Source organism: Bariatricus sp. SGI.154, assembly GCF_050313795.1.
Classification (GTDB): Bacteria; Bacillota; Clostridia; order Lachnospirales; family Lachnospiraceae; genus CAMBRQ01.
This window is the reverse complement of record NZ_JBNPMC010000021.1, coordinates 1-57,671: the sequence shown is the minus strand read 5'-3', so window position 1 is coordinate 57,671 and position 57,671 is coordinate 1. Positions and strand designations below refer to the sequence as shown.

General features: G+C 45.0%; 51 protein-coding genes and 1 tRNA gene (1 of these 52 running past the window's edge). 47 read left to right on the top strand and 5 right to left on the bottom strand.

Features of this window, described 5'->3' with window-relative positions; all coding sequences use genetic code 11:
* The 5 genes from ACQRBN_RS10685 to ACQRBN_RS10665 form a co-directional block, all read left to right on the top strand.
* Positions 1–1,030, top strand: the 3' portion of a protein-coding gene (locus tag ACQRBN_RS10685) for an ABC transporter ATP-binding protein (protein ID WP_427738966.1). The gene continues 776 nt to the left of window position 1, outside the view; the window shows 1,030 of its 1,806 coding nt (coding positions 777–1,806); its start codon lies beyond the left edge, outside the window; it ends in the stop codon at positions 1,028–1,030.
* Between the two features lie 106 nt (positions 1,031–1,136).
* Complete coding sequence (locus ACQRBN_RS10680; protein WP_427738974.1) at positions 1,137–2,816, top strand: ABC transporter ATP-binding protein; 1,680 nt, start codon at positions 1,137–1,139, stop codon at positions 2,814–2,816.
* Positions 2,817–3,174: 358 nt separating this feature from the next.
* On the top strand, positions 3,175–3,951 hold the full coding sequence (sigG, locus tag ACQRBN_RS10675; protein ID WP_427738965.1) for an RNA polymerase sporulation sigma factor SigG: 777 nt from the start codon (positions 3,175–3,177) through the stop codon (positions 3,949–3,951).
* A gap of 162 nt (positions 3,952–4,113) precedes the next feature.
* Positions 4,114–4,761: an HAD family hydrolase gene (locus ACQRBN_RS10670; RefSeq protein WP_427738964.1), complete on the top strand. Its 648-nt coding sequence runs from the start codon at positions 4,114–4,116 to the stop codon at positions 4,759–4,761.
* A gap of 49 nt (positions 4,762–4,810) precedes the next feature.
* On the top strand, positions 4,811–5,074 hold the full coding sequence (locus ACQRBN_RS10665) for a glyoxalase (RefSeq protein ID WP_427738972.1): 264 nt from the start codon (positions 4,811–4,813) through the stop codon (positions 5,072–5,074).
* Between the two features lie 34 nt (positions 5,075–5,108).
* Here ACQRBN_RS10665 and ACQRBN_RS10660 read toward each other — a convergent pair whose 3' ends face one another.
* The gene (locus ACQRBN_RS10660) at positions 5,109–5,543 is read right to left on the bottom strand and encodes an FMN-binding protein (RefSeq protein ID WP_427738963.1); all 435 of its coding nucleotides are present in this window, start codon (positions 5,541–5,543) and stop codon (positions 5,109–5,111) included.
* 250 nt (positions 5,544–5,793) lie between these two features.
* Between ACQRBN_RS10660 and pth the strand changes: the two genes are divergently transcribed.
* The 3 genes from pth to ACQRBN_RS10645 are packed head-to-tail and all read left to right on the top strand — an operon-like array spanning position 5,794 to position 10,848.
* A complete protein-coding gene (pth, locus tag ACQRBN_RS10655) occupies positions 5,794–6,378 on the top strand; it encodes an aminoacyl-tRNA hydrolase (RefSeq protein WP_427738970.1) in 585 nt (194 codons plus the stop codon).
* A 3-nt stretch (positions 6,379–6,381) separates the two neighbouring features.
* Positions 6,382–9,726 carry a transcription-repair coupling factor gene (gene mfd, locus ACQRBN_RS10650; RefSeq protein WP_427738962.1) on the top strand — a complete coding sequence of 1,115 codons (3,345 nt, stop codon included), beginning with the start codon at positions 6,382–6,384 and terminating at the stop codon, positions 9,724–9,726.
* 51 nt (positions 9,727–9,777) lie between these two features.
* Positions 9,778–10,848 (top strand): peptidyl-prolyl cis-trans isomerase, encoded by a 1,071-nt coding sequence (locus ACQRBN_RS10645; RefSeq protein ID WP_427738961.1) that lies wholly within the window; start codon positions 9,778–9,780, stop codon positions 10,846–10,848.
* Between the two features lie 121 nt (positions 10,849–10,969).
* On the opposite strand, the gene ACQRBN_RS10640 is transcribed toward ACQRBN_RS10645, so the two are convergent.
* Positions 10,970–11,416 carry a GatB/YqeY domain-containing protein gene (locus tag ACQRBN_RS10640; protein ID WP_427738960.1) on the bottom strand — a complete coding sequence of 149 codons (447 nt, stop codon included), beginning with the start codon at positions 11,414–11,416 and terminating at the stop codon, positions 10,970–10,972.
* Positions 11,417–11,881: 465 nt separating this feature from the next.
* Between ACQRBN_RS10640 and ACQRBN_RS10635 the strand changes: the two genes are divergently transcribed.
* The 16 genes from ACQRBN_RS10635 (at position 11,882) to aspS (ending at position 30,285) form a co-directional block, all read left to right on the top strand.
* Complete coding sequence (locus tag ACQRBN_RS10635) at positions 11,882–12,337, top strand: NfeD family protein (protein WP_427738959.1); 456 nt, start codon at positions 11,882–11,884, stop codon at positions 12,335–12,337.
* Positions 12,338–12,340: 3 nt separating this feature from the next.
* Positions 12,341–13,264 carry an SPFH domain-containing protein gene (locus tag ACQRBN_RS10630; RefSeq protein WP_427738958.1) on the top strand — a complete coding sequence of 308 codons (924 nt, stop codon included), beginning with the start codon at positions 12,341–12,343 and terminating at the stop codon, positions 13,262–13,264.
* 105 nt (positions 13,265–13,369) lie between these two features.
* Entirely contained in the window at positions 13,370–14,101 is a 732-nt protein-coding gene (locus ACQRBN_RS10625) for a LytR/AlgR family response regulator transcription factor (RefSeq protein WP_427738957.1), read from the top strand.
* On the top strand, positions 14,094–14,945 hold the full coding sequence (locus tag ACQRBN_RS10620; RefSeq protein WP_427738956.1) for a sensor histidine kinase: 852 nt from the start codon (positions 14,094–14,096) through the stop codon (positions 14,943–14,945). The genes ACQRBN_RS10625 and ACQRBN_RS10620 overlap by 8 nt, the downstream gene beginning before the upstream one ends.
* A 78-nt stretch (positions 14,946–15,023) precedes the next feature.
* Positions 15,024–15,572 carry a stage V sporulation protein T gene (spoVT, locus tag ACQRBN_RS10615; RefSeq protein ID WP_427738955.1) on the top strand — a complete coding sequence of 183 codons (549 nt, stop codon included), beginning with the start codon at positions 15,024–15,026 and terminating at the stop codon, positions 15,570–15,572.
* Between the two features lie 74 nt (positions 15,573–15,646).
* Positions 15,647–16,021, top strand: coding sequence for a TIGR04086 family membrane protein (locus ACQRBN_RS10610; RefSeq protein WP_427738954.1), 375 nt, complete (start codon positions 15,647–15,649; stop codon positions 16,019–16,021).
* A gap of 73 nt (positions 16,022–16,094) precedes the next feature.
* A complete protein-coding gene (scfA, locus tag ACQRBN_RS10605) occupies positions 16,095–16,238 on the top strand; it encodes a six-cysteine ranthipeptide SCIFF (protein WP_427738953.1) in 144 nt (47 codons plus the stop codon).
* A gap of 136 nt (positions 16,239–16,374) precedes the next feature.
* A complete protein-coding gene (gene scfB / locus ACQRBN_RS10600) occupies positions 16,375–17,769 on the top strand; it encodes a thioether cross-link-forming SCIFF peptide maturase (protein ID WP_427738952.1) in 1,395 nt (464 codons plus the stop codon).
* Positions 17,770–17,809: 40 nt separating this feature from the next.
* Positions 17,810–19,975 carry a protein translocase subunit SecD gene (gene secD, locus ACQRBN_RS10595; protein ID WP_427738950.1) on the top strand — a complete coding sequence of 722 codons (2,166 nt, stop codon included), beginning with the start codon at positions 17,810–17,812 and terminating at the stop codon, positions 19,973–19,975.
* Between the two features lie 112 nt (positions 19,976–20,087).
* Positions 20,088–21,848 (top strand): single-stranded-DNA-specific exonuclease RecJ, encoded by a 1,761-nt coding sequence (gene recJ / locus ACQRBN_RS10590; RefSeq protein ID WP_427738948.1) that lies wholly within the window; start codon positions 20,088–20,090, stop codon positions 21,846–21,848.
* A gap of 260 nt (positions 21,849–22,108) precedes the next feature.
* The gene (locus ACQRBN_RS10585) at positions 22,109–22,633 is read left to right on the top strand and encodes an adenine phosphoribosyltransferase (protein ID WP_427738947.1); all 525 of its coding nucleotides are present in this window, start codon (positions 22,109–22,111) and stop codon (positions 22,631–22,633) included.
* A 40-nt stretch (positions 22,634–22,673) separates the two neighbouring features.
* Entirely contained in the window at positions 22,674–25,019 is a 2,346-nt protein-coding gene (locus tag ACQRBN_RS10580) for a RelA/SpoT family protein (protein ID WP_427738946.1), read from the top strand.
* A 6-nt stretch (positions 25,020–25,025) separates the two neighbouring features.
* Positions 25,026–25,646 (top strand): MBL fold metallo-hydrolase, encoded by a 621-nt coding sequence (locus ACQRBN_RS10575; RefSeq protein ID WP_427738945.1) that lies wholly within the window; start codon positions 25,026–25,028, stop codon positions 25,644–25,646.
* A 23-nt stretch (positions 25,647–25,669) separates the two neighbouring features.
* Positions 25,670–27,142 (top strand): coproporphyrinogen dehydrogenase HemZ, encoded by a 1,473-nt coding sequence (hemZ, locus tag ACQRBN_RS10570; RefSeq protein WP_427738944.1) that lies wholly within the window; start codon positions 25,670–25,672, stop codon positions 27,140–27,142.
* A complete protein-coding gene (hisS, locus tag ACQRBN_RS10565) occupies positions 27,127–28,398 on the top strand; it encodes a histidine--tRNA ligase (RefSeq protein WP_427738943.1) in 1,272 nt (423 codons plus the stop codon). The genes hemZ and hisS overlap by 16 nt, the downstream gene beginning before the upstream one ends.
* Before the next feature lie 96 nt (positions 28,399–28,494).
* Complete coding sequence (gene aspS, locus ACQRBN_RS10560; RefSeq protein WP_427738942.1) at positions 28,495–30,285, top strand: aspartate--tRNA ligase; 1,791 nt, start codon at positions 28,495–28,497, stop codon at positions 30,283–30,285.
* 176 nt (positions 30,286–30,461) lie between these two features.
* Here the strand turns inward: aspS and ACQRBN_RS10555 are convergent.
* Positions 30,462–30,534 (bottom strand) — tRNA-Gly (locus tag ACQRBN_RS10555).
* 240 nt (positions 30,535–30,774) lie between these two features.
* Between ACQRBN_RS10555 and ACQRBN_RS10550 the strand changes: the two genes are divergently transcribed.
* The 11 genes from ACQRBN_RS10550 (at position 30,775) to ACQRBN_RS10500 (ending at position 40,593) form a co-directional block, all read left to right on the top strand.
* Positions 30,775–32,061 carry a homoserine dehydrogenase gene (locus ACQRBN_RS10550; RefSeq protein ID WP_427738941.1) on the top strand — a complete coding sequence of 429 codons (1,287 nt, stop codon included), beginning with the start codon at positions 30,775–30,777 and terminating at the stop codon, positions 32,059–32,061.
* A gap of 92 nt (positions 32,062–32,153) precedes the next feature.
* The gene (locus ACQRBN_RS10545; RefSeq protein ID WP_427738969.1) at positions 32,154–33,518 is read left to right on the top strand and encodes an MATE family efflux transporter; all 1,365 of its coding nucleotides are present in this window, start codon (positions 32,154–32,156) and stop codon (positions 33,516–33,518) included.
* A 145-nt stretch (positions 33,519–33,663) separates the two neighbouring features.
* Positions 33,664–34,095, top strand: a complete 432-nt coding sequence (locus ACQRBN_RS10540; protein WP_427738940.1) for a MarR family winged helix-turn-helix transcriptional regulator — start codon at positions 33,664–33,666, stop codon at positions 34,093–34,095.
* A gap of 201 nt (positions 34,096–34,296) precedes the next feature.
* Complete coding sequence (locus ACQRBN_RS10535) at positions 34,297–34,893, top strand: DUF3793 family protein (protein ID WP_427738939.1); 597 nt, start codon at positions 34,297–34,299, stop codon at positions 34,891–34,893.
* Positions 34,894–34,924: 31 nt separating this feature from the next.
* Positions 34,925–35,353 carry a flavodoxin gene (locus tag ACQRBN_RS10530; protein WP_427738938.1) on the top strand — a complete coding sequence of 143 codons (429 nt, stop codon included), beginning with the start codon at positions 34,925–34,927 and terminating at the stop codon, positions 35,351–35,353.
* A gap of 47 nt (positions 35,354–35,400) precedes the next feature.
* Positions 35,401–35,682, top strand: coding sequence for a DUF2325 domain-containing protein (locus ACQRBN_RS10525; RefSeq protein WP_427738937.1), 282 nt, complete (start codon positions 35,401–35,403; stop codon positions 35,680–35,682).
* A gap of 183 nt (positions 35,683–35,865) precedes the next feature.
* Complete coding sequence (gene thyA, locus ACQRBN_RS10520; RefSeq protein WP_427738936.1) at positions 35,866–36,714, top strand: thymidylate synthase; 849 nt, start codon at positions 35,866–35,868, stop codon at positions 36,712–36,714.
* 30 nt (positions 36,715–36,744) lie between these two features.
* Positions 36,745–37,239, top strand: coding sequence for a dihydrofolate reductase (locus ACQRBN_RS10515; RefSeq protein WP_427738935.1), 495 nt, complete (start codon positions 36,745–36,747; stop codon positions 37,237–37,239).
* A 72-nt stretch (positions 37,240–37,311) separates the two neighbouring features.
* The gene (locus ACQRBN_RS10510; protein WP_427738934.1) at positions 37,312–38,526 is read left to right on the top strand and encodes a glycosyltransferase family 4 protein; all 1,215 of its coding nucleotides are present in this window, start codon (positions 37,312–37,314) and stop codon (positions 38,524–38,526) included.
* Between the two features lie 316 nt (positions 38,527–38,842).
* Positions 38,843–39,511 (top strand): hydrogenase nickel incorporation protein HypB, encoded by a 669-nt coding sequence (gene hypB / locus ACQRBN_RS10505; protein WP_427738933.1) that lies wholly within the window; start codon positions 38,843–38,845, stop codon positions 39,509–39,511.
* Between the two features lie 35 nt (positions 39,512–39,546).
* Positions 39,547–40,593, top strand: coding sequence for a DUF5692 family protein (locus tag ACQRBN_RS10500; RefSeq protein ID WP_427738932.1), 1,047 nt, complete (start codon positions 39,547–39,549; stop codon positions 40,591–40,593).
* Positions 40,594–40,665: 72 nt separating this feature from the next.
* Here ACQRBN_RS10500 and ACQRBN_RS10495 read toward each other — a convergent pair whose 3' ends face one another.
* Entirely contained in the window at positions 40,666–41,370 is a 705-nt protein-coding gene (locus ACQRBN_RS10495; protein WP_427738931.1) for a FadR/GntR family transcriptional regulator, read from the bottom strand.
* A gap of 123 nt (positions 41,371–41,493) precedes the next feature.
* Between ACQRBN_RS10495 and ACQRBN_RS10490 the strand changes: the two genes are divergently transcribed.
* From ACQRBN_RS10490 to ACQRBN_RS10445, 10 genes are all read left to right on the top strand, one after another.
* Complete coding sequence (locus ACQRBN_RS10490; RefSeq protein WP_427738968.1) at positions 41,494–44,298, top strand: FAD-dependent oxidoreductase; 2,805 nt, start codon at positions 41,494–41,496, stop codon at positions 44,296–44,298.
* A 2-nt stretch (positions 44,299–44,300) separates the two neighbouring features.
* A complete protein-coding gene (locus ACQRBN_RS10485) occupies positions 44,301–44,645 on the top strand; it encodes a hydrogenase maturation nickel metallochaperone HypA (protein ID WP_427738929.1) in 345 nt (114 codons plus the stop codon).
* Positions 44,646–45,460: 815 nt separating this feature from the next.
* The gene (gene ilvB, locus ACQRBN_RS10480; protein WP_427738928.1) at positions 45,461–47,182 is read left to right on the top strand and encodes a biosynthetic-type acetolactate synthase large subunit; all 1,722 of its coding nucleotides are present in this window, start codon (positions 45,461–45,463) and stop codon (positions 47,180–47,182) included.
* 90 nt (positions 47,183–47,272) lie between these two features.
* Positions 47,273–47,785, top strand: a complete 513-nt coding sequence (gene ilvN / locus ACQRBN_RS10475; protein ID WP_427738927.1) for an acetolactate synthase small subunit — start codon at positions 47,273–47,275, stop codon at positions 47,783–47,785.
* A gap of 140 nt (positions 47,786–47,925) precedes the next feature.
* Complete coding sequence (locus ACQRBN_RS10470; RefSeq protein ID WP_427738926.1) at positions 47,926–48,951, top strand: branched-chain amino acid aminotransferase; 1,026 nt, start codon at positions 47,926–47,928, stop codon at positions 48,949–48,951.
* Positions 48,952–49,223: 272 nt separating this feature from the next.
* Positions 49,224–49,595 carry a GntR family transcriptional regulator gene (locus tag ACQRBN_RS10465; RefSeq protein ID WP_427738925.1) on the top strand — a complete coding sequence of 124 codons (372 nt, stop codon included), beginning with the start codon at positions 49,224–49,226 and terminating at the stop codon, positions 49,593–49,595.
* Between the two features lie 4 nt (positions 49,596–49,599).
* Positions 49,600–50,445, top strand: coding sequence for an ABC transporter ATP-binding protein (locus tag ACQRBN_RS10460; protein ID WP_427738924.1), 846 nt, complete (start codon positions 49,600–49,602; stop codon positions 50,443–50,445).
* Entirely contained in the window at positions 50,445–51,101 is a 657-nt protein-coding gene (locus ACQRBN_RS10455) for an ABC-2 transporter permease (RefSeq protein WP_427738923.1), read from the top strand. The genes ACQRBN_RS10460 and ACQRBN_RS10455 overlap by 1 nt, the downstream gene beginning before the upstream one ends.
* A gap of 349 nt (positions 51,102–51,450) precedes the next feature.
* Positions 51,451–51,699, top strand: a complete 249-nt coding sequence (locus tag ACQRBN_RS10450) for an RNA polymerase sigma factor (RefSeq protein ID WP_427738922.1) — start codon at positions 51,451–51,453, stop codon at positions 51,697–51,699.
* Between the two features lie 68 nt (positions 51,700–51,767).
* Complete coding sequence (locus ACQRBN_RS10445) at positions 51,768–51,971, top strand: hypothetical protein (RefSeq protein WP_427738921.1); 204 nt, start codon at positions 51,768–51,770, stop codon at positions 51,969–51,971.
* Between the two features lie 390 nt (positions 51,972–52,361).
* Here the strand turns inward: ACQRBN_RS10445 and ACQRBN_RS10440 are convergent, their stop codons facing one another.
* Positions 52,362–52,958, bottom strand: coding sequence for a TetR/AcrR family transcriptional regulator (locus ACQRBN_RS10440; RefSeq protein ID WP_427738920.1), 597 nt, complete (start codon positions 52,956–52,958; stop codon positions 52,362–52,364).
* A gap of 170 nt (positions 52,959–53,128) precedes the next feature.
* Between ACQRBN_RS10440 and ACQRBN_RS10435 the strand changes: the two genes are divergently transcribed.
* Both ACQRBN_RS10435 and ACQRBN_RS10430 read left to right on the top strand, forming a co-directional pair.
* The gene (locus ACQRBN_RS10435; RefSeq protein WP_427738919.1) at positions 53,129–55,207 is read left to right on the top strand and encodes an efflux RND transporter permease subunit; all 2,079 of its coding nucleotides are present in this window, start codon (positions 53,129–53,131) and stop codon (positions 55,205–55,207) included.
* 15 nt (positions 55,208–55,222) lie between these two features.
* Positions 55,223–57,421 carry a hypothetical protein gene (locus ACQRBN_RS10430; RefSeq protein WP_427738918.1) on the top strand — a complete coding sequence of 733 codons (2,199 nt, stop codon included), beginning with the start codon at positions 55,223–55,225 and terminating at the stop codon, positions 57,419–57,421.
* Positions 57,422–57,671 lie beyond the last annotated feature (250 nt).

The window sequence follows — 57,671 nt, the reverse complement described above, 5'->3', positions numbered from 1 at the left end:
AACAAGAGTAGATGTTGGGGACCTAAGTCAGGGACAAGTAGTGGCGCTGGTAAACTATATGTTACAGATCCTGGTGGAATTGATTAAACTGGCGGATCTGATTATCTTGATGACGAAAGCATTTGCATGTATGTCCAGGGTGAGTGCGGTGTTCGAGATAGAGCCGGATGTAAGGAACTGCGAGGAAGCGGTTGCAGTGCCGGAACGTGCAAAGGGCATGGATAGCGAAGACGACAAGGATACTAAGGGCGGTGCCTGTGGCAGTACGGCGACAGAGCCTCTGCTGGTATTCGATCATGTGGAATTCACTTATGCAGGCAGTAAGGAAGCCAGTCTCATGAATGTGGATTTTACAGTAAATTCAGGTGAGACGGTAGGTGTCATTGGCGGTACAGGCAGTGGCAAGTCTACGTTAGTAAATCTGATCGCGCGGTTCTATGATGTGACAAAAGGTGAGATTCGTTTTAAGGGAATTCCGCTTCCCAAACTGGATCTGAGTGAACTGCGGAAATGTATCGGTGTTGTGCCGCAGAAGGCAGTGCTTTTCAAAGGTACTTTGCGTGAGAATATGCAGTGGGGTAAGAAAGATGCGACGGATGACCAGATTTATCAGGCGCTACGGATCGCCCAGGCAGCAGAATTCGTAGAGAAGAAACAGGAGGGCTTAGAACTTTCGATTGAGCAGAACGGAAGGAATCTAAGTGGAGGACAGCGGCAGCGTCTGACGATTGCAAGAGCCCTGGTAAGACAGCCAGAGATACTGATTCTGGATGATTCGGCGTCCGCTTTGGATTTTGCTACGGATGCGGCTCTTCGCAGGGCGATTCGGGAGAATACGGAGAATATGACAGTATTCCTGGTATCCCAGAGGGCGACTACGGTAAAGAATGCCGATAAGATAGTGGTTCTGGATGATGGAGAAGTGGCAGGAGTCGGAACCCATGAGCAGTTATTGGAAACCTGTGAGGTATACAGGGAGATCTGCCTGTCACAGTTATCCAAAGAGGAGGTGATGGGCCATGGCTGCTAAGAATCGTAATACGAAGAAAAATGATCCTGTGAGTAAACGTGAGAAAGAGAGCAGGAATAAAGCGACGCTTCGTAGGATTCTCAAATATATTTCGCGGTATAAATTGATGGTAGCTGCATCCATCCTATTGGCGGCGGTAGCAGTTGCGCTGACGCTGTATGTGCCGATTCTGATTGGTGAAGCGGTAGATCAGATTGTAGGACCAGGGGATGTGAATCTGCATGCCCTGTTGGAGATATTGAAGAAGATTGTAGTAATCACGCTGATTACAGCGGCGGCTCAATGGATTAAGAATCATATTAACAATCAGGTGACTTATCATGTAGTGGAAGATATCCGTACGAAAGCATTTAACCATATTCAGAAATTACCGGTCAGTTATGTGGATACACATCCTACGGGAGACATTGTAAGCCGGATTATCACGGATACGGATCAGTTTTCCGAAGGTCTGCTGATGGGCTTCACCCAGTTATTTACCGGAGTGACGACGATTGCAGGGACACTTTTGTTCATGTTGAGCATTAATCTTTGGATTACGCTTGTGGTAGTTGCGGTGACGCCGTTATCCTTCTTTGTAGCCAAATTCATCGCTAAGAGAACTTTTACCATGTTCAAATTCCAATCCGAGACGAGAGGGGCGATGACGGCGCTTACGGATGAAATGCTGGGGAATCTGAAAGTTGTGAAGGCATTTGCACATGAGGAAGAGGCGCAGAAGGAATTCGAAGAGATTAATCATAAGTTAGTCGGGTATTCCATGCGGGCAACTTTCTTCTCATCCATTGTCAATCCGTCTACCAGATTTGTGAATTCTATCGTGTATGCGGCGGTGGGATTCATCGGGGCTTTGATGGCGGTGAGAGGATATATTACGGTTGGACAGCTGACCAGTTTCCTGAATTATGCGAACCAGTATACGAAGCCGTTTAATGAGATCTCCGGTGTGGTAACAGAATTACAGAATTCGATTGCATCAGCATCCAGAGTCTTTGAGTTGATGGATGAGCCTGCGATGAAAGAAGATAGTGATGATGCGAGAGTGCTTCGTCAGGCAGAAGGCTATGTGGATATGGAGCGAGTGGACTTCAGTTATACGCTGGATACGGAATTGATTCAGGATCTGAATCTTCATGTGAAACCGGGACAGAGAGTGGCGATCGTCGGACCGACTGGATGTGGCAAGTCTACGCTGATTAATCTGTTGATGCGGTTCTATGAAGTGGATGAAGGCTCCATTAAGGTGGATGGTACAGATAATAGGGAAATTACCAGAGAAAGCCTGAGGGCGAATTTCGGAATGGTGTTGCAGGAGACCTGGCTTAAGTCATGTACGGTGCGGGAGAATATCGCCTATGGAAAACCAGATGCGACGGAGAATGAGATTATTCGTGCAGCAAAAGAAGCACATTGCCATAGTTTTATCATGCGTATGCCGGATGGCTATGATACAATACTTGGCGAGGATGGCGGCATGTTATCCCAGGGACAGAAGCAGTTGCTCTGTATTGCAAGAGTAATGCTATGCTTGCCACCGATGCTGATATTGGACGAAGCAACCTCCTCTATCGATACCAGAACAGAACTCAAGATACAGAATGCATTTGCGAAGATGATGGAAGGAAGAACTTCATTCATTGTAGCACATCGTCTGTCAACGATTAAAGAAGCAGATGTGATACTCGTTATGCGGGATGGAAATATCGTAGAACAAGGGACGCATCAGGAGTTGTTAGAGAGAAAAGGCTTCTACGAGAAACTTTATATGGCACAATTCTCACGCTAGGCATGAGACGTGCAAAAAATCAGAGGCAAGGATGGACGTTGTGCTCGCACATAAGACCATCCTTGCCTCTGATTTTTTATAGGGCGAAGCCCGTGGTCGATATGAAGCCCCGCTTCATATCGACCGCACGCCTCATACTGTCCCCATGTCGATCATACAATCACGCGAAGCCGTCAGGCGAGCCTATTGAGTCAAATCACGCGAAGCCGTCAGGCAAGCTCATTAACCCACTCGCCCCACAATTTGTCAAGGGCTAAAACTTTATAAAATTTCCCACCCAAACGAATATCAAAACACCATAATGAGAATCATTTTACTAGAGCAAAATTTACTTGATTCATCTAGGAGGGTTCTGATTATGGCACAGGGTAAAGTTGAGATCTGCGGTGTAAATACGGCGAAACTGCCAATCCTGAAGGAAGCGGAAAAAGAAGCACTATTCGTCCGAATTAAAGCCGGAGATGAGGATGCGAAAGAAGAATACATCAAAGGAAATCTAAGATTAGTATTAAGCGTTATTAAACGCTTTTCCAATAGCAATGAAAATCCTGACGATTTGTTTCAGATCGGGTGCATCGGGCTGATCAAGGCAATCAATAATTTTAACACAGAGTTAGATGTGAAGTTTTCTACCTATGCGGTTCCTATGATTATCGGGGAGATTCGCAGATACATGAGAGATAACAATTCGATCCGTGTAAGCCGTTCCCTGAGAGATACCGCTTATAAAGCAATCTACGCAAAAGAGAACTATGTCAAGCGGAATCTAAGAGAGCCGACCGTTCAGGAGATTGCAGAGGAGATCGGAATATCAAAAGAAGATATCGTATTCGCATTGGACGCGATTCAGGCGCCTATGAGCCTTCAGGAACCGGTCTATAATGATGGCGGAGATGCACTCTATGTCATGGATCAGTTAAGCGATACCAAGAATAAAGAAGAGAAGTGGATAGAAGATCTGTCGCTGGAGGCAGCGATGGAGCACTTAGGAGAGCGGGAACGATATATCATTAAACTGCGGTTTTTTGAGGGAAAGACACAGATGGAAGTGGCAGATGAGATACAGATCTCTCAGGCGCAGGTCAGCCGCCTGGAGAAGAATGCACTTCGGGTAATGCGGCAGTATCTCACATAAGGAAGAATAAAAAGGGGCAGGGCTATTTTAATTTGGGACAGGGTAAATTGAAAAAGGGACACCACAAATCGAATCGGGGACGGGGGAAATTGAAAAAACCCCCGTCCCCATATTGCATTTTTGGTACACTCATACTATGATTATGACATGGAGGACATTATTATGAAGGCATGTATCTTTGATTTAGATGGAACATTAACCAACACACTGGAATCTTTAACATATTCGGTAAAGGCGACTTTAAGAGAGATGAATCTCCCGGAGATTACGGAGGATGAATGCAGAAGGTTTGTAGGAAACGGAGCCAGAGTCCTGATGGAGTGTTCGCTTCGGGCATCCGGGGAGGAGAATCTTAAGAGGCTGGATGAAGGAATGGAGATATATGGACGTATATTTGATGAGAATTGTACATATCATGTAACACCCTATGAAGGAATTACCCAGATGCTCCAGGCACTGAAGGAGAGAGGAATCAAACTGGCGGTGTTGTCGAATAAGCCGCACCGGCAGACGGTGAAAGTAGTTCGGGAGATTTTTGGCGAAGACGTATTCGACTATGCACAGGGACAGCGGGAAGACATCGCAAGAAAGCCGGAACCGGCAGGGGTATACTATCTGATGGAACAGATGCAGGTGTCGAAGGAAGAGTGCCTGTATGTGGGGGACTCGGAGGTGGATATCCAGACGGGGCATAATGCCGGGGTTAAGACCATCAGCGTAGCATGGGGATTCAGAGATCAGGAGACGTTAGCAGCTGCAGGAGCCGATGTGATCATTGGCAGCCCGGAAGAGTTATTGCAGTTTGTGTAGATTGATTGGAGCAATCAAAGACAAAAATGGTTAAGGGAGGATTGGAATGATGTATGAGTACGATGAAGAATGCCTGCAGACATTTTTGAAGAATCAGGCACAATTGTTTGACGAGCCGGTGGCAGAGTCATTGGAGGAGGCAGAAGCATTCCTGGAGGACTGTATGGCAGTTGTAGTGGACAGCATTGAGGAAGTGAGGGATTTCCTTGAGAGCGAAGGGCTGGATGTAGAAGGAATGTCCATGGAAGAGATCGAAGAAGCGTCAGAAGTATTTTCCATTCCGGGCGGAAGATATCTGATCGTTGAAGGATAATATGTGGATTGGAACAGTGAAGAAAAAGCCGCAACTACTCGGTAGTTTCGGCTTTTTTCAATGCTTCGTCGATTGCATTTACAATAATCTGTGAAGTATACGGATTTTCTTCGGAATATTGGATATTCTCCAGAGACTGGTTATCATACACCTGTTCTGCAATTTCTTCAATGGTTGGCTGAATCAGCGGATACATGGTTGCTACCGTTTCATCCAGGTTCGAGAAGCGGATGGAGTTGATGTGGGATTCGTCCACGGTAACTTCCACTTCAAGGGCTGTATTATTTAGTGTGACCGTGGAGGTATAGACTCCCGGCATATATTTTTCTTCATTATTTTTGGCTTCTTTATTCTTGGGAAGGAACATGAATACCAGCAACAGTATCAGTATGATAGCCAGTGCGGCGAAAACTACTGTGTAGATAATCTCCTTCATATGCAATACGACGATTTTTGTTTTGGAACTCATAGAGACCTCCTGTATTGTACATAATATAGTTGTTTTCTATAATGTATGATAAAAGAGGGAAAAATATGCAGAAAAATTCTTCAGTACCCCTATCGACACAAGATTGATGCTTACCTGTCTTGCCAAAATCCCCCACTTCTTGTATAATAAAAAACTACGATTTCCAGCGATATGCATGCTGTAAGCTGACAGGAGCCGGCAGAGGCATGTGGTTTAGAAAATTTGGGAAAATAAAACTGAGGTGAAGAGAATGTATATCATTGCAGGATTGGGAAATCCAACGTCACAGTACGAGGGAACCCGGCATAACGTGGGATTCGATGTCATAGATGCTCTTGCAGACAAATATAATATATCTGTGGATGGCAGAAAGAGCCGTGCGTTCATTGGAAAAGGAATCATCGAAGGACAGAAAGTGATTCTTGTAAAGCCCCAGACGTATATGAATCTAAGTGGGGAGAGCATCCGGGGACTGGTGGATTATTATAAGATTGATGAAGAGCAGGAACTCCTGGTCATTTATGATGATGTAAGCCTGGATGTGGGACAGCTTCGCATCCGCAAGAAAGGAAGCGCCGGCGGTCATAATGGAATCAAGAGTATTATTGCTAATCTTGGAACGCAAGTGTTTCCGAGGATTAAGGTAGGAGTTGGCGAGAAGCCGAAGAAATATGACCTGGCTGACTATGTTCTTGGACATTTTTCCAAAGCAGACCGGGAGATTATGGAGGAAGGCTACCAAAAGGCAGTGAAAGCCATCGAAATGATTCTGAAAGGCGAACTGGAGGCGGCTATGAACGAGTATAACAGAAAAGTAAAGCCTAAGGAGGCATAAGATATGCAAGCCCTAACCAGGCCATTGAATGAATTGGCAGAATTTGAGGAGATTTATAAGAAACGGATGAAAGAGCCGGGAATGATACGAGTCTGCGGCTGTGTCAATTCCCAGAAATCCCATATGATGTATGCACTGAGCGATGACTGTTATTATAAAGTCATCGCTTGTTCCAGTGAATCGAAAGCCAAACAGGTCTATGAAGAATATCGTTTTCTGGATTCGGAGACCTATCTGTATCCGGCAAAAGACCTTCTGTTTTATCAGGCGGATCTTCGAAGCAAGGAACTGGTAAGACAGCGGATGGAAGTACTTCAGGCAATTGTTGCGGGAGGTCCAATTACAGTGGTGACCAGTTTTGATGCTTTCATGGATTCGCTTCTTCCAAAAGAAGTGATTGGAGAAAGAATCATTCATATTGAAAGTGACAGTATCTTGAATCTGGAAGACATGCAGAGGCGTTTGACCTCGTTAGGCTACGACCGGGAGGTGCAGATTGAAGCGCCGGGACAATTCGCAGTCCGGGGAGGAATTCTGGATGTCTATCCATTGACGGAAGAACTTCCGGTACGTATAGAACTTTGGGGCGACGAGGTGGATTCGATCCGCACCTTTGATGTGGAGACCCAGAGATCCATAGAGAATCTGACGGAGGTATCAATCTGTCCCGCAGCTGAATTCCCACAGGAGGGAGAGCGAGGAGTCTCATTCCTGGATTACCTTCCTGTGGAGGATACCATCCTATTCCTGAATGAGCCTGTCCGGCTGATTGAAAAGGGACAGGGCGTGGAAGAAGAATTCATGGAAGCGCAGAAAAAGCGTGTTGAGAGCGGATATGAGATGACGGATGGAGAAGTGCGGTTGTATCAGACGGAAGAAGTGTTGGATAAGATCAATGCTTATCGAAGCATTGGTTTTTTTGCGCTAGATATGCGATGTAAGGGGCTTTTGTCGCGGGATTCTTATAGTTTGCAGACCAAGAGCGTGAATCCATATAACAGTAGTTTTGATGCACTGACCCAGGATCTGAAGCGTTTAAAAAGGAATGGATACCGTGTAATCTTATTGTCCGGTTCCAGAACCAGAGCAAAGAGATTGGCAGAGGATCTGCGGGACTATAATCTAAGCAGTTACTACAGCGATGATATGGATCGGGAAGTGATGCCGGGAGAGATTATGACCGCATATGGGCATGTGGCAGAAGGATACGAATATCCCTTGCTTAAGTTCACAGTCATCTCAGAGACGGATATCTTTGGTAAGGCAAAAAAGAAGAAAAAGAGAAAAACCTATGAAGGACGAAAGATTCAGAACTTCGCAGAGTTAAAGCCGGGAGATTATGTAGTCCATGAAAATCACGGGCTTGGAATCTATCAGGGAATCGAGAAGATTGAGGTAGATAAGGTAGCCAAAGATTATATGAAGATCTCCTATGCACAGGGCGGGAATCTCTATATTCCTGCAACGCAGTTAGATTTGATTCAGAAATATGCAAGTGCGGATGCAAAGAAACCGAAACTGAACCGCCTTGGCACTCAGGAATGGAATAAGACGAAGACTAGGGTAAGAGGAGCGGTTCGGGAGATTGCCAAAGATCTGGTAAAACTCTATGCAGCCAGACAGGAACAGGAGGGCTATGTATATGGCGAGGATACCGTCTGGCAGAAGGAGTTCGAAGAGATGTTCCCATTCGAAGAGACGGAGGATCAGCTGCTTGCCATTGAAGCGGTGAAACGAGATATGCAGAGCCACAAGATTATGGATCGCCTGATCTGTGGAGATGTAGGATACGGCAAGACGGAGATTGCGATTCGTGCCGCGTTTAAAGCGGTGCAGGAGAATAAGCAGGTGGTATATCTGGTGCCGACGACCATATTGGCGCAGCAGCACTATAATACATTCCTGCAGCGGATGAAGGATTTCCCTGTTCGGGTAGACCTGATGTGCAGATTCCGGACGCCTGCCCAGCAGAAGAAGACCATAGAGGATACGAAGCGAGGTCTTGTGGATATTATAATCGGTACCCACAGAGTATTGGGAAATGATCTGAAATTCAAAGACCTTGGACTTCTGATCATCGATGAGGAACAGCGTTTTGGCGTACAGCACAAAGAGAAGATTAAGCAGTTAAAAGAGAATGTCGACGTATTGACACTGACGGCCACACCGATTCCAAGAACACTTCATATGAGTCTGATTGGAATACGCGATATGAGTGTCCTGGAAGAAGCGCCGAATGACCGTATGCCGATCCAGACCTATGTGATGGAATATAATGATGAGATGGTACGTGAGGCCATTGAGAGAGAATGCAGCAGACAGGGACAGGTATATTATGTCTATAACAGGGTAGAGGATATTGCTGAGGTGACTGCCCATATCCAGAAACTGGTGCCGGATGTTACGGTGGAATTCGCCCATGGGCAGATGAAGGAACACCAGTTAGAGAAGATCATGTATGATTTCATCAATGGAGAGATTGATGTTCTGGTATCCACGACTATCATTGAGACCGGACTGGATATCTCTAATGTAAATACGATGATCATTCACGATTCTGACCGCCTGGGACTCTCCCAACTGTACCAGCTTCGCGGAAGAGTGGGACGCTCGAATCGAATGGCATATGCATTCCTCCTATATCGTAGAGATAAGATGTTAAAAGAAGTAGCGGAGAAGAGGCTGTCCGCCATTCGGGAGTTCACAGATCTTGGCTCTGGCTTCAAGATTGCCATGCGGGATCTTGAGATCCGGGGAGCAGGGAACCTTCTGGGAGCGGAGCAGCACGGACATATGGAAGCCGTCGGCTATGATATGTATTGCAAGATGCTTAATGAGGCGGTCAAGCATCTGAAGGGCGAGATGGAAGAAGAGACTTATGCTACGACCATGGATCTGAATGTAGATGCTTATATTCCGGATTCCTATATCCCGAATGAGTATCAGAAACTGGATATCTATAAACGGATTGCTGCGATTGAGGATGAAGAAGAGAAAGATGATATGGTAGAAGAACTGATTGATCGGTTCGGAGATATTCCAAAGAAGGTGGAGAAACTCTTAGAAGTCGCAAGTCTGAAAGCACTTGCGCACAATGTCTATGTGACATCAGTAGAGCAGAAAGGCGAAGTGTATACATTTACTATGTATGAAAAGGCGAAGATACAGACTACGAAGATACCACAGCTCCTAGAATCATTCAAAGGAGAACTGGTCATCAAGGCAGACTCAGAGAATCCATGTTTTATCTATGAGAAGAAGATAAGGAATAAGAAGGAAAAGGGAGTGGATGCCCTGGCAGTTGTGAAAAATGTGTTAATTGGTTTGAAGGGATTGATTGACCGGTAAAAAAAGTATATAATATAGTGGTTAACGGTACTAAGGAGGGTATATAAGAAGATGAAAAGGAAGATATTGGTACTCGCGATGGCTGGGATGATGGCAGTGACTTCTCTTACCGGTTGTGGTTCGCTGAAAGAGGATGATGTGGCAGTCACTGTTAATGATAAGGAGATTACGGCAGGTGTGGCAAATTTCTACGCAAGATATGTACAGGCACAGTATGAGACCTATTATTCTGCTTATCTGGGAGATGATATGTGGAATTCAGAGGCATCTGAAGGCAAGACTTATGAAGAGTCTGTGAAGGATTCCGTGTTGAAGGAACTGGAGACGATGGTTCTTCTGGAAGAGCATATGGATGAGTATGAAGTATCATTGTCCGATGAAGAGAAGGAAGTCATTGACAAGTCTGTGAAAGAATTCGATGAGGCGAATGCTCTGGATGACAAGGAGCTGGTATCCGGTTCGAAAGAGACGGTTAAGCGTATCATGACACTGATGGCAATTCAGCAGAAGATGAAGGATGCGATTCAGGCGGGTGTGGATACGGAGGTTTCCGATGAGGAAGCAGCACAGAAGAGTATGCAGTATGTATTGTTCTCATATACATCAACGGATGAGAACGGAGAGTCTGTGGATCTGACAGATGAAGAGAAGGCAGAGGTTAAGAATCAGGCGACAGCATTCGCGGAAGGCGCCAAAGCAGCTGAGGACTTCAGCGCTTATGCGACAGAACAGGGTGCAGAGGCGAAGACAGCAACGTTTGATGCAGAGAGCACTTCTCCATCCGAGGATCTGATCAAAGCAGCCGATGCATTGGAAGAGGGCGGCGTGACAGACGTGATTGAGACGGATACAGGATGCTATGTTGCGAAGGTGACAAGTCTTCTGGATCGTGAGGCGACCGATTCGAAGAAGCAGACGATTATCAGTGAGAGAGAGCAGCAGCTCTATACAGATACCTGTGATGAGTGGCTTGATAAGGCAGAGATTAAGGTACATGAGAGTGTATGGAAGAAGATTGACTTTAGCGATATGTCAGTTACGATCAGACAGGATGATTCAGAGCCGTATGCAGATACCGTCCAGACGGATGATGTGGCGGATTCTGGTTCGGAGAGTGAATAAGATTGGAGAAATGAAAAAGATAGTAAATGGTCCGGTGTTATATTAACCGGACCATTTGTTATGCCTTTATTATGTCAGATTCTATTCAAGAATGACGAATCTTGAAGAGTCGTTTCAGAGATTAACTCATCAAAGATGTCAGAATCTCATTCACTAACTTGCCATCAGCCTTGCCTTTTACCTTCGGCATCAGGACTTTCATGATCTTACCCTTATCTTTGGCAGTTGGTGCTTCAATACCGACTTCTGCCAAGGTAGCAGTGATTACCTCTCTGATCTCTGTCTCATCCATCATCTTAGGAGCATATTGCTCTAATACAGCCAGACGCTTGTTGCATTCTTCGATAATCTCAGTGCGGTCTGCAGGAGTCATCTCCAGAGTCTCTTTGGTCTGCTTAATCTCTTTCATGATGACCTGTGTTTCTTCTTCTTCCGTCAGATCCGCGCGTTTGTCAATTGCTTTATTCTTAAGAGCAGCCAGCAGCATGGACAGTGTTTCCTTGGTTTCCTTGTCTCCGGCTTTCATGGCTTTGACCATATCGCCGCGAACTTCTTCAATTTTACTCATGATTAATCCCTCCTAGTCTTGTCTTCCCATTATTATACAGAAGTATGTGTAAAATATCCAGTGGAAAATGAACGGATGAAGAATAAGAAAGTAACAGTTCAGCCATAAGCCGGATTGTGGGCGAATCATGCTTGCATGAATGAACACACAATCCGGCTTATGAGCAGAGCGCCATTTTATGAGCAAAAAGAGCTGCGTAGCAGCGGAGAAGCATCGCAGATGCGTTTTGCGAATGGCGCGGGCTGAACTGTTACATAAGAAAAGGAAAAAAGCGGCTGCATTCTGCTGAGTTCAGGAGAAGATATCAGTTCTCAACACTGAAATATTTTCACAAAGAATTGGGAATATAAAGAATAGGGGCATTAGACTGATTCAAAACGGAAATCACTTCATTCGCGCAACATCTATTGTCGTCAGGATCAATCTCTGGTACGATAGATACAACAAAGAAAGGAAGTGAAGCATATGGTAATACAAGATAGTTATATTACGATTGCCTGGCTGGTACTTCTGATATTACTTCTGATCATTGAGATCATTACGGTAGGGCTGACCAGTATCTGGGCGGCAGGCGGTGCTCTGGTGGCGCTGATCCTCAATATCCTGGGTATTCCGCTTGCAGGACAGGTGGCAGCATTTCTCATCGTAACCTTCGTGCTTCTGATTTTTACAAGACCGTTTGCAGTGAAGTTCATCAATACCGATCGGGTGAAGACGAATTACGAAGGGATCATCGGCAAGACGATCCGCATTGCGGAGAGAGTGGATAATATCAGACAGACGGGGATGGCAGTTGTGAGCGGTCAGGAGTGGACCGTGAGAGCGGAATCTGATGATGAGATTCTGGAACCGGACATGCTGGCGAAAGTAGTGAACATATCAGGAGTAAAACTGATTGTAAGAAAGTATGAGGAGGAATAGAGTATGGTAGGATTTATTGTAATGGTAATTGTGGTTGTGATTGTATTGTTGCTATTGATTTCCTGTATTAAGATTGTGCCGCAGGCAAAAGCAATGGTTGTGGAGCGTCTGGGAGCGTATCAGGCGACATGGAGTACCGGGCTGCATTTTAAGGTGCCGATTATTGACCGTGTTGCAAGAAGCGTTGACTTAAAAGAGCAGGTAGTGGATTTTGCGCCGCAGCCGGTTATCACGAAAGATAACGTTACGATGAGAATTGATACGGTTGTGTTCTATCAGATTACAGACCCGAAGATGTTCTGCTATGGTGTGGCGAACCCGATTATGGCAATTGAGAACCTGACTGCGACAACGCTTCGTAATATTATCGGTGACCTGGAACTGGATGAGACACTCACTTCCAGAGAGACGATCAATACAAAGATGAGATCATCGCTTGATGTAGCAACAGATCCCTGGGGAATCAAGGTGAACCGTGTAGAACTTAAGAACATCATCCCTCCGGCAGCGATCCAGGATGCGATGGAGAAGCAGATGAAGGCAGAACGTGAACGTCGTGAAGCAATTCTTCGTGCAGAAGGAGAGAAGAAGTCTACCATCCTTGTTGCAGAAGGCCAGAAAGAATCTGCGATTTTGGATGCAGAAGCCGAGAAGCAGGCAGCGATCTTACGTGCTGAGGCTAAGAAGGAAGCCATGATCCGTGAGGCAGAAGGTGAGGCTGAGGCGATTATGAAGGTACAGCAGGCGAATGCAGATGGTATCCGTTTCCTGAAAGAAGCGGGGGCAGATGAGGCTGTTCTTACGATTAAGAGTCTGGAAGCATTCGAGAAAGCAGCAGACGGCAAGGCAACGAAGATCATTATTCCATCTGAGATTCAGGGGCTTGCAGGTCTGGTTAAGAGTGCGAAGGAGATTGTTGAAGAGTAGGTTGAGAAAGGTAAGGACGGAATTCGTACGCTGCCGCAAGAATGCTGCGGGAATACTGCATGATTGCAGGCGGCTGCGGATGGATTAGAAAGAGGAGGCAGAGTAATGACGCATATATTGATTCTGGAAGATGACAGGAATTCTATGGAAGCCCTGGAGAAGATTCTTATGGAATATTCAGAAGATATCTGTGTGCATACTGCCTCCTCTTACAGGGAAGCGAAAGACTTGCTGGATGCGGATATACAGTATGGTATCTTCCTCCTGGATGTGAATCTGGGGGGAGAGAACCGGGAGGATATCGGCGGGATTATCTTCGCAAGAGAGATACGGGAACAGTTCCGTTATACATTTACGCCGATTGTCATGGTAACTTCCGTAGGCGCAATGGAGATGCAGGCATACAGGGAATTACACTGTTACCAGTATATCATGAAGCCTTTTTGGCCGGAGCAGGTGAAAGAAGTGGTTCGGAAAGTACTGGAAAAAGAGAGACAGGATAAGAAGAAAGAATCTCCGTCCGTTGTCGTTAAGAAAGACGGAGTGAATTATCAGGTGAAGTGTGAAGACATCCGCTATATAGAAGCGATTCCCCGTGGAATCCGGATTCACATGAAGAAAGAAGATTGGAATGTTCCCTATGTAACGTTGAAACAGATTCTGATGAAGGTTCCGGATGGAATGTTTCTTCAATGCCATCGCATGTTCGCTGTGAACCGGCGGGAAGTGGAATACTATGATACGGTGAATCGGATCGTGAAATTAAAAGACTGCAAGGATATTGTAGAAATAGGAGTGACCTATAAGTCTGAGATTGGGAGGCTGATTGGTGGTTAATTGGGTAAGAAAGTTTTTATACAGGATCTTTTGCGTGATTGCGCTTCTGGTGTCTGTGTATCTGGTGGTGGATTTCCTGGTAAGCGGGACATTCGATTACCGGATTTTTCTTATGTTTCTTCTGATGGTAGTCGTAATTGTATGGGGAATTGCAGACTGGCGTAAAAGTTATATTTTGATGCAGCAAAAAGAGTCCGAGTTGAAATTGTATCAGCATTATATCCAGCCGCTTGAGGAACTGGTAAAAGAAATACGTGCGAAGCAGCATGAGTTCGATAATCATATGAATGCGATTCTGAATATGTATCTGACGGTGGATAACTATGAGGAACTGGTAGAACGCCAATCTGCATACATTACAGAAGTCATTAAAGATGACGATAGCCGGCAGTATCTTCCTCTCCTTAGGATTAGTGATAAGGTTCTGGCAGGCTTCCTCTACAGTAAGATTGTACGTGCTCCTTCGTATGTTAAAACAGAAGTAGAAGTTAAGAGTCTGGAGATTATATCGGGGATATCGGAGCATCATCTGATTGAGATTGTCGGTACATTGGTGGATAACGCTTATGAGGCGTGTACAAAAGAGCGTTCCCAGGTTATCATGGAACTGGATTCAGAAGATGACAGATTGGTATTTATGATCAAGAATCAGGTGGAAGATATGAAACTTCGGAATATTAACCGTTTCTTTGAAAAGGGATATTCTACCAAAAGCGAGGATGGAAGGCATGGTCTGGGGCTGTATAATGCGAAGATGCTGATTGAGCGCTATCATGGAGACATTATCGTGAGTACAGAGAGTGCGAATGACAGAGAGTACATCTGCATGAAAGTGATCGTATAAGAAGCAGGTATAAAATTCTCCTTTTTACAGATACTATTTCCAGTGATGGAAAGTATAGTAAATGGAGGATTTTTTTATATGAAAGCAACAGGAATTGTACGTCGTATAGATGATCTTGGGAGAGTGGTCATACCAAAAGAGATTAGAAGGACTTTAAGAATTCGGGAAGGTGATCCGCTAGAGATATTCACTGACCGGGAAGGAGAGATTATCCTTAAGAAATATTCGCCAATCGGAGAGTTGTCTACATTCGCCAGGCAGTATGCCGAGAGTCTTTCCCAGACGCTTGGATGCCTGGTCTGCGTGTGCGACATGGATCAGATCATAGCGGCAGCTGGCGCGGGAAAGAAGGATCTCCAGGATAAATACATCAGCCGGCAGTTAGAGAAACAGTTAGGCGATAGAACCCAGTTGGTGGCAGCGGCAGGGGAGAAGAAGTATATCGCTGTATCAGACAGTCAGGAGGAAGAATACGAATATGAGGTCATCAGCCCGATCATCTGTGAAGGAGATGTCATCGGAGGAGTTATCCTTCTGTCGAAAGATGCCAAGAAGAAACTGACAGAACTGGAACAGAAGATGGCAGTATGTGCGGCAGGATTCTTAGGCAGCCAGATGGAGCAATAGAGGCAGATTGGAGAAATCAAGGAATAATTCGGGACTTCCCGTCATACCTTGTGATAGACAAGGAGGGATGGGAGATGGAGAGACAGGTTCGAAAAGATTCCAAGGTTATGTGGGTATTAAAATCACTTCTGGCTTCTTATGTTGTGACAGGAATTCTGCTGCTGTTAATGGCAATGGCGCTGTATAAACTGGAATTGAATGAGAAAGCAGTGTCGGCGGCAATTGTAGCAATCTACATTATGGCAACTCTGATTGGTGGGATTATCATCGGCAAATTTGCCAAAGTAAAGAGATTCTTATGGGGGTTAGGTCTTGGAATTGGATATTTTGCCTTGCTTTTGTTGATTACGCTGGGTGTATACCATACGCTGAATGGAGATGGAACCAATCTGGTGACCACGTTTATCCTGTGTGCAGGCGGCGGAATGGCTGGCGGCATGTTATCGTGATAAAGTTATTGCGAAAATAGCCATGAAATGCTATAATAACAGAAGTTAACCAAAGGTAAGGAGGAGCATGAACATGAAACATGTAAAGACATTAAATACACAGACCATGAATAACAACATGAAGAAGAGTGGATGCGGCGAGTGCCAGACATCTTGCCAGTCAGCATGTAAGACTTCCTGTACAGTAGGAAATCAGACTTGCGAACAGAAGAAATAGTTTAGAATTATATGGAATACTCGGGACAGCGGTCTTAAGGGTCGCTGTTTCTTGTTGTATAAGATTGTTTGTTGAAAAGTGTAAAGTCTCATAGTAAGTGAGAGTTCTCATAAGAAAATGAAAGGGGTACATAGCCTTGGTTCATCAGTACAAGAATAATGGATATAATATCGTCATGGATGTTTACAGCGGTGCTGTCCATGTGGTAGACGATGTATGCTATGACGTGATTGCATGCCTGAATGAGAGGGAAGAGGAACATACGGCAGATACTTTGAAGGAGCCGTCTGTGCTTGTGGATCTCAGGAAGGGATTTGAGCAGAGGTATAAGGAAGATGAGATTAAGGATGCTCTGTCAGATGTGATCGAACTGACAGAAGCAGGACAGTTATTTGTAAAAGATACATATGAATGCATGATCGAAGAAGTGAAGAAGAGAAAAACGGTAGTTAAAGCCCTCTGTCTTCATATTGCACATGACTGTAACCTTGCCTGTAAGTATTGTTTTGCAGAAGAGGGAGAATATCATGGCAGACGCGCGTTGATGAGTTATGAAGTGGGAAAGAAAGCACTGGATTTCCTGATCGCTCATTCAGGCAACCGCCACAACCTGGAAGTGGATTTCTTCGGCGGGGAACCGCTGATGAACTGGCAGGTTGTGAAGGATCTTGTGGCTTACGGAAGAGAGCAGGAGAAGATTCATAACAAGCATTTCCGTTTTACCGTGACAACGAATGGAGTTCTGCTGAACGATGAAGTGCAGGAATTCGTGAATAAAGAGATGGATAATGTAGTCCTAAGTCTGGATGGAAGAAAAGAGATTAATGACCTGATGCGTCCATTCAGGAATGGAAAAGGCAGTTACGACCTGATTGTTCCGAAGTTCCAGAAACTTGCAGACAGCAGGAATCAGGAGAGATACTACATTCGTGGAACATTTACAAGGAATAATCTGGACTTTTCTCAGGATATTCTGCACTTTGCAGATCTTGGCTTCAAGCAGATGTCGATTGAGCCGGTGGTTGGAGACGAGAGCGATCCGTATGCAATCCGTGAAGAGGACATTCCGGCGATCAAAGAAGAATACGATAAACTTGCGAAGATTATGATTGAGCGCGAAAAAGAAGGAAAAGGTTTTAATTTCTTCCATTTTATGATAGACTTAGACGGTGGACCTTGTGTAGCGAAGAGATTGTCCGGATGTGGTTCCGGAACAGAGTATCTGGCAGTTACACCTTGGGGAGACTTGTATCCGTGTCATCAGTTTGTAGGACAGGAAGAATTCCTGATGGGGAATGTAGATGAAGGTATCGTAAAACCGGAGATTGCAGATGATTTCCGCAGTTGTAACGTATATTCGAAGGACAAGTGCAGAGATTGTTTTGCCAAATTCTACTGCAGTGGGGGATGTATGGCAAATTCTTATAATTTCCACGGTACGATTCACGACACCTATGATATTGGATGCGAGATGCAGCGTAAGCGTGTAGAGTGCGCAATTATGATAAAAGCAGCTTTGGCAGAGGAATAGGACGAGGCGAAAGCGAAGGAAAGCAGAAAGGAAGTATATCATGAAGAAGAACAAAGGCATACTGAGCCTCCTGTTGACAGTGGTATTGATTGCACTGTTAGGATTCACGGTACTGGTTGGATTCGGCAAGACCGGAACCGGGGCAATGAAGAATATTAAGTTAGGTCTGGACCTTGCAGGTGGTGTCAGTATCACGTATCAGGTAAAAGACGATCATCCGTCGGATGAAGAGATGAGTGATACCATCTACAAACTTCAGAAACGTGTAGAGCAGTATAGTACAGAAGCAAGTGTATATCAGGAAGGCAATGACAGAATTAATATTGAGATTCCTGGTGTTACCGATGCGAATGCGATTCTGGACGAACTTGGAAAACCAGGTTCCCTGGAGTTCCAGACACAGGATGGAGAGACGGTTATTACAGGATCAGATGTTGAGACGGCGTCCGCAAGATCGGGTGAAGACAGCATGGGCAACAAGGAGTATTCTGTAGAACTGAATCTGACGGAAGAGGGAAAAGAGAAGTTTGCAGAGGCAACTGAGGCGAATGTCGGCAAGCAGATTGCAATTATCTATGATGGAGAGACCATCAGCAGCCCTCAGGTAAAGCAGGCAATTACCGGAGGACAGGCGTATATTACTGGTAACTTTAGTTATGAAGAGGCAGATAACCTGGCTTCGACGATCCGAATCGGTGGATTGAAACTGGAATTAGAAGAACTTCGTTCTAATGTAGTTGGCGCTCAGTTAGGAGAGCAGGCAATCAGCACCAGTTTGAAAGCCGGAGCGATTGGTCTGGCACTGATCATCATCTTCATGATCTGTGTATACTATCTCCCGGGACTCGCTTCCGGATTGGCACTGATTATCTATACGGAGTTGGTATTACTGATTCTGAATGCATTTAATATCACCCTGACATTACCAGGTATTGCAGGTATTATCCTGGGTATTGGTATGGCGGTCGATGCGAATGTTATTATCTTCGCTCGTGTCCGTGAAGAGATGTCACGCGGAAAGAGCGTGAAGAATTCCCTGAAGACAGGTTTCCAGAAAGCCATGTCTGCGATTGTGGATGGTAACGTAACGACTCTGATTGCAGCAGCAGTTCTGTGGATGAAAGGATCTGGTACGGTCAAGGGATTTGCGCAGACATTGGCGATCGGTATCATCGTATCTATGTTTACTGCGCTTGTGATTACCAGATTGATCGTATTCGCATTCTATGCGGTAGGGCTTCGCAGTGAGAAGATGTACTATCGTCCAAGAAAAGAGAGAGAACCGATTCGTTTTGTGGAGAAGAGGAGAGTGTTCTTCGGTATCTCCGTTGCGTTAATCGCAGCAGGATTGATCGTGATGGGTGTGAACTCTTCTAAGGGAAATGGAGCATTCGCATACGGTCTTGAGTTTGAAGGTGGTACATCTACGAATGTAACCTTTAATGAAGATTACTCAATTGATGAGATAGATGAGAAGATTGTACCGATTGTAGAGGAAGTAACCGGAGATCACAACGTACAGACTCAGAAGGTTGCAGGAACGAATCAGGTAATCATTAAGACGGTTACTCTGGAACTGGATCAGCGTGAAGCATTGAATCAGGCGATGGTGGATAACTTCCAGGTAGATGAATCTAAGATTACTGCTGAGAATATTAGTTCTACTGTAAGTAATGAGATGCGTCAGGATGCAGTTGTTGCCGTAATTATTGCAACGATCTGTATGCTTCTGTACATCTGGTTTAGGTTCAAGGATATCCGTTTTGCTGCAAGTGCGATCTTCGCGCTTCTGCATGATGTGCTGGTAGTTATCGGATTCTATGCAATTGCAAGAATATCCGTAGGTAATACATTTATCGCATGTATGCTGACCATTGTTGGTTATTCTATCAATGCAACAATCGTTATCTTCGACCGTATCCGTGAGGAACTTCACTATCAGACGAAGACAACGGAGTTGATCGATGTGGTAAATAAGAGTATTACTCAGACACTTACCAGAAGTATCTATACTTCGCTTACAACATTCGTGATGGTGGCAATCCTCTACATTATGGGAGTAAGTTCCATTCGTGAATTTGCAGCACCATTGATGGTAGGTGTTATCTGCGGAGCATATTCTTCTGTATGTATTACAGGTGCTCTGTGGTATGTAATGAAGAAGATTGGAAAAAAACCAGCTGCCCAGAAGAATAGCAAGAAGTAATAGGATGTAAGGAAAAAGCAGCCATTGTTGTAGAGATATGACATGGCTGCTTTTTACTAGTTGGGTTCATAATTGATGTAAAAAAGAGGATTAGAACGAAGGAGGAAAAAGAGTGGAGCGTTGGACGTTACTAAGGAAAGGCGCAGATTTTGAGCGGATAGGGAAAAAGTTTGGAATCAGCCCACGTCTTGCCTGTCTGATTAGGAATCGGGATGTGGTAGGAGATGAAGCAGTTGACCGGTATCTGAATGGAACGATTGCAGATCTGTATGATGGGATGTTAATGAAAGATATGGATAGGGCATTAGACATCTTGAGGGAGAAGATTGCAGATCATGAGAAGATAAGGGTGATCGGAGACTATGATATCGATGGAATCAATGCTACATATATCTTACTTGAAGGCTTAGAGAGGCTGGGGGCAGACGTGGATAGTGATATTCCGGATCGTATGAAGGATGGCTATGGCTTGAATATTGAACTGATTGAAAGAGCCATACAAGAAGGAGTCGATACGATTGTAACCTGCGATAATGGGATTGCCGCATCGGAGGAGATTGCTTACGGCAAGAGTCTCGGAATGACCATTATTGTAACGGATCATCATGAAGTTCCATATGATGAGGAAGAGGGGGAGAAGCATTACCGTCTTCCCCCGGCAGACGCGGTCATCGATCCAAAGCAGCCTGGATGTGAATATCCGTTCAAAGGGCTGTGCGGAGCGGCAATTGCCTATAAATTAGTGGAGGCTCTCTGTGAGTCTATGGGAAAGGATGTAGAAGATCTGGATTATCTGATCGAGAATGCAGCGATTGCCACGGTGGGAGATGTCATGGATCTGGAGAACGAGAACCGTATACTGGTGAAAGAGGGGCTGCAGATGCTGACAAGAACCCACAACTATGGCTTGCGTTCCCTGATCGAATGCACCGGACTTGAAAAGGACAGAATCCGCGCATATCACATAGGATTTGTATTGGGACCATGCCTGAATGCAAGCGGAAGACTGGATACGGCAAAAAGAGCCTTGGAACTGCTGAGGGCAAAGAATAAAAAAGAGGCAGATATGCTGGCAGGAGATCTGAAAGCCTTGAATGACAGCCGAAAAGACATGACGGAAATCGCCGTCAAGCAAGCTGTCGAACAAGTAGAGACTACTTCCATAGGAGGAGATAATGTTCTTCTGATCTATCTTCCTGAGTGCCACGAAAGCCTTGCAGGAATCGTAGCAGGAAGAATCAGAGAACGTTATTACAAACCAACATTCGTGCTAACCGATGCAGAAGACGGAGCAAAAGGCTCCGGACGTTCCATAGACGCATATCATATGTATGAAGGACTTAGCCAATGCAAAGACCTCCTTACAAAGTTCGGTGGTCACAAACTGGCAGCAGGACTCTCCCTGAAAAAAGAAAACATAGAACCCCTCCGCAGATTGCTCAATGAGAACGCCACTCTCCAGGAAGAAGACTTGTCCGAGAAAGTAGTCATAGACATGGAGATGCCCTTCTCCTGCGTCACCGAAGCCCTGGTTCAAGAACTATCCCTCCTCGAACCCTTCGGCAAAGGCAATACAAAACCCATCTTCGCCGCCAAAAACATCGAGATCCTATCCGGACGCCTCCTCGGCAAGAACAAAAACGTCCTAAAAATGCAGGTAAGAGACTCCGCCCAGACCGAGATTGAAGCCCTATGCTTCAGCAATACAGAACAATTCCTCGCCTTGCTGGAAGAACGCTATGGCAAACATCAAGTAGAAAACATGCTGATTGGAAGAAGAACCCAGATGACCATATCCATCACCTACTACCCCGACATCAACGAATACATTGGTCAAAAAACCCCACAGATTATCATCACCCACTACCGCTAAAGCCCTACCACCAGCTACCTCCTCACCGCAAAATCTGTTGCCGGAATTCTCGTCATTACTCGCGCCTGGCCAGTACACAGCAGTTAGTTCACCGGAATGTTACCACGTTTGCGTGGAATATGCAGGCGCTCAGAACTGCGTCCACTCGCCACTCCCCGCGAATAATCGAGAATTCCCGGGAAAAATGCAGAATTATTTGAAAAACCCAGTAACTAATGCTATACTAATGAATGTATTTTAACAGGAATGGAGAGATTATTATGAAACCGATTGAAGAGTATGTAAGAAGTATTCCGGATTTCCCAGAACCGGGAATCATATTCAGGGATGTAACCAGTGTATTACAGGATGCTGATGGTCTGACCCTGGCAATAGACCTTATGCAGGAGAAATTAAAAGACGTAGAATTCGACGTAGTTGTAGGCCCTGAATCAAGAGGATTTATTTTCGGTGTGCCAATCGCCTATAACCTGCACAAACCATTCATCCCGATCCGCAAAAAAGGAAAACTTCCATGTGAGACGGTTTCTATCAAATACGAACTGGAATATGGAACAGCAGAGATCGAGATGCATCGTGATGCAATCAAGCCAGGACAGAAAGTAGTCATTATTGATGACCTGATTGCAACAGGCGGAACCAACGAAGCAATGGTGAAACTTGTAGAAGGTCTTGGCGGAGAAGTTGTGAAGGCTGTATTTTTGATGGAACTGGAAGGTCTGAAGGGAAGAGACAGACTGAAAGGCTATAACGTAGAGTCCGTGATTGCATATCCGGGTAAATAGATACGCAAGAGAAAATATTAGACAGGAAGGAGGCGTTAATATGTCAGAGAGAACAACTTATGAATCCATTGATGACCGCATTGCACCGGAGTCTATTATGATAGATAATTCCAAAGGGCTTGAGATCGTAGATGGCCATGCAGTAAAAGCGCCAGGGGATTACGAGAAGCCTGACCACTTATATGACATGTTAATTGCCCGTATCCGTAAGTACCACCCGTCTACGGATGTATCGATGATTGAGAAAGCATACCGTCTGGCAACAAAGGCACATGGCGACCAGTGCCGTAAGTCCGGAGAGCCGTATATTGTCCATCCTCTGTGGGTTGCGATCATACTGGCAGATCTGGAGATGGATAAGGAGACAATTGCATCTGGAATCCTTCATGATGTGGTAGAAGATACGGAGATCAGTGAAGATGAGATCAGAAAAGAATTCGGCAATGAGGTAGCGCTTCTTGTTGATGGCGTTACCAAGTTGGGAAGACTGTCCTATTCTTCGGACAAATTAGACGTACAGGCAGAGAATCTTAGAAAGATGTTCCTTGCAATGGCGAAGGACATTCGGGTTATTATTATCAAACTTGCTGATCGTCTGCACAATATGAGAACCTTGCAGTTTATGAAGCCGGAGAAGCAGAGAGAGAAGGCAAAAGAGACCATGGACATCTATGCTCCGATTGCTCAGAGGCTTGGTATCTCCAAGATTAAGACAGAGTTGGATGATCTGGCGCTGAAGTATTCGCAGCCGGAGGTATTTTTTGACCTTGTCAATCAGATTAATGCGAGAAAGACGGAAAGAGAAGAGTTTGTTCAGCAGATCGTAGAGGAAGTATCTGCACATATGAAGAATGCGAACATCAAGGCAGAGGTGAATGGACGTGTCAAGCATTTCTTCAGTATTTATAAAAAGATGGTGAATCAGGATAAGACCGTTGACCAGATCTATGACCTCTTTGCTGTCCGCATCATTGTAGAATCAGTGAAGGACTGTTATGCAGCCCTTGGAGTGATTCATGAATTATATACGCCGATACCGGGGCGTTTCAAAGATTATATTGCAATGCCAAAGCCGAATATGTATCAGTCGCTGCATACAACGCTGATGAGTTCGGTGGGGCAGCCTTTTGAGATTCAGATTCGTACAGAGGAGATGCATAAGACTGCGGAATACGGTATTGCTGCACATTGGAAATACAAAGAGTCCAATGACGGCAGAAAGAGTGTAGAGGCACAGGAAGAAGAAAAATTAAGCTGGCTTCGTCAGATTCTGGAATGGCAGCGGGATATGTCGGATAACCGGGAATTCATGAACCTGATTAAAGGTGACCTGGATCTGTTTGCAGAGGATGTATACTGCTTCACGCCTCAGGGAGATGTAAAGAACCTTCCGAATGGCTCGACACCGATTGATTTCGCCTATGCAATCCATAGTGCGGTAGGCAATAAGATGGTTGGCGCCAGAGTGAATGGCAAACTGGTCAACATTGATTATAAGATTCAGAATGGCGACAGGATCGAGATCCTGACTTCTCAGAACTCCAAAGGACCGAGCCGTGACTGGCTGAGTATTGTGAAGAGCACGCAGGCGAAGAATAAGATTAACCAGTGGTTCAAGAAAGAGTTCAAAGAAGAGAATATTGTCAAAGGAAAAGAGATGATTGCCAATTACTGTAAGGCAAAATCAATTCCACTTAGCAATATTATGAATCCGAAATATCAAGAGATTGTCCAGAAGAAATACGGATTCAAAGATTGGGAATCTGTTCTGGCAGCGATTGGACACGGCGGCTTAAAAGAAGGCCAGGTGGTGAACCGCCTGGTGGAAGAATATGGTAAGGAGCATAAGCAGGAACTTACCGATGAAGTTGTGCTTGAAAAGGTAGCAGAGGCAGCGAAGAATAAGGTGCATATTGCCAAGTCCAAGAGCGGAATCGTTGTAAAAGGAATTGATGATATGGCAGTGCGTTTTTCCAGATGCTGCAGCCCTGTTCCTGGAGATGAGATTGTAGGGTTTGTGACAAGAGGAAGAGGTCTTTCCATTCATCGTACAGACTGTGTGAATATGATACATCTTACAGAAGCAGAGCGTGCAAGGCTGATCGATGCGGAATGGGAAAGCGAAGTGGCTGAAAAAGAAGGCGGACAGTATCTGGCTGAGATTAAGATGTACACTTATGACAGACAGGGAATGCTGATGGAGATCTCCAAGATATTTACAGAAGTGAATATCGATGTGAAGTCTCTGAATGTACGTACCAGCAAGCAGGGAACGGCTACGATTGAGACTGGATTCATTGTGCATGGCAGAGAGGAACTGGAGAAAACCATTAAGAAACTCCGCCAGATAGACGGCGTAATTGATATTGAAAGGACGACAGGTTAATCGCAGATGAAGGTTGAAAGATTTGCAATAGGAATGCTTGGCACCAATTGTTATCTAGTGATTCATGAAGAGACACATCAGGCGGTTGTGATTGATCCGGCTGATTGTCCTTCTTACCTTATAGAACACATGAAGTCAGAAGGGCTGAAACCTGAAGCAATTCTTCTGACTCATGGACATTTTGATCATACGATGGGGATTGACGGATTCCTGAAGGAATATGCAATCCCGGTATATGTACATGAAGACGAGGAAGAATTAATGAATCAGCCGCAGCTTAACTTGTCAGCGGCATATTCCTCCGGATATACATTTGGCAAAGCGGAATATATCAAAGAGGGGCAGACGCTCCATCTGGCGGGATATGATTTTGAAGTGATCCATACGCCAGGGCATACCAAAGGCGGATGCTGCTATTATGTAAGATCAGAAGGGGTTCTGTTCAGCGGAGATACACTGTTCCAGAGTTCCGTAGGGCGTACGGATTTCCCGGGAGGTAGTTCTTCAGAATTAGTCAGATCTATTCGGGAGAAATTGATGCTTTTGCCGGATGATACGCATGTATATCCGGGACACATGGGAGAGACGACGATTGGTTATGAGAGAACATACAATCCATTTATCTAAAGAGAAATGATTGGAGTGCAAGGATGATTCAAATTATATGTAAGAGCGAGAACTATACCTATAATGTGTATCATATGTTAAAGGCTTTTTATCCGTCTGAGGAGATCCTCAGCAAGATGGAGGAAAAAGCCTCTAATTATGTAATGGTACTGTTGCCGGATGGAGAGAAGATTCCTGTTGGTCCGGGAGAAGTTCAGAATGTCGCAGAGGATATGGATGATGCGGGTTCTATAGAAGAGAAAGAGATGAAGTACCGTATTGATGTCTATATTTATCGCAGATTGACTGAGATTACCGGGCAGTCTCTGGCATGGGGGATTCTGACGGGTGTCAGACCTACAAAGATTGCCATGAAGAAACTGGAAGAAGGGTGGAATCAGGAGACTTTTGTTCCGTGGTTCATGGATGAATGTAAGGTAAGCCATCAGAAAGCCAGACTATCGTGGGAGATTGCGAATCGGGAAAGAGAATTGCTTGACAGGCTGGATTGTGAAGAGGGATACAGCCTCTATGTTGGAATTCCGTTCTGTCCGTCTGTCTGTACTTACTGTTCTTTTAGTTCGGGGGCTCTGGCAGATTGGAAAGACAGAGTGGAAGATTATCTGGAAGCATTGTTAAAAGAACTGCGATTTATCGGGGAGAGATCTGCTGACAGAAAGTTAAATACAATCTATATGGGCGGCGGAACTCCGACAACGCTGACAGCATCACAGCTTGACCGGCTTCTTACCTGTATCGACGAGAATTTCTCCAGAGAATACCTTTTGGAATATACGGTAGAGGCAGGAAGGCCGGACAGCATTACCAGAGAAAAACTGGAAGTACTGAAGCGGCATGAGATTACAAGGATATCCATTAATCCCCAGAGTATGCAGCAGAAGACGCTGGATGTAATTGGACGCAGACATAGTGTGGGCGAGATTGTTACGGCTTATCATATGGCAAGAGAAGTAGGATTCGATAATATTAATATGGATATCATTGCCGGACTTCCGGGGGAGACCATAGAAGATATGCAGAATACTCTGAGACAGATTGAAGACCTGAAACCGGACAGCCTGACGGTACATTCCCTGGCAATTAAGAGAGCGGCTAAGATGGAATTAAAAGATCTTGACCAGGATCCGGACAGAATCTCGCATACGCTGTCCGGGATGATTCGGGAGGCGGCAAAAGCAGCAGAGGGTATGGAATTATTCCCATATTATCTATATCGGCAGAAGAATATTGCGGGGAATTTTGAAAATGTTGGCTATGCAAAGGTTGACAAAGCGGGAATATACAATATACTTATTATGGAGGAAAAACAATCCATCATAGCTGCAGGCGCAGGGGCTTCTACGAAGATCGTATTAAAGGAGCCGATTCCGATGCCTGGCAGTAAAAAGAAGAAGATGACCCGTTTGATGCGTGTAGAGAATGTGAAGGCAATCGATGCTTACATTAACCGTATCGATGAGATGATAGAGCGAAAAGGAGAATGGTTATGGCGTTAAAAAAGAAACCGGTTACCGGAATGAAGGACATGCTCCCTAAGGAGATGGAGATTCGGGATTACGTGATCCAGTTGATTAAAGATACCTACAAGACATATGGCTTCTCCTCTATGGAGACCCCCTGCGTGGAGCATATTGAGAACCTGTGCAGTAAGCAAGGCGGAGATAATGAGAAGTTGATATTTAAGATTCTAAAGCGCGGAGAGAAGTTGAAGATCGATACAGCAAAAGAAGAGAACGATCTGGTAGACGGAGGACTTCGCTATGACCTGACTGTACCTCTTGCAAGATATTATGCGAACCACTCCAATGAATTGCCGGCGCCTTTTAAAGCATTGCAGATTGGCAATGTATGGCGTGCAGACCGTCCGCAGAAAGGACGTTTTCGTCAGTTCATGCAGTGCGATATCGATATTTTAGGAGAGTCTGGCAATCTGGCAGAGATCGAACTGATCCTGGCAACGACAGCCATGCTTGGCAAATTGAATTTTAAGAATTTTACCGTATGTATCAACGACCGCAATATCTTAAAGGCAATGGCGGCATACAGCGGTTTCAAAGAAGAAGACTATGATGAGGTGTTCATTATCCTGGATAAGATGGATAAGATCGGAGCAGAAGGCGTAGCGGCCGAACTGCAGGAGATGGGATATACGAAAGAAAATGTAGACACCTATCTAAAACTTTTCGAAGAAGTGGCTCCGAATGCGGAAGGAATCCGTTATCTGAAAGAGAAACTCGGAGATTATCTGGCAGACCAGACGGCGGATGGCATGGAGATGATCATCTCCAGCGTAGAGGCTGCAAAGGAATGTGAGTTCAATATTAAATTCGATCCAACGCTGGTACGGGGACAGTCTTATTATACCGGAACAATATTCGAAGTGACGATGGATGATTTTGGCGGTTCTGTTGCAGGCGGCGGACGTTATGATAAGATGATCGGCAAATTCACCGGACAGGATACTCCGGCATGTGGTTTCTCGATTGGATTTGAGAGAATCGTTATGCTGCTTCTGGAGAATGGATATGAAGTGCCAAGCAAAGGAAGTAAGAAGGCATATCTGTTAGAAAAGAACATGCCAAAAGAAGGCATGCTGAAGGTATTGGCTCTTGCAAAAGCAGACAGAGAAGCAGGCAAGCAGGTGCTGATCGTCAACATGAAGAAGAATAAGAAGTTTCAGAAGGAACAGTTGATGACAGAGGGGTATGAGGAGATTACTGACTGCTATGCAGATTCTGTAGATAAACTGTAAGAGTTATTGTATGATTGTGGCAGCCTGCAAGAAAGAGGCAGGCTGATTCATAAGAATGGTGTAAGAATATAAAATCAGAAAAGGAGATAGAATGACATGGCTGAGTCAATGCAGGGATTAAAGAGAACCCACAGATGTGGAGAATTATCCAGTGCCAATGTAGGCGAGACAGTGACAATCATGGGCTGGGTACAGAAGAACCGTAACAAAGGCGGTCTGGTATTCGTGGATGTAAGAGACCGTTCCGGAATCATCCAGGCCGTATTCGAGGAAGGAAAATCAGATGCAGCGTTAATTGAGAAAGCGGCAAGACTTCGTTCTGAATATGTTGTAGCAATCGTAGGAAAGGTGGAAAAGCGTTCTGGTGCTGTGAATGAGAATCTGGCAACAGGAGAGATTGAGATTATCCCAGAACAGCTTAGAATTTTATCTGAATCTGAGACACCTCCGTTCCCGATCGAGGAGAACTCTAAGACGAAAGAAGAAGTTCGCCTGAAATACAGATATCTGGATCTTAGAAGACCGGATCTTCAGCGTAATATGATGATGCGAAGCAAGGTGGCTACACTGACCCGCCAGTTCCTTGCAGAAGAGGGATTCCTTGAGATTGAGACACCGATTCTGATTGGAAGCACGCCGGAGGGAGCAAGAGATTATCTGGTACCAAGCCGTATCCATCAGGGACATTTTTATGCACTTCCTCAGTCACCGCAGCTGTTCAAACAGTTGCTGATGTGCTCCGGATATGACCGTTATTTCCAGATTGCAAAATGTTTCCGTGATGAGGACTTGCGTGCAGACCGTCAGCCGGAATTCACCCAGATTGATATGGAGTTATCCTTCGTAGATGTGGATGATGTTATCGATGTAAATGAAAGATTACTTGCAAAACTATTCAAAGAAGTACTGGGAGTAGAAGTATCCCTTCCAATTCCGAGAATGACCTGGCAGGAAGCGATGGACCGCTATGGTTCTGACAAACCGGATGTTCGTTTCGGAATGGAATTAAATGACGTGACAGAAGTGGTAAAAGACTGCGAATTCGTAGTATTCAAAGGTGCGATCGAGAACGGCGGTTCTGTTCGTGGTATTAATGCAAAAGGACAGGGCAGTATGCCGCGTAAGAAGATCGACAAACTGGTGTCCTTTGCAAAGGATTACGGCGCAAAAGGACTTGCCTATATCGCAATCCAGGAGGATGGAGCGGTCAAATCTTCTTTCGCAAAATTCATGACGGAGGAAGAGATGGCTGCATTGATTACGGCTATGGGTGGAGAGAACGGAGATCTGTTACTCTTTGCTGCTGATAAGAACAAGGTGGTATGGGATGTATTAGGCGCGCTCCGTCTGGAACTTGCCCGTCAGATGGAACTGCTTGACAAGAGCGAGTACAAGTTCCTGTGGGTAACAGAATTCCCGCTGTTAGAGTGGAACGAGGAGCAGAACCGTTATACGGCAATGCACCATCCGTTTACCATGCCGATGGAAGAAGACCTGCAGTATATCGACAGTGACCCGGGAAGAGTACGTGCGAAAGCATACGACATCGTATTGAATGGAAATGAGATTGGCGGCGGAAGTGTCAGAATCTTTAATCCGGAGATTCAGAGCAAGATGTTCGAGGTGCTTGGCTTCACTCCAGAGCAGGCACAGGAGCAGTTCGGCTTCCTGTTAACTGCGTTCAAGTATGGAGTACCTCCTCACGCTGGACTGGCTTACGGTCTGGACAGACTGGTAATGTTGATGGCAAAAGAGGATAGTATTCGTGACGTGATCGCATTCCCGAAGGTGAAGGATGCATCAGACTTGATGACAGAGGCACCGACAAGGGTTGATCAGAAACAGTTGGATGAACTGGGGATTGCGGTTGTAGAAGAAGAGAAATAGGGAGAATCCCTAATATATTGTTTATGAAAACACCTCTTCATTTCGTGTATCCAATGTACGGGTACAATAAATGAAAAGGTGTTTTTCTTATAAGAATTTGTCTTATTTTAACTGAATCTAGTTGCTTTTGGAATATAATAGAAAAAAAGAACTGCCTTTCAGCAATTCTTTTTTAGAGCGACAGACGGGGTTCGAACCCGCGACCCCGACCTTGGCAAGGTCGTACTCTACCAACTGAGCCACTGTCGCATCTTTTTCTTTTGTGTTCCTCAGAACAATATATAATATACTACAGGAATTCGAATCTGTCAACAACTTTTTTTGAAAAAATTGAAAAAATGTTCTGCCACAAATAATCCGCGAGTTTTAGGACCGTTTGTAAAAGCAGTATGTAAAAGAATTTGAAAAACAAAGTATTACTATGTTATACTAAATCAGTATAAGTATAAAGAGAATACTACATATAAAGAAAACAAAGGATGTGGGAAGATGGAAAAACAGAGAATCATAAAAGTCGGCCTGCTGGGACTTGGAACCGTAGGAAGCGGCGTATACAAACTAATAGAACGCCAGAAAGATGAGATGACAGATAAGACTGGAGCCGGGCTTCAGATTGAAAAGATTCTGGTACACAATATGAATAAACCAAGAGAAGGCGTAGATGCGTCTCTCTTGACAGATAAATGGGAAGATATCATTCAGAATGATGAGATTGAGATTGTCGTTGAAGTGATGGGAGGAATCGAGCCTGCTAAGACCATGATCCTGGAAGCGCTGAATGCTGGAAAGAATGTAGTAACTGCCAATAAGGATCTGGTAGCAGAATACGGAAGAGAACTTCTGGATGCAGCAGAGAAGAATGGTGTGGATTTCTTATTCGAAGCGGCTGTGGCAGGCGGCATTCCGATCATACGTCCGCTTAAGCAGTGTCTGGCGGCCAATGAGATGGATGAAGTGATCGGGATTGTCAATGGAACTACCAACTATATTCTGACCAAGATGTTTGAAGAGGGAATGGATTTCCAGGAGGCGCTGGATAAGGCGACGGTTCTTGGATATGCGGAGGCAGACCCGACTGCTGATATTGAAGGACTGGATGCAGGAAGAAAGGTTGCGATCATGGCATCTATCGCATTCCATTCCAGAGTAACATTTTCTGATGTATATACGGAAGGCATTACGAAGATATCTGCAAGAGATATTGCTTATGCGAAGGAATTCGGCAGTGTCATCAAGTTGTTGGGAGTGGCACATAATACGGAGGGAGGAATCGAGGTGGCAGTGCATCCGATGATTCTTCCGAAGGAACATCCGCTGGCATCTGTAAGAGAGTCATTTAACGCTGTGTTCGTGCATGGAGACGCAGTGGATGACGTGATGTTCTATGGACGTGGAGCGGGGGAATTCCCGACGGCAAGCGCGGTCATGGGAGATGTGATCGATGTGGTGAGAGATATCCAGTATCACTGCACGGGAAGAATCAGCTGTACCTGCTATAGGAATACAAAGGTAAAGGAATTCAAGGATGTAAAGAATAAGTTCTTCCTTCGTATGCAGGTGGACAATAAGCCGGGGGTACTGGCAGCGATTGCAAGTGTATTTGGCGTACATAAGGTAAGTATTTCTAAGGTAATCCAGAAGATCATCACAGATGGCGTTGCGGAACTTGTAATTGTTACGGATGCGGTGAAGGAATATCATATGGAGGATGCGCTTGAGCATCTGAAGGATATGGAGACGACACGGGAGATTAGCAGCGTGATACGCGAGTATTAATGGAGATTGGTATGTTATAAATGTATGGAGCAAGCAGATGTCACAATAATCTGCTTGCTCTTAAAATAGGGTGAAATTATATGAGTGAGAGAATGAATGAGAATACAGAACAGATGAATCCGCTTGCGACAGAACGGATTGGAAAATTAATTGCGAAATTCGCCATCCCTGCAATCATCAGTATGCTGGTGAGTTCACTTTATAATATTGTGGATCAGATATTTATCGGACAGGGTGTCGGTATACTGGGGAATGCTGCTACGAATATAGCGTTTCCGGTATCGATTATCTGTACGGCGACAGCCTTGTTCCTTGGGATTGGAAGTGCATCGAATTTTAATCTGGAATCAGGCGCGGGTAATCATGAAAAGGCAAGTAGAATTATTGGAACGGGTCTTGCTATGCTGGTCATCTGCGGACTTGTGATCGGAGGGATTGTAGTCCTATTCCTGGACCCGTTACTGCATATTTTTGGAGTTACCCCTGAGGTTCTTCCCTATGCTCAGGATTATACAGGGATTACGGCATTCGGCATCCCGTTTTTGATTCTGACAACAGGCGGTAATCATATGATTCGGGCAGACAGAAGCCCGACATATTCTATGACCTGTATGCTGACAGGGGCAATCATCAATACAATATTAGATCCATTATTCATCTTTGGCTTTCATTGGGGGATTCAAGGGGCTGCATGGGCTACGGTGATAGGCCAGGTAATATCAGGAATTATGGTGATCGTGTATTTCCTCAGATTCCGTAATGTAGAACTGCACAGAGATATGCTGAGACCAAAAGCCGCGCTGCTAAAAGCAATCGCATCGCTCGGCATGGCATCCTGTATTAATCAGATTGCTATGGCTATCGTCCAGATTACAATGAATAATACGCTGAGATATTATGGTGCGTCTTCCATCTATGGAACGGACATTCCATTGGCATGTGTAGGAGTCATTTCTAAAGTAAATATGGTATTTATGGCAATCTGTATCGGAATCTCTCAAGGATGCCAGCCAATCTGGGGATTCAATTATGGAGCAGGCAAATACGATCGTGTTCGGAAAACTTATCTGAAGGCATTCCAGATATCTCTTACGATAGGTATCCTGTTCTTTTTATGCTTCCAGTTCTTCCCGAGACCTCTGGTTAGCATCTTTGGAAGCGGAAGCGAAGAATATTTCCGTTTTGCAGAGAGGTATTTCCGTATCTTTATGTTCATGACGTTCGTAAATGGAATCCAGCCGATGTCTTCAGGGTTCTTTACTTCGATTGGAAAGGCGAAGCTGGGTATCGTGGTATCGCTGACGAGACAGATTATCTTCTTGCTGCCATTGATTCTGATCTTCCCGGTCTTTATGGGGATTGACGGGGTGATGTATGCCGGACCGATCGCTGACGGGGCTGCGGCAGCAGTGGCGATTGGGTATGCGGTGAAGGAACTTAGGAAGATGAAGGAGTAATCTGTTGATTGGCCGGTGGACGCGGTTATGAGAGGAATCGTAATTGTGGAGAAAATGGATGATTGTTATTGACAAAGGGCTATGAATATAGCATGCTATATTTGAGAGTCATTGTTGGCGATATGATGTGTGAGGAGAGGTGCGGATGAAGGAACGGATGCCGGTTGGGTTCATGTTTAAGCAGATTAATACGATTTATGAGAAGGAGTTTAATAATCGTCTGAGGACGCTTGGGATTACTGCGTCGCAGTGTGCGGTGTTGGATTATCTGTTTCACAGCAGTAAGGAGGAAGTGAATCAGAGGGATATTGAGAAGGCGCTGAGTCTTAAGAATCCGACGGTGACAGGGCTTCTTAAGAGGCTGGATGAGAAGGGGTTCATACTTTCCGTACCCAGTAATAAGGATAAGCGGTGTAAGAATATCTATCTGACGGAGAAAGCCTATGATATCCAGAGAAGGATGGAGGCAGACCGGAAGAAGATTGATAAGCGGCTGACATTGGGGATGAATAAGAAAGAGGTTGCGGCATTGGAGAAGATGCTGGAGCGAGTATTATATAATATAGCGGAGCCGTAAGGTTCGGAAGATGAGAATGTGCTTTGCACATTCTTTTTTTAGGTAAGAATGTGATAAAAACAGAAGATTTGTAATAATTCCCTGTAATTGAGAAAATGCTATCAAGTACATACTTGTCAAAGAGGTATCGTATATGATATATTAAATGCAAATGATAATCATAATCAAAATTAAATTAAATGATTAAATTAAGGAGGACATATGCCGGTAGAAGTAGTATCATATATGCTTTCGAATAAAGATATCAGAAAGCGCCTGCAATTTCAGATTATTCTTCAGTGTGCGCCATTCTTAAAGGGAATAAAGATAGCATGCATTACAAATATTGAGACGAGGTATTGCAAGGAGTTAGGGATGATCCTTAAAGATACGGATATTGAATACAAGATTCTGACGGTGAATAAGGGCAGAAGCCTGGTATTCTTCTATCGGAGAGAGGAATTCGCAGCATATCTTAATAAGGCGGAAGTAAGAGAATTCCTGGAGCATTACGGATATGAGATCGGTACGGTAGATCAGGTACTTAATCGGCTGTCCGCAAGAGTCTGTCAATATTCCTGTAATGAAGGCTGTTTTCCACATGAGATCGGTGCATTTCTGGACTATCCGATTGATGATGTGAGATGTTTTATCGAACAGGGAGGAAAAGGCTGCTTGCTGACCGGATACTGGAAAGTGTATAACAATCCGGAAAAAGCGCAGATGACTTTTCTGGCATATGATAAGGCGAAGACCAGCGCAGTGAATGAATTTCTTGTGGGAAAGACCCTGCAGGATATTGCATATAAGGCGGCATAATCTGGCCGTACAGATGAAAGGAGAAAATATCATGAGTATATCCGTAGTATATTGGAGTGGAACAGGAAACACAGAAGCAATGGCGAATGCTGTTGCAGAGGGAATCAAAGAGGCGGGTGCTGAGGCGAAGCTGCTTAATGTTGGATCTGCAAGTGTGGATGAACTGGCAGCGGAGGATGCATTTGCATTAGGATGCCCGTCTATGGGATGTGAAGAACTGGAAGACAGTGAGATGGAGCCATTTGTACAGGAACTGGAAGGGAAGGTAAGCGGCAAGAAGATTCTTCTGTTCGGATCATATGGATGGGGAGATGGAGAATGGATGCGCAACTGGGAGGAGCGCATGAAGAATGCAGGAGCGGTTCTGGTTGGTGATGCAGGAGTCATCGCGAACGAGGCGCCGGATGACGAGGCAGTAAAAGCCTTAAAGGCAGCGGGAAAAGAACTGGCATCTGCATAACCGGTAAGTAACTGGCACAATACATAGGCAGAAAGGAACGATAATCAATGAGTGTTGTAATTATAGGCGGAAATGAACGGATGGAGCAGCAGTACAAACAGATATGCAAAAAGCACAACTGCAAGGCAAAAGTATTTACCAGAATGCAGGGGAATTTGAAGACGCAGATCGGCCAGCCGGATCTGATTATCCTGTTTACCTCAACGGTGGCGCATAAGATGGTACATTGTGCATTGAAAGAGGCAGAACGTTACAATATTCGTGTGGAACGTTCCCATTCAAGCAGTGCCAATGCATTAGAAAATGTGCTGCAGGGGTGTTTTCAGTAGAAGACATGGATATCACTGGATAAAACTGTAATAAATCAAAAAATCGTTCATACTTTCAGTGGGAGTACGGACGATTTTTTTGCTATGGAATGACTTTACACTCTTGCCCCTTTTTAGTATAATTGAAAGAAAAATTGCCGTATTCCAGGGAATGCGGCTTTTTTTAAGAATGGAGGCGATATTATGAGCTATGCAGATAAAGTTTTTATAGATATGTGCAGAGATATTATTGATCATGGGACGGATACCAGCGGGGAGAAAGTGCGTCCGGTCTGGGAAGATGGAACGCCGGCTTACACGATTAAGCGTTTCGGCGTGGTGAACCGTTATAATCTGGCAGAGGAATTCCCGGTGCTGACCCTTCGCAGAACTGCGATTAAGAGTTGTACGGATGAGATGCTGTGGATCTGGCAGAAGAAGTCTAACAATATTCATGAACTGAACAGCCACATCTGGGACAGTTGGGCAGATGAGGATGGCTCGATCGGTAAAGCGTATGGATATCAGATGAGTGTAAAGCATCAGTATAAGGAAGGAATGTTCGACCAGGTGGACCGGGTGATCTATGATCTTAAGAATAACCCCTACAGCCGCCGAATCATGACGAATATCTATGTCCATCAGGATCTTCATGAGATGAACCTGTATCCATGTGCGTACAGTATGACGTTTAACGTAACAAAAGAGCCTGGAAGCGAGAAATTGACGCTGAATGGAATCCTGAATCAGCGTTCTCAGGATGTGCTTGCGGCAAATAACTGGAATGTATGCCAGTATGCGGTGTTGATGCATATGCTTGCCCAGGTGTGTGATATGAAGGTTGGGGAGTTCGTTCATGTGATCGCGGATGCCCATATCTATGACAGGCATGTACCGATGATTGAAGAACTGATCAGCAGGAAGCCGCTGCCGGCACCGGAGTTCTGGCTGAATCCGGAGATTAAAGACTTTTATGACTTTACGCCGGATGATGTGAAATTAATCGGGTATGAGACCCATGAGCAGATTAAGAATATTCCGGTCGCAGTATAGGAAGAATAGAAAGAGGAGGAAGATAGAAGGATGAATCTGATAGTAGCAGTAGATAAGAACTGGGCAATAGGCAATGGTAATAAACTTCTGGTCAGTATTCCGCAGGATATGAAGTTCTTCCGTGAGACAACAAAGGGGAAGATTGTTGCCATGGGAAGAAAGACGCTTGAGAGTTTCCCGGGAGGACAGCCTCTTAAGAACAGGGTGAATATTGTGCTGACGACGGATAAGAATTACAAAGTGAATGGTGCAGACCTGGTTCATACAATCGATGAGATGTTGGAAGAACTGAAGAAATATCCATCGGAAGATATCTATGTAATCGGTGGCGAGAGTATCTATCGTCAATTGCTTCCTTATTGTGATACGGCATATGTGACGAAGATCGATCATGCCTATGATGCAGATACGCATTTTCCGAATCTGGACACAGATCCGGAGTGGAAGATGACGAAGATCAGCGATGAACAGACGTATTTTGATCTGGAGTATGTATTTACAATCTATGAGCGGGTGCGTTCCTGATGTATTTCTGAAAAAAAGGAATACTGAGAAGATTGATGAATTACAGATAGAAAAAGGAATAGAAAGAGTATTATGAGAATATTGAGCATATCGGCACAGAAGCCGAATAGTACAGGAAGCGGAGTATATCTGACGGAACTTGTAAAAGAATATGCTGCCAAGGGACATGAACAGGCAGTTGTGGCAGGCGTCTACCGGGATGATGTGGTGGAACTGCCGGAGGGGACAGAGTTTCATCCGGTTTATTTTGACAGCGAAGAACTGCCGTATCCGATTGTGGGAATGTCGGATGAGATGCCGTATAAAAGTACCAGGTATTGCGATATGACGCCGGAGATGGCGCGGCAGTTTCGGGAGGCGTTCTTAGGAGTGCTGGTTCCACTGGTGGAGGAATTTGGACCGGATCTGATCCTGTGCCATCATCTGTATCTTCTGACGGCTATTGTAAGAGAGCGTTTCCCAAAGCATAGAGTCTATGGATTCTGCCATAATACGGATCTTAGGCAGATGCAGAAGACGGATCTTGAAAGAGCATATATTGCAGAACAGATTCGAGGACTTGACAGAATCTTCGTGCCGCAGGAGGCTCAGAAGGAAGGCGTGCTGGAGATATACCATGTCTGCCCTGAGAAAATTACAATCCTGGGGATGGGATATAACAATAAGATATTCTATTCGACCGGAGAGAAGAAGGATGATGGCGTGACCAGACTGGTATTTGCGGGGAAGATTGCAGAGAAGAAGGGGGTTATGAGCCTGATGAAGAGTCTGACCCTTCTGCCTGAGAGATTATCGGACGTACCATATGAGAAGGTTCAGGTGCTGCTTGCAGGAAGTGCAGGAAATGAGACGGAATACCAGGAGATTCGCCGTTTGGCAGAGACAGTGCCTTATAATGTGCAGTTCCTGGGAAGGCTTGCGCAGCCGGAACTTGCGAAAATATATAACGCAAGCGATATATTTGTACTACCATCGTTCTTTGATGGACTGCCGCTTACGATTATAGAAGCCCTGGCTTGTGGGAATCGGGTGGTGGTATCGGATCTGCCGGGAGTTCAGAACTGGCTTACGGAATATGCGCCAGGAGCAGATGTCAGATATGTGCCTATGCCGCAGATGAGGAATACGGACGAGCCGGTGCCGGAGTCGTTGCCGGAGTTCGAGGAACATCTGGCGGACGCGTTGGCGGATAGTATCCGGACGAAAGCAAGAAAGACGGCGGATGTCAGCAGGATATCCTGGGAGGGAATTGCGAGAAAGGTAATAGAAGGGATCATAGAAGAATAGTATGACTATATGGATGCCGGGCGATTGCCCGGCATTTTTGTGTGTTTTTATATTTATAGACAACATTTACGCTTGTATATAAGAATACGTGCTGAATATCTTGCTCATGAATAGATCAAAGATAAAAATCCATCGGCTGGATGTGGTTATACCAGATGCCAAATAAATAAAAATCGAAAAGTGAATAAAAATCAAAAAAAATTTAAGCGAAATACATAAAATATGCGTTGCAAATTGACAAAACATGTGTAAAATATTATAATGACAAAGAAATAACAAATATTGGTACAACCAAAATGATGGAGGGATAGAAGGAATGGGTGAATTCAGAATTTTGGAAATCAAGCAAAGTGTATTTGCGGATAATGACAGGCGCGCAGATGAAGTGAGAAAAGAATTAAAAGAGAAGAAAGTATTCTTGCTGAATCTGATGTCTTCTCCTGGGTCGGGAAAGACGACGACACTTACAAGGACAATTGAACATCTGCAGGAAGAACTTCGCATTGGAGTGATGGAAGCGGATATAGATTCAGACGTAGATGCACAGACGATTTCCGCAATGGGAGTGAAGGCGATTCAGCTTCATACCGGGGGCATGTGTCATCTGGACGCAGATATGACGGCGCAGGGGCTTGACGGACTTGAAACAGGGGATATCGATCTTGCGATCCTGGAGAATGTAGGGAACCTAGTCTGTCCGGCGGAATTCGATACGGGCGCGGTTAAGAATGCGATGATCTTAAGCGTCCCGGAGGGAGACGATAAGCCGCTTAAGTATCCGCTGATGTTTTCCATCTGTGACGTGGTGCTGATCAATAAGATCGATGTACTGCCGTATTTTGATTTTGATATGGAAAAGTGTAAGAAAAATATATTGATGAGGAATCCAAACGCTAAGATCATTCCGATCTCTGCCCGAACAGGTGAAGGTATTGAAGAATGGGCAAAATGGCTTCGGGATGAAGTAAAGGAATGGCAGAAATAATATAAAGATATAAAGAGAAAAGAGGAGGGAATGTTATGTTATTTCAGATTTATGGAGATGGTGCCGGATGGCAGCTGCTTGGATGGGTGCTGGTGTTCGCGGCGCTGATACTTGCCAATGAGGTCGCGCGCCGGACTAAGCAGGGCGGTATCTTCTGTTTCCTGGTGATACCGGCTGTGCTGACGGTATATTTTATTGCAATCTATGCAGGTGCGGCGATGGGAGCCGAGTGGGCGCTAGGTAATCCTACTTACGTACATATGAATAGCTGGTTCCATTATGCGAAGTTATATGCCGCTACAGCAGGATGTATAGGCTTCATGATGTTAAAGTATAAGTGGAGCATCGGCAAGACGGAGTGGTTCAAAGTGTTCCCGTTTTTGATCGTAGCGATTAATATTCTGATTGCCGTAGCAAGTGATTTTGAATCTGGTATCCGCGGTGCAATGGCGCTGGCAGAATATGGCGACCGTTGGTGGCTGTCTTCTGAGAATGTATGGCTCTATGGCGGCTGGTGGAACTGGGTGAACGGTATTGCGGGCATCCTGAATATCTTATGTATGACAGGATGGTGGGGAATCTACTCATCAAAAGATAAAAAAGACATGCTCTGGCCGGATATGACATGGTGCTTTATTATCGCATATGACCTGTGGAATTTTGAATATACATATAACAATTTACCGACACATGCATGGTACTGCGGACTTGCGCTTTTGCTGGCTCCGACATTCGCCAATGCGCTGTGGAATAAGGGCGGATGGATTCAGAACCGTGCGAACACATTGGCATTGTGGTGTATGTTCGCCCAGGTATTCCCGATGTTCCAGGATTACAGCCGGTTTACAACGCTTTCTGTTGTATACGCTGATGGATTCATGGATGCGGCAGTAAGACCGACAGCAGCCAATCCAACCATGCAAGGGGTAGTGGCGATTATAGCGCTGGCTGCGAATGTGCTGTGTCTGGCTGTTATTATCAGGCGTTCCATTGAGCAGAAGAAGAATCCATATAAGAATGAGATATTTACAGATCAGAGAGATTATAAACTTGCAATGGCAAGAGCAGAAGAAGTGAAATAAAGAGCATTGATGAGAATCGAAACGAAAGCATCATAGTGCAGAATTATGGACTTTCGTTTCGATTTTTAAAACCTAGTAGTATATTTTCCAGTTGCCGATAATGCATTCAGTCATCGTATAATTAATCCAGTCGATGACGCCCTCTGTATCCCGGTCACGGATATAAGACCATGTCTTGTAATTGCTCTTATATAAAGTGTCGATTCCATATAGCGTACAGAAGCGTTCCCAAAGTGTGAAGATAGGCGCCTGAAATGACTGGAATATAAGAGGAATCAGGGTGTTTCCTGAAATCAGCGCAAATTCATGCTGGAATTCAAAGGCGGCTTGTGTGGCTTCTGAGACGTTCTGGGCGGTTCGGATCAGTTCTACTTTTTCAAAAAGCACCTGTACGTCCTCATCGCTGATATGATCTACGCACAGTCTGGCAGCCAGTATATCAAGGGCGTTCCGGACCTCAAGGATGGAGCGGATCTCGTCATTACGGATGCGGCCGCCATTATATTTCATGATGGCATTGAGCGTGTCGAGGGTTCCCCTTCTGCGATAGTCGGCAACATAAGTGCCGCTTCGGGGTTTGACGATTAGGAATCCCATCTTTTCCAGATCGGAGATTCCTCCGTTCACCACGGCACGGCTTACCTGCATGATCTCGGCAAGCTGCCGTTCAGGCGGGAGTTTTTCACCGATTTTTAATTTGTCGGAAAGAATCATGTGCTGTAATTGCTCTACAAAAAGTTCCCGAAGGGAAGGTGAACTGATTTTTTGAAATTCCATACAAAACCTCCAGATATCATAGCGTTGTTTTGTAGATTATTATAGGGCAAAAGGGATCAGAAAGCAAACTGGAAAATGATATGTAATAGAATCAGAAAGGAGAAAGGAGAAATGAGTATGGACATGAATATGTATAATGAATGGCCGGCAAGACATAAGAATGATAAGAATCCAAGCCCCAAGATCATAGCGCTTGGAAAGAAGATCACGGACGTTGCCGCACACAAGTTAAAAGGAGTAACGGTTGGAGATCCGGAGTATTGGGGACTTGCGGAGATTATTACAGAAGAGATGGCGGAAGTCGGACTCTCTATGAAGTTAAGAACTCCTTATACTTTCAGCGAAATGTGCAAACTGAACCACATTGACAAAGCTGGGGAAGCAAAGTTCCAGAAGTTATTGGATGAGATGAGTTATATCGGACTTCTGGAGTATGATTATGGCTATCACTATGACCATAACGGACGTACGAAAGAGCAGACGGAGAGAAGATATATTCTGCCAATGTTCGTTCCGGGTTCCGCAGAACTTTTTAACATGGAAGAACTTCCGGATGGAAGTAATCCAAGGCTTAGAGATCACCCGGATGTGGCATCTTTTTTCGAACGTATGACCTATATTCCGCTGGCGGGAATTACCCAGATGGTTCCACCCGGTGGCGCAGGAATCGGTATGCATGTTATTCCGGTGGAGAAGGCGATCTCTATGGAGAATCAGTCGGTTGACCTTGAGCATCTGTCTTACTGGCTCAGCAAGTATGAGGGCAAGATCGGAGTCGGACGCTGCAGCTGCCGTGCGTCCCGCAAGGTACTTGGAGATGGATGCGGGGATGATGATTATGGCTGGTGTATCGGCGTGGGTGACTTCGCTGACTACTGTCGTGAGACTGGAAAGGGACACGACATTACCAAGGAAGAGGCGCTGGCGATCCTGAAACGTGCGGAAGATAATGGATTCGTACATCAGATTACCAATATTGACGGCGAGAATAAGATCTTCGGTATCTGTAACTGTAATGTTAATATCTGTAACGCGCTTCGTACCTCTCAGTTATTCAACACACCGAATATGTCCCGTTCTGCCTATGTTGCGCATGTAGAGAAGGAAAAATGCGTGGCGTGCGGACGTTGTGTGGAATATTGCCCGGCAGGAGCGTTAAAACTGGGACAGAAATTATGTACCAAAGACGGCGGAGAGATCGAGTATCCAAGACAGGAACTGCCGGATGCTGTGAAATGGGGACCGGATAAATGGGACCCGGATTATCGTGATCATAATCGTATCAACTGCCATGAGACTGGAACCGCTCCGTGTAAGACCGCCTGTCCGGCACATATTGCCGTACAGGGATATCTGAAGAAAGCGGCACAGGGAGAGTACAGGGAAGCGCTGGCATTAATCAAGAAGCAGAATCCATTCCCGGCAGTGTGCGGACGTATCTGTAACCGCCGTTGTGAGGATGCATGTACCCGTGGAAGCATTGACCAGGCGATTGCGATTGACGCAGTGAAGAAATTCATCGCAGACCAGGATCTGAAGGCAGAGACGAGATACATTCCTCCTGTTGTGATCCCGGCAAGTATCCACAAAGACCGCTGGGATGAGAAGATCGCCATCATCGGAGGCGGCCCGGCAGGTCTTACCGCTGCATATTATCTGGCGGAGAGGGGATATTATCCGACCATATTCGAGAAGAATGAGATGCCTGGCGGCATGCTCCGCTATGGAATCCCTTCTTATAAGTTAGAAAAAGATGTCATTGAAGCTGAGATTGATGTCATGCGCGAGATGGGTGTTGAGATTAAGACTGGCGTAGAGGTTGGAAAGGATGTTACCTTGGATGAACTTCGTGCGCAGGGCTATAAGGCATTCTATATTGCGATCGGCTGCAGCGCAGGACGCCGTCCGGGTATCCCGAACGATACTGCAGAAGGAACGATGACTGCGATTGACTATTTAAAAGAAGCCAATACGGGCAATACGACCTATGCAGGCAAGGTCGTAGTAGTCGGAGGCGGCAATGTCGCAATCGACGCATCCAGAGTCAGCATCCGAAGCGGCGCGGCAGAAGTAACTCAGTTGTGCCTGGAGTCTGAAAAAGAGATGCCTGCATCTGATGAAGAAGTTCGAGAAGCATCCGAAGACGGCGTTATCATTAAGAACGGATGGGGACCGAAAGAAGTGCTTGTTACGGACGGCAAAGTATCCGGTATCGTATTCAAGAGATGCATTTCTGTGTTTGACGCAGAGAAGAGATTCCATCCTGTCTATGATGAGGACGATACCATTACCATAGCATGTGACAGAATCATATTTGCAATCGGACAGCAGATTGTATGGGGAGATCTGTTGAAAGGAACCAAAGTTGAGTTTGGTCGTGGAAATGGCCCTGTAGCGGATTCCCTTACTTTCCAGACGGCAGAGCCAGATATCTTCGTAGGAGGAGATGTATACACCGGACCGAAATTTGCCATAGATGCAATTGCTCAGGGACATTACGCGGCAGAATCCCTGCACCGTTTCGTCCAGGGCGGACATATGACGATCGGACGTAACAAGTGGGAATTCATCGAACTGGATAAGGAGAATATCTCTGTACCAAGTTATGACAATTCTTCACGCCAGATCGAGGGAGTCGATGCATCCGTACCAGACAAATCCTTCCGTGACGCGCATCTGACATTGACCGAGGAACAGGTAAAGATCGAGACTGCAAGATGCTTGGGATGCGGAGCATCCATCGTTGATCCGAATAAATGTATCGGCTGCGGTGTATGTACGACCAAATGCGCCTTTGACGCAATTACGCTTCACAGAGACCGTCCGGAGTGTACGAAGATGGTTAAGGCAGAAGACAAATTCAAGCACATTATTCCATACCAGTTAAAACGTGCGGTGAAGATTGCTACACATAAGAAGGAAAAATAATTATGCATGAATTAGGTGTTGTGTTTTACGTAATCCGGGATGTGAAGAAGATTGCAGAAGAGAACAAAGTGGAGAATGTAGAGACGGTGACGCTGGAGATTGGAGAAGTGTCAGGAGTGGTTCATGACTATCTGATTGATTGCTGGAATTGGGCGGTCAAGAAAGAACCGATTATGGAACATGCGAAACTTCAGATCGAGACGATCAAAGCGGTAACATTCTGCGAAGACTGCAAGAAAGAGTACGAGACGGTGACGTACGCGAAGGTCTGCCCATATTGTCAGAGTGAGAATACATATCTTGTGCAGGGGAATGAATTCAATATCAAAGAGATCGGGGTCACGTAAGAATAAGAGGTGTAAAAAGGACGAGCGGAAATGCGGATTGAACTGCCGCCGGGGGATTCCCTGGCGGCAGTTGCTGGTGTCAGGCATCCGAAGAGTAACAGTTCAGCCCGCGCCATTCGCAAAACACATCTGCGATGCTTCTCCGCTGCTACGCAGCTCTTTTTGCTCATAAAATGGCGCTCTGCTCATAAGCCGGATTGTGTGTTCATTCATGCAAGCATGATTCGCCCACAATCCGGCTTATGGCTGAACTGTTACTCCGAAGAAATTAGATTAAAAATATCCGGTTGACAACTATGGAGGATGTCTACTATAATAGTAGTAATTATCAGAGAAATGCTATGACAAGGAGGAGTACATAAGTACCCGATGCAAAGAGAGAAGATGGCAGGTGGGAATCTTCGTGACGGATTTATGGAAGTAGCCTTTGAGCAGTGAACCGAAAGAGACAGTATCCGATGGATATCCAAAAGCAGCCAGGCATCCGAAAGGAAGCGGCTGGAGATGGTTTGAAGCGGTATTTGGAGACAGACTTGAGTAGACTTCAACGCAGTCCCAGCGTTAGAGGGGAGCGGTATCGGAGAAGACCGGATGGCAGCAATATTGGAAGAATGATTATCAGATGTGTTGTGTAGAGGAGGACATTTCTCCCGTATCGGCAGAGTGCAAAGAGGGAACTCTTTGAAGTTAGGTGGTAACACGGATATTATATTCGCCCTAAGCAGGACAATAGCTTAGGGTGTTTTTTTCGCTATGGAAGGTGAAAAGTATCTGATAGGAGATGAAAAACTTTCTTTCGAACAGGAGGTATGTATATGAAGAAAATCAGCGGTAACAAATTATTGGTAAAAGCATTGAGGGAAGAAGGGGTAGATACGATCTTCGGCTATCCGGGTGCCTGTACGATCGATATCAGTGATGAACTGTATAAGCAGGATTATACGAAGGTAATTCTTCCAAGGCAGGAGGTAGCACTGGTGCACGAAGCAGACGCATACGCAAGATCAACAGGCAAAGTAGGCGTATGCCTTGTAACCAGCGGACCGGGAGCAACGAACCTGGTAACGGGGCTTGCAACGGCATATTATGACAGCGTCCCACTGGTATGTTTTACCGGACAGGTAGCAAGACATCTGATTGGAAATGACGCATTCCAGGAAGTGGATATCGTAGGAATTACAAGAAGCATTACGAAGTACGGCGTGACTGTACGTAAGAGAGAAGATCTGGGGCGTATCATTAAAGAAGCGTTCTATATTGCAAGAACCGGAAGACCGGGACCTGTTTTGATTGACCTTCCAAAAGATGTTATGGGAGAACTTGGAAGCGCAGACTATCCGACAGAGGTGAATATCCGTGGATATAAGCCGAATACCCATGTTCATATCGGTCAGCTAAAGAGAGCGATTAAGATGCTCAGTAAAGCGAAGAGACCATTATTCCTGGCAGGCGGCGGTGTGAATATCGCCCATGCGAATGCGGAATTTAAGGAATTGGTTGAGAAGACGAATGTTCCGGTTGTCACAACCGTTATGGGGCGTGGCGCAATTCCGACGGATCATCCGTTATATGTTGGGAATTTAGGAATGCATGGAGCGTATGCATGTAATATGGCAGTTGGTGAGTGTGACCTTCTGTTCTCCGTTGGTACACGTTTTAACGATAGAATTACGGGAAAACTACATTCATTTGCCCCGCTTGCCCAGATTGTACATATTGATATTGATACGGCGGCGATCTCTAAGAATGTTCAGGTAGATGTGCCAATTGTTGCGGATGCAAAGGAAGCAATTACGAAGATGCTGGAATATGTGACGGAGTGCGATACGAAGAAATGGCTGGATGAAGTAGGCGAGTGGAAGATGGAGCATCCGCTGCAGATGAAGAAGAAGCCGATCATGACGCCGCAGGATATTATCGAGACGATTAACAACGTATTTGATGAATTGATTATGATTACGGATGTGGGACAGCACCAGATGTTTACAGCCCAGTTTATCGAACTGAATGAGAAGAAGAGACTGTTCATGTCGGGCGGACTTGGAACGATGGGCTATGGACTTCCGGGAGCCATCGGAGCGAAGATTGGCAATCCGGATACGCCGGTTATCTCTATCTCCGGGGACGGCGGTATGCAGATGAACATTCAGGAACTTGCTACGGCTGTATTGGAAGAACTTCCGATTATCTGCTGTATTTTCAATAACAGTAATCTGGGTATGGTACGCCAGTGGCAGAAACTGTTCTATGGCAAGCGTTATTCTATGACTTGCCTGCGTTCGGGAGCAGCGTGCAGGGGCAAGTGTGGAGAAGTGGAATGTCCGCCGTATACGCCTGATTTCATCAAACTGGCAGAGAGTTATGGCGCGAAGGGCATCCGTGTAACGAAGAAAGAGGAGATTGAGCCTGCGTTCCGTGAGGCTATGAAGAGTGTTAAGACGCCGATTATCATTGAGTTCGAGATTGATCCTGAAGATCTGGTATATCCGATGATTCAGCCGGGTGGAACTTTGGAAGAGATGATTCTGGATTGTTAGTAGAGGCTCTGGCGATAAGAAAGGTAGGATTATTAGTAGAACTGTTGACAGGAAGATGTTTGCAGATGTTATAAAAGGAGACAGATAGATATGAATGGAAATGGAATGAAAAAGCGTTGGATATCCCTGTATGTAGAGAACCAGGTGGGTGTCTTGTCAAAGATCTCAGGATTGTTCTCGGGGAAATCTTATAATCTGGACAGTCTGACCGTTGGAACAACGGAAGATCCCACGGTATCCAGAATGACGATTGCAACAGTCAGCGATGATGAGACGTTTGAGCAGATTAAGAAGCAGTTGAACCGTCTGGTGGAGGTTATCAAGGTGATAGATTTTACGGATGTATTTGTCCGTATGAAGGAGATTATGTATATTAAAGTGCGAAGATGCACGCCGGAGGATAAGGTAGAGTGTTTTCAGATTGCCGAGACATTCAAAGCAAAGGTGATTGATTATGGAAAGGATAGCCTGCTGCTTGAGTTCGTGCAGACGGCAACGAAAAATGACGCGGTAATTAAACTGATGAAGGAAGAATTTAAGAGTATTGAGGTTGTACGCGGCGGAAGCGTGGGAATTGAGTCGATCAGTATGATGGAGCGTTAGATTCTATATCCTGCTACTCCTCAAGGTTTTCGTGAAAAAAACAGAGTGCGCTCTTGAATTTTGTGCGGTACAGTATTATAATAGGTGCAGATGTTAAAAATAATCAAGAAATGAGTTAATAAAGGACGGAGGAATTTAAAATGGAGAAGAAGAATATTGATTGGTCTAATCTGGGATTCGGTTACATACAGACAGATAAGAGATACGTTTCCAATTATAAGGATGGAGCGTGGGATGAAGGTACATTGACCTCCGATGCCAATGTAGTGATTAATGAGTGTGCATGTGTGCTTCAGTATGCGCAGACATGTTTTGAGGGCTTAAAGGCTTATACAACAGAGGATGGACATATCGTAATGTTCCGTCCGGATCTGAATGCAAGCAGAATGGCGAATACCGCAAAGCGTCTGGAGATGCCGGTATTCCCAGAGGATAGATTCATTGAGGCAGTACATCAGGTTGTTGAGGCGAATGCGGCATATGTTCCGCCATATGGATCAGGAGCTACATTATATCTCCGTCCGTATCTGTTCGGATCTAATTCTGTTATCGGTGTAAAACCGGCAGAAGAGTATCAGTTCCGTGTATTTGCAACTCCGGTTGGACCATACTTCAAAGGTGGCGCTAAGCCGATTACCATCCGTGTATGTGATTTTGACCGTGCAGCTCCGCATGGAACCGGTCATGTAAAGGCAGGACTTAACTATGCAATGAGCCTTCATGCAATTGTAGATGCACATAATCAGGGATATGATGAGAATATGTACTTAGATGCAGCAACCAGAACCAAAGTAGAGGAGACTGGTGGGGCGAACTTTATCTTCGTTACGAAGGATAATAAGGTTGTAACACCGAAGTCCAATACGATTCTTCCTTCTATTACAAGACGTTCTCTGATGTATGTAGCAGAGAAGTATCTTGGATTAGAGGTAGAAGAAAGAGAAGTATACTTTGATGAAGTGAAAGACTTCGCAGAGTGCGGTCTGTGCGGAACAGCAGCAGTCATCTCTCCGGTAGGCAAGGTGGTAGATCACGGCAAAGAGATCTGCTTCCCAAGCGGAATGGATGAGATGGGACCGATCACCAAGAAGTTATATGATACTTTGACAGGAATCCAGATGGGTCATATCGAGGCACCGGAAGGATGGATTCATGTAGTTTGCTAAGAAAGTGGCATAAGTGCCGCGGTTCGTGGATAAGAATAGATAGGATGAATGACAGAGACTGCTCGTCAGCCAGGAGGGATTCTGGGGGATGAGCAGTTTTTTTGTATGAGATTAGTGAAAAGGGACAGGGAGAATTCAAAAAGGGACACGGCAAATCGAATTGGGGACGGGGGAAATTGAAAAAACCCCCGTTCCCAATGAAATAAACAGTGTAAAACAGTTGACAACAGTTATAAACTGTTATATACTGTTTATAACGAAGGAGGGGTAACATGAAGTTGATTATTAATCATTCTTCCATGCAGCCTATCTACGATCAGATTGTAGATCAGTTGAAGGGCAAGATTATGCAGGGGGAATTGCAGGAGAATACGATGCTGCCATCAGTTCGTACGCTAGCGAAAGAATTAAAAGTCAGTGCACTGACAGTCAAGAAAGCATATGATGCCCTGGAGCAGGAAGGATTCGTGAATACGATCCACGGCAAAGGAAGTTATGTTGCATTTGCCGGGCAGGAATTAATGCTGGAGGAGAAGAAGAAGGAAGTAGAAGCTGATTTGGAGAAGGCCATCCGAAAAGGCAGAAGCTGTGGAATGAATGATCAGGAGATCAGAACTTTATTCGAGATTGTTTTGGAGGATTAGCAGGATGTTGAGATTAGAGAATGTACAAAAACAATATAAAGGATTCCAACTGAATTGTTCGCTGGAAGTGCAGGAAGGATGCGTTACCGGATTGATCGGGAAGAATGGAGCAGGTAAGAGTACAACATTCAAGGCGATATTGGGACTGATTCATGCGGATGATGGGCAGATTGAGGTGCTTGGAAAGCCGGTATCTGAACTCGGGATCAAAGACCGGGAAGAGATTGGAGTTGTCCTGGCAGATTCGGGATTCAGCGGCTATCTGACGATTAAAGACTTGGTAGAGATGCTTGGAAGCATGTACCAGAACTTTCAGAGAGGCTATTTTCTTAAGAAATGCGAGGAATTCGCTCTTCCGACGGATAAATTGATTAAGGAATTCTCAACGGGAATGAAGCGGAAGTTACAGGTACTTGCAGCGATCTCCCATGAGGCGAGATTATTGATCCTTGATGAGCCTACTGCGGGATTGGACGTGATTGCAAGAGACGGGCTTCTTGATCTTCTTCGGGAGTACATGGAGCAGGAAGGACGATCAATTCTGGTCAGTTCCCATATCTCCAGCGATCTGGAGGGGCTGTGCGATGATATCTATATGATAGATGATGGACAGATGATCCTGCATGAGGACACGGATGTGCTGCTGAGTGATTATGCGATCCTGAAAGTAACAGAAGAACAGTACGAGACTTTGGATAAGGAATACATTCTGCGTCACAAAAAAGAAGGATTTGGATATAGTTGTCTGACGGATCAGAAGCAGTTTTATCTGGAAAATTATCCGAAGATTGCGATAGAAAAGGGCAGTATTGATGAATTGATTATGATGATGGTGCGAGGTGAAGAGTAATGAAGGGACTATTGGTGAAAGATATAAGATTAATGCTGAATCAGAAACAGTTCTTTGGAGTGGTTGCGCTGATGGCGGTCGTATTCTTAAGTGTGTATTCTGATCCAAGTTTTGTCATTAGTTACATTACACTAATGTTTTCGATATTTACGATCAGTACGATCAGCTATGATGAGTATGAGAATGGGATGTGCTACCTTTTTACATTGCCGATCAGCCGTAAGGGATATGTAAGGGAAAAATATATATTTGGAGTGATCACAACATTGCTGTCATTCACAGTCATCTCTGTGCTGTCATTCATTGCGAGCGCCATCAGGCATATTGGATTTGATGTGAAAGAGTGGATCTTTACCGGTGTGACCAGTCTCTTGCTGATTACGCTTGTGCTTGCAGTCAATATCCCGCTTCAGTTGAAATTCGAAGCAGAAAGAAGCCGTATGGCAATGCTGGTCACCTTCGCGGGTGCGTTCGTAGTTGCTTATCTTGTTGTGAAAATCACTTCGCTTGTGGGAGTGGATATGGTGAAACTGATTGAAAGGCTTGCGGAGACGAATCTGAAAGGTTGCGTGGTATTTGCATGTGCGGTATGGGCTTTGGGAATGCTGATTTCTTATCTGGTTGCTGTGCGGGTGATGGAGAAGAAGGATTTCTAGGGGAGCGTATGGATATATTATGTGTGATAGGGCTGATTGTATTTGCGTATTATGTTTTGGTGAAGAGAAAGAAATAGAGAATCTCCGGATGGCAGACGGCTGTCCGGAGGTTTTTTATAAAAGAGTAAAATAAAGAATAAATTTGTCACATTTTTGATGCTGAAGGGCTTATGCTGTATAGAGAGGATGAAATAATGGAATGGTGGGTGTCATTCATCATATTTCATGCGTAGAGATTATATGAATGGCAGGAAAGAGGCTTGAAGATGCTGGCGATATTCTTAAGTGAAATAGGGGAAGAACAGAATAAAGGGAAATTCGAGGCGATAAAAATGGGATATTATTGAAGATGTTTACTCGAAAGATGCATGGAATTACAGAATCACAGATAGAAGGAAAAGAACTTTCAGATATACTGGTACATATGATTCTTGATTTGTCGGAGAGATGCCGCAATGTGTTGTATCTGCATTATTATAATGAACTATCCTATGCAGATATTTTGGATATGACAGAAACTAATGCCAGGCAGATTGCAAGGCGCTCCAGGAAGATATTGATAGAGAAGATGGTTGAGAGGGTGCTTATGTATGAGTAAAGACATATTGCCTGAGTCCTTGTTTAAAGAAGCGGTGGTAAAAACCTGTGAGATAGAACTCTCAGTCTATGAAGCGAAGATTATGCATACAAAGAGCATTGTGTTCTGACAGTTTCGCTTTTTATGTGGCGCAGATCATCAGAGTGTTTCAGATTGGAATCGATAAGTGCCTGGAGTCGGGGTTCGAAGAATTAGAGTTAGGCGCAGTCGGCTCAGTGTTTATGACCTTGGGTCCGGTTGTTGCCGGGCGATGGCGGCAGACCCGGAACTAATTCTGGCAGATGAACCCACGGGGAATCTGGATTCGAATGCCTCCCGAGTGGTCATTCAGACATTATTCCGGATTAATCAAGAGATAGGGAAGACGAGCAGAAACTGTTCTATCGCAGGATACTGAAGAATATAGGCAGGGTCTGATAAAAGATAAGACAGCGAAAACCCGCTTGCCAGTAATGGTAGCGGGTTTTCGTTGTTGTTATAGTTATCGAAAGGAATGAGAGTAAAGTGCAGCACCTTGCTTAGAGGTGCTCTTACTTTATGAGGGGGATGATAGTTGATGTGTTCTTCAACTATCTGATTTATAGTATATAAGATAAATGTGTCCAAAGTATGTGTATTCTCTTAAAGAAATCGAAAAAGTCTTAATGCATTCTTAAGTTCTCCTACAGACGATGGCTGTCGATGATCAGCCTTACCGACCGATATAAAAACGGCTTATACTGTTCGATCGGAAGCGGCTCCTGATACAAGATGGAGTTATATCCGGTGGACCCTGCAAGTTCTACGATGGTAAACAGCATGACGTCGACATGCTCATATTCGTACTTATCATCTGCGATCATACGAAGGAAGATCTCGTAGAAGTCATTGTCTGTGCTCTCTCCGGTCAAGAGTGCGGATCTTAATGCTCCCATCACTAGGTTCTTGGAAATGAAGTTCAAAAGGGGCTTGTTCTCAACCAAAGTATCTATGATGTGATCGATAATGAAGATTAACTGTTCTTCCAGACCCTGTACATGTTCTGCATCCAGAGCGCTCTTGGCTTCGCGGAAGAGTTCGTGGGTCTTGTGGGCGATGAGCTTGTTCTTGATATCGTATTTGTCTTTAAAGTATAGATAGAAAGTTCCCTTGGCAACTCCGGCTTTCTCTACGATATCGGAGATTGCGGTAGAATTAATCCCTTTGGTCGTGAAGAGTTCGTATGCGCTGTTAAAAAGGGTCTCTTTCTTTTTCTTCTTATTTTCGTCAACTTTTCCCATAATGTACACCATCCTTATCCCTATTATAACCAGAGATTTCCTGTTGTTGCAAGAGATTTATAAAAAAATGACCAAAAGTCAAAAAAGGTATTGACTAATGGTCATTTTTAATGTATATTGCATATGTTGATAAATGACTGTTAGTCAGAAATGAAAAGGAGCAAACAGGTATGGTTAAGTTTGGAAAGAAAGTGGTGAAGTACAGAGTACCGATATTAATCATCAGTATCTTGCTGCTGATTCCTTCTGTACTGGGGTATGTGAATACCAGAGTGAATTATGATGTCCTTACTTATCTTCCGGAGGATATTGAGACCATGAAAGGTCAGGAGATTATGACGGAAGACTTTGGGACGGGAGCCTTCTCCATGTTTATCGCAGACGGCATGGAAGATAAGGATGTTGTGAAGTTAAAAGCGAAGATTGAGAAGATTGACCATGTGGAGAACGTCCTGTGGTACGATTCTGTGGCAGATATCTCCATACCGGAGAGTATGCTTCCGGATGAACTGTATGAGGTGTTTAACTCTGATACAGGTACGATGATGGCAATCTTCTTTGACGAGGGGACTTCATCGGACGGAACGATGGAAGCGATTGAGGAGATCCGTAACGTTGCAGGAAAGCAGTGTTTTGTAAGCGGTATGTCTGCAATTGTTACCGATACGAAGAATCTGGCGGAAAAAGAGACTCCACTCTATGTATTGATTGCGGTTGCATTAGCGGTTATCGTGCTGGGACTGACCATGGATTCTTTCTTTGTGCCGATTCTCTTCCTGCTGAGTATCGGAATCGCGATTCTGTACAATCTGGGAAGCAATTATTTCTTAGGGGAGATCTCTTATATCACGAAGGCACTGGCAGCAGTACTGCAATTGGGAGTTACGCTGGATTATTCCATCTTCCTGATGCATAGTTATGAAGAGCAGCAGGTTCGGTACAATGGTGACAAGGAGAGAGCAATGGCACATGCAATCTCGCATACATTTTCGTCTGTAATCGGAAGTTCCGTTACAACGATTGCCGGATTCATTGCACTTTGCTTCATGAGTTTTACATTGGGAATGGATATTGGCGTTGTTATGGTGAAGGGTGTTGTATTTGGCGTAATCGCTTGTGTAACGATTCTGCCGTCCATGATCCTGTGCTGTGACAAACTGATCGAGAAGACGAAGCACAGACCATTGATTCCGGATGTTGGAAAGATATCAGAGAAGGTTACGAAGAGGTATCTGTGGTATGTGGCTGCATTCCTGATCCTCCTGGTCCCGGCAATCTATGGCAATAACCATACCGGTGTTTATTATAATCTGGATGAGACACTTCCGAAGAATCTGCCGAGTATTATAGCAAATGAGAAATTAAAAGAAGACTATGATATGAATACAACCCATATCCTGCTTCTGGATAGTTCGGTTCCATCTTCGGATGTCAGCAAGATGTTAAAGAAGATTGAGAAGGTAGACGGTGTCAAATGGGCATTGGGGCTGGATAAACTGGTAGGGCCGGGAGTTCCTTCGGATATGCTGCCGGAATCTGTTACCAGCATGTTGAAGAATGACAAATACCAGATGGTAATGGTCAATTCTATTTACAAGGTAGCATCGGATGAAGTCAACCAGCAGATTGAAGAGATCAATGAGATCATGGATCAGTATGACGAAGGAGCGATGCTGGTAGGAGAAGGACCGCTGACGGCAGATCTGATTAAGATTACGGATAAGGATTTCCGGACGGTTAGCGCAGTGTCCATTGGAATTATATTTGTCATTATCCTGATTCTTTTTAAATCCATATCATTGCCGTTCATCCTGGTTGGCGTGATTGAGTTTGCGATCTTTGTTAATATGGGAATTCCGTTCTATACGGGAACGACGCTTCCGTTCGTTGCGTCCATTGTAATCGGTACGATTCAGTTGGGATCGACTGTGGATTATGCGATCCTGATGACTACAAGATATAAACGTGAGCGTAATCATGGAGCGGGCAAATATGATGCGATTACGACGGCGCATAAGGCAAGCGCTCAATCGGTTATTGTAAGTGCGCTGAGTTTCTTCGCTGCTACGATTGGTGTTGGCCTGTATTCGAATATTGATATGATCAGTTCGCTGTGTGTTCTGATGGCAAGAGGTGCGATTATCAGTATGATTGTCGTGGTATTCATTCTTCCATCGATGTTCATGGTATTCGATAAGGTGATTGTAAAGACGAGTAAAGATTTTCTGCCGAAGAAGGCAGACAAATAATAGGAGGTATTTTTCATGAAAAATGATATGAAGAAGAAGGTAATGGCTGGCTCTATGGCATTGGTGATGGCAGCGGGGCTTGCAGGAACTTATGGATATCAGCAGTCTGTACCGGAAGTCAAAGCAGAAGATAAAGATGTGGAAGCACTGGAAGAGGCAGCAACGAAAGCACTGGGAGACAGCACGGAGGAAAATACGGGCGAGGCTTTCAAAGAGGAATCCGTATATGTGAAAGCAGATCCGTCCGGCAAGGTTACCAGCACGACGGTGACAGAATGGCTTAAGAATCCGGGCAGCGGTACATTTGCCGATGTAACGGGGCTTGATGATGTTAGGAATATTAAAGGAGATGAGGAGTTCACGAAGGGAAGCGGCGAGGAAGTGAACTGGAAGTCTGAAGGAGATGATATCTATTATCAGGGTACGACGGATCAGGAACTGCCGGTGGATGTGAAAGTCTCCTATAAGCTGGATGGCAAGGATATTTCCGCAGAAGATCTGGAAGGAAAAGACGGCAAAGTCGAGATCCATATTGATTATGATAACAAATCCAAAGAGACGGTGGACGTAAATGGGGAGCAGGTGGAGATGTATACTCCGTTTACCATGGTAACGGCGATGATGCTGTCTGCGGATGAGTATTCTAATATTACGATCGATCATGGAAAGATTATGTCGGATGCGGATAAGAATATCGTTGTTGGGCTTGGATTCCCGGGTCTTTCAGAGAACCTTAATCTGGATGATGCAGATCTGGATATTGATATCCCGGATAGTGTGACGATTACGGCTGACGTGAAGGATGCTTCTGTGGGACCGACGATTACGGTGGCTTCTTCAGAGATTATGGATGAGTTCGATCTGAGTGATGTGAATGATTTTGACAGTCTGGAGGATTCTATTGGGCAGCTGGAAGATGCGGCGGATCAGTTAGTGGATGGGTCGAAAGAAGCTGCGGATGGATCGAAGGAACTGGCAGATGGGTCTAAGACGTTGGCAGATGGATCGCAAGAGTTAGCGAGTGGGTCTAAGACGTTGGCAGATGGGTCTAAGGAATTATCTGACGGGGTAAACACGCTGAATGATAAGAGTGGAGAACTGATCAGTGGAGTGAATACGTTGGCTGACGGGGTTGGCACTTATACGAATGGTGTGACGGGATTGTATCAGGGAAGTGTGTCAATTGCAGAAGGGGCAGCGCAATTGCAGGCAGGAGCAAAGAGCCTGAATGAAGGTGTTCAGCAGGCAGCGGCAGGAGCGAATAATCTGACAGTCGGAGCGCAAAGTGTGAAAGAGGGAATGGCATCAGTCGGCAATAATCTTGGAACAGTGTCTGCAGCGCTTGGCAATGTAACAGCAGAGAGTGTGATGGCAGGTGTTGATGTGACAATCAGTAATGAAAAGGCGACACTTACAGAAGAACAGATATCTGCAATTGTAGAAGCAAATTTTGCAAATGCAGATGATGCTACCAAAGCACAGGTAAGAACAGCCATCAATGCAGCATTAGAGCAGAGTACGGTTAGTGCGGATACGGCAAAATCATTGAATGCTACAGGCAAGACGGTTGTAGGCACAGTGGGTCAGGCGAAAAAAGGGGTAGATGATATACAGACGGCAGTGAATTCTCAATTAGTACCAGGAATTGCCAGTATCCAGACAGGCGCAGGTCAGCTTGCAGGAATGCTTGGTCAGGGAGATGGTCAGGTACAGACCATTGGCTCGGGTGCAGCAACACTGGAAGCAGGAACAAAGAGTCTGGCAGAAGGCACTCAGACCCTTTCGGCAGGCGCAAAACAGTTGCGTGATAACAGTGCGCCGTTGATTGCAGGAATGGAGGCCCTGAAGCAGGGAGGTTCCCAATTGGCAAGTGGTGTAGGTCAGCTTGCTAATGGTGCAGGCCAGGTATCTAGTGGAGCGAGTGCCCTTGCCGATGGAAGCCGGCAACTTGCCGATGGAAGCCAGCAATTAGCAGACGGCAGCCAGCAGCTTGCAGATGGCAACCAGCAACTCGCCGACGGAATGTCCGAGTTCAAGACAGAAGGTATCGACAAACTGACAGAAGTATTCGATGGTGATATCCATAACGTGACATCCAGAATTGATGCTATGTCAACATTAGGAAAGAGTTACAAGTCCTTCGCAGGTATCAAAGATGGCATGAACGGAAGTACCAAGTTCATCATCGAGACCGTAGGCGTGGAAGAAAAATAAATATAGAAAAGATGAGAATTACAGCGGCGTGTCGTGATAGATGCGCCGTTTTTGATGTGCACAAGTGTCCGGAGGGAACTGCGGTGGCAGGTTTCGTAGGTAAAAGGGACACCATGATTTCAAAAAGGGACAGGGCAAATTCAAAAAGGGACACGGCAAATTGAATCGGGGACGGGGGAAATTGAAAAAACCCCCGTCCCCTAAATTGCAAAGGATACCGCCTCATGCTATAATGAATCCAGTCATATGA

What these genes read in the sequence shown, in the direction of transcription:
- ACQRBN_RS10640 (WP_427738960.1), bottom strand. Translation starts at nt 11,416, where the DNA reads ATGAGTAAAATTGAAGAAGTTCGCGGCGATATGGTCAAAGCCATGAAA.
- ACQRBN_RS10610 (WP_427738954.1), top strand. Translation starts at nt 15,647, where the DNA reads ATGGAGAGACAGGTTCGAAAAGATTCCAAGGTTATGTGGGTATTAAAA.
- ACQRBN_RS10575 (WP_427738945.1), top strand. Translation starts at nt 25,026, where the DNA reads ATGAAGGTTGAAAGATTTGCAATAGGAATGCTTGGCACCAATTGTTAT.
- ACQRBN_RS10465 (WP_427738925.1), top strand. Translation starts at nt 49,224, where the DNA reads ATGAAGTTGATTATTAATCATTCTTCCATGCAGCCTATCTACGATCAG.
- ACQRBN_RS10545 (WP_427738969.1), top strand. Translation starts at nt 32,154, where the DNA reads ATGAATGAGAATACAGAACAGATGAATCCGCTTGCGACAGAACGGATT.
- ACQRBN_RS10470 (WP_427738926.1), top strand. Translation starts at nt 47,926, where the DNA reads ATGGAGAAGAAGAATATTGATTGGTCTAATCTGGGATTCGGTTACATA.
- ACQRBN_RS10440 (WP_427738920.1), bottom strand. Translation starts at nt 52,958, where the DNA reads ATGGGAAAAGTTGACGAAAATAAGAAGAAAAAGAAAGAGACCCTTTTT.
- hypB (WP_427738933.1), top strand. Translation starts at nt 38,843, where the DNA reads ATGGGTGAATTCAGAATTTTGGAAATCAAGCAAAGTGTATTTGCGGAT.
- ACQRBN_RS10485 (WP_427738929.1), top strand. Translation starts at nt 44,301, where the DNA reads ATGCATGAATTAGGTGTTGTGTTTTACGTAATCCGGGATGTGAAGAAG.
- thyA (WP_427738936.1), top strand. Translation starts at nt 35,866, where the DNA reads ATGAGCTATGCAGATAAAGTTTTTATAGATATGTGCAGAGATATTATT.
- spoVT (WP_427738955.1), top strand. Translation starts at nt 15,024, where the DNA reads ATGAAAGCAACAGGAATTGTACGTCGTATAGATGATCTTGGGAGAGTG.
- ACQRBN_RS10680 (WP_427738974.1), top strand. Translation starts at nt 1,137, where the DNA reads ATGGTAGCTGCATCCATCCTATTGGCGGCGGTAGCAGTTGCGCTGACG.
- ACQRBN_RS10515 (WP_427738935.1), top strand. Translation starts at nt 36,745, where the DNA reads ATGAATCTGATAGTAGCAGTAGATAAGAACTGGGCAATAGGCAATGGT.
- hisS (WP_427738943.1), top strand. Translation starts at nt 27,127, where the DNA reads ATGGTTATGGCGTTAAAAAAGAAACCGGTTACCGGAATGAAGGACATG.
- ACQRBN_RS10645 (WP_427738961.1), top strand. Translation starts at nt 9,778, where the DNA reads ATGAAAAGGAAGATATTGGTACTCGCGATGGCTGGGATGATGGCAGTG.
- hemZ (WP_427738944.1), top strand. Translation starts at nt 25,670, where the DNA reads ATGATTCAAATTATATGTAAGAGCGAGAACTATACCTATAATGTGTAT.
- ACQRBN_RS10510 (WP_427738934.1), top strand. Translation starts at nt 37,312, where the DNA reads ATGAGAATATTGAGCATATCGGCACAGAAGCCGAATAGTACAGGAAGC.
- ACQRBN_RS10495 (WP_427738931.1), bottom strand. Translation starts at nt 41,370, where the DNA reads ATGGAATTTCAAAAAATCAGTTCACCTTCCCTTCGGGAACTTTTTGTA.
- ACQRBN_RS10540 (WP_427738940.1), top strand. Translation starts at nt 33,664, where the DNA reads ATGAAGGAACGGATGCCGGTTGGGTTCATGTTTAAGCAGATTAATACG.
- sigG (WP_427738965.1), top strand. Translation starts at nt 3,175, where the DNA reads ATGGCACAGGGTAAAGTTGAGATCTGCGGTGTAAATACGGCGAAACTG.
- ACQRBN_RS10450 (WP_427738922.1), top strand. Translation starts at nt 51,451, where the DNA reads ATGTTTACTCGAAAGATGCATGGAATTACAGAATCACAGATAGAAGGA.
- ACQRBN_RS10445 (WP_427738921.1), top strand. Translation starts at nt 51,768, where the DNA reads ATGAAGCGAAGATTATGCATACAAAGAGCATTGTGTTCTGACAGTTTC.
- ACQRBN_RS10670 (WP_427738964.1), top strand. Translation starts at nt 4,114, where the DNA reads ATGAAGGCATGTATCTTTGATTTAGATGGAACATTAACCAACACACTG.
- ACQRBN_RS10435 (WP_427738919.1), top strand. Translation starts at nt 53,129, where the DNA reads ATGGTTAAGTTTGGAAAGAAAGTGGTGAAGTACAGAGTACCGATATTA.
- ACQRBN_RS10455 (WP_427738923.1), top strand. Translation starts at nt 50,445, where the DNA reads ATGAAGGGACTATTGGTGAAAGATATAAGATTAATGCTGAATCAGAAA.
- ACQRBN_RS10530 (WP_427738938.1), top strand. Translation starts at nt 34,925, where the DNA reads ATGAGTATATCCGTAGTATATTGGAGTGGAACAGGAAACACAGAAGCA.
- ACQRBN_RS10490 (WP_427738968.1), top strand. Translation starts at nt 41,494, where the DNA reads ATGAATATGTATAATGAATGGCCGGCAAGACATAAGAATGATAAGAAT.
- mfd (WP_427738962.1), top strand. Translation starts at nt 6,382, where the DNA reads ATGCAAGCCCTAACCAGGCCATTGAATGAATTGGCAGAATTTGAGGAG.
- ACQRBN_RS10535 (WP_427738939.1), top strand. Translation starts at nt 34,297, where the DNA reads ATGCCGGTAGAAGTAGTATCATATATGCTTTCGAATAAAGATATCAGA.
- scfA (WP_427738953.1), top strand. Translation starts at nt 16,095, where the DNA reads ATGAAACATGTAAAGACATTAAATACACAGACCATGAATAACAACATG.
- ACQRBN_RS10500 (WP_427738932.1), top strand. Translation starts at nt 39,547, where the DNA reads ATGTTATTTCAGATTTATGGAGATGGTGCCGGATGGCAGCTGCTTGGA.
- secD (WP_427738950.1), top strand. Translation starts at nt 17,810, where the DNA reads ATGAAGAAGAACAAAGGCATACTGAGCCTCCTGTTGACAGTGGTATTG.
- ilvN (WP_427738927.1), top strand. Translation starts at nt 47,273, where the DNA reads ATGAATGGAAATGGAATGAAAAAGCGTTGGATATCCCTGTATGTAGAG.
- ACQRBN_RS10525 (WP_427738937.1), top strand. Translation starts at nt 35,401, where the DNA reads ATGAGTGTTGTAATTATAGGCGGAAATGAACGGATGGAGCAGCAGTAC.
- ACQRBN_RS10430 (WP_427738918.1), top strand. Translation starts at nt 55,223, where the DNA reads ATGAAAAATGATATGAAGAAGAAGGTAATGGCTGGCTCTATGGCATTG.
- ACQRBN_RS10630 (WP_427738958.1), top strand. Translation starts at nt 12,341, where the DNA reads ATGGTAGGATTTATTGTAATGGTAATTGTGGTTGTGATTGTATTGTTG.
- ACQRBN_RS10550 (WP_427738941.1), top strand. Translation starts at nt 30,775, where the DNA reads ATGGAAAAACAGAGAATCATAAAAGTCGGCCTGCTGGGACTTGGAACC.
- ACQRBN_RS10580 (WP_427738946.1), top strand. Translation starts at nt 22,674, where the DNA reads ATGTCAGAGAGAACAACTTATGAATCCATTGATGACCGCATTGCACCG.
- pth (WP_427738970.1), top strand. Translation starts at nt 5,794, where the DNA reads ATGTATATCATTGCAGGATTGGGAAATCCAACGTCACAGTACGAGGGA.
- ACQRBN_RS10660 (WP_427738963.1), bottom strand. Translation starts at nt 5,543, where the DNA reads ATGAGTTCCAAAACAAAAATCGTCGTATTGCATATGAAGGAGATTATC.
- ACQRBN_RS10585 (WP_427738947.1), top strand. Translation starts at nt 22,109, where the DNA reads ATGAAACCGATTGAAGAGTATGTAAGAAGTATTCCGGATTTCCCAGAA.
- ACQRBN_RS10665 (WP_427738972.1), top strand. Translation starts at nt 4,811, where the DNA reads ATGTATGAGTACGATGAAGAATGCCTGCAGACATTTTTGAAGAATCAG.
- ACQRBN_RS10635 (WP_427738959.1), top strand. Translation starts at nt 11,882, where the DNA reads ATGGTAATACAAGATAGTTATATTACGATTGCCTGGCTGGTACTTCTG.
- ilvB (WP_427738928.1), top strand. Translation starts at nt 45,461, where the DNA reads ATGAAGAAAATCAGCGGTAACAAATTATTGGTAAAAGCATTGAGGGAA.
- ACQRBN_RS10460 (WP_427738924.1), top strand. Translation starts at nt 49,600, where the DNA reads ATGTTGAGATTAGAGAATGTACAAAAACAATATAAAGGATTCCAACTG.
- ACQRBN_RS10625 (WP_427738957.1), top strand. Translation starts at nt 13,370, where the DNA reads ATGACGCATATATTGATTCTGGAAGATGACAGGAATTCTATGGAAGCC.
- aspS (WP_427738942.1), top strand. Translation starts at nt 28,495, where the DNA reads ATGGCTGAGTCAATGCAGGGATTAAAGAGAACCCACAGATGTGGAGAA.